The 57,125-nt window shown below is 64.2% G+C and carries 48 protein-coding genes and 2 pseudogenes (2 of these 50 cut by a window edge); 15 read left to right on the forward strand and 35 right to left on the reverse strand.

Going from position 1 to position 57,125, the window contains the following annotated elements; all coding sequences use genetic code 11:
• The 3 genes from AC5ZGW_RS07755 to AC5ZGW_RS07765 form a co-directional block, all read right to left on the reverse strand.
• Positions 1–550 carry the 5' end (the start) of an acyl-CoA dehydrogenase gene (locus tag AC5ZGW_RS07755; RefSeq protein WP_028168956.1) on the reverse strand. Its footprint begins 665 nt before the window's first position, so 550 of the gene's 1,215 nt are visible here — the first part of the coding sequence; the start codon lies at positions 548–550; the stop codon falls past the left edge of the window.
• Between the two features lie 87 nt (positions 551–637).
• Entirely contained in the window at positions 638–1,711 is a 1,074-nt protein-coding gene (gene ribB / locus AC5ZGW_RS07760) for a 3,4-dihydroxy-2-butanone-4-phosphate synthase (protein WP_028168955.1), read from the reverse strand.
• A gap of 111 nt (positions 1,712–1,822) precedes the next feature.
• Complete coding sequence (locus AC5ZGW_RS07765) at positions 1,823–3,556, reverse strand: cation:proton antiporter (protein WP_130226458.1); 1,734 nt, start codon at positions 3,554–3,556, stop codon at positions 1,823–1,825.
• Between the two features lie 127 nt (positions 3,557–3,683).
• On the opposite strand from AC5ZGW_RS07765, the gene AC5ZGW_RS07770 reads away from it, so the two are divergent.
• From AC5ZGW_RS07770 to AC5ZGW_RS07780, 3 genes are all read left to right on the forward strand, one after another.
• Positions 3,684–4,148 (forward strand): DUF3124 domain-containing protein, encoded by a 465-nt coding sequence (locus AC5ZGW_RS07770; protein ID WP_245474757.1) that lies wholly within the window; start codon positions 3,684–3,686, stop codon positions 4,146–4,148.
• 61 nt (positions 4,149–4,209) lie between these two features.
• Positions 4,210–5,448, forward strand: a complete 1,239-nt coding sequence (locus tag AC5ZGW_RS07775; protein WP_130226459.1) for an aminotransferase-like domain-containing protein — start codon at positions 4,210–4,212, stop codon at positions 5,446–5,448.
• Positions 5,449–5,550: 102 nt separating this feature from the next.
• Positions 5,551–5,763 (forward strand): hypothetical protein, encoded by a 213-nt coding sequence (locus tag AC5ZGW_RS07780; RefSeq protein ID WP_028168951.1) that lies wholly within the window; start codon positions 5,551–5,553, stop codon positions 5,761–5,763.
• A gap of 932 nt (positions 5,764–6,695) precedes the next feature.
• Here AC5ZGW_RS07780 and AC5ZGW_RS07785 read toward each other — a convergent pair.
• The 3 genes and pseudogenes from AC5ZGW_RS07785 to AC5ZGW_RS07795 form a co-directional block, all read right to left on the reverse strand.
• Positions 6,696–8,275 (reverse strand): annotated as a pseudogene (locus AC5ZGW_RS07785) (alkaline phosphatase D family protein).
• A 232-nt stretch (positions 8,276–8,507) separates the two neighbouring features.
• The gene (locus tag AC5ZGW_RS07790; RefSeq protein WP_463327876.1) at positions 8,508–8,858 is read right to left on the reverse strand and encodes a hypothetical protein; all 351 of its coding nucleotides are present in this window, start codon (positions 8,856–8,858) and stop codon (positions 8,508–8,510) included.
• A gap of 243 nt (positions 8,859–9,101) precedes the next feature.
• Positions 9,102–12,558: pseudogene (locus AC5ZGW_RS07795) on the reverse strand (indolepyruvate ferredoxin oxidoreductase family protein).
• Positions 12,559–12,750: 192 nt separating this feature from the next.
• On the opposite strand from AC5ZGW_RS07795, the gene AC5ZGW_RS07800 reads away from it, so the two are divergent.
• Positions 12,751–13,551, forward strand: a complete 801-nt coding sequence (locus AC5ZGW_RS07800) for an SDR family NAD(P)-dependent oxidoreductase (protein WP_130226164.1) — start codon at positions 12,751–12,753, stop codon at positions 13,549–13,551.
• A 336-nt stretch (positions 13,552–13,887) separates the two neighbouring features.
• Positions 13,888–14,112 carry a hypothetical protein gene (locus tag AC5ZGW_RS07805; protein ID WP_130226165.1) on the forward strand — a complete coding sequence of 75 codons (225 nt, stop codon included), beginning with the start codon at positions 13,888–13,890 and terminating at the stop codon, positions 14,110–14,112.
• A gap of 89 nt (positions 14,113–14,201) precedes the next feature.
• Here AC5ZGW_RS07805 and AC5ZGW_RS07810 read toward each other — a convergent pair whose 3' ends face one another.
• Both AC5ZGW_RS07810 and AC5ZGW_RS07815 read right to left on the reverse strand, forming a co-directional pair.
• A complete protein-coding gene (locus AC5ZGW_RS07810) occupies positions 14,202–17,384 on the reverse strand; it encodes an efflux RND transporter permease subunit (protein ID WP_130226166.1) in 3,183 nt (1,060 codons plus the stop codon).
• Positions 17,385–17,627: 243 nt separating this feature from the next.
• Entirely contained in the window at positions 17,628–18,875 is a 1,248-nt protein-coding gene (locus tag AC5ZGW_RS07815; RefSeq protein WP_130226167.1) for an efflux RND transporter periplasmic adaptor subunit, read from the reverse strand.
• A 102-nt stretch (positions 18,876–18,977) separates the two neighbouring features.
• Between AC5ZGW_RS07815 and AC5ZGW_RS07820 the strand changes: the two genes are divergently transcribed.
• Both AC5ZGW_RS07820 and AC5ZGW_RS07825 read left to right on the forward strand, forming a co-directional pair.
• A complete protein-coding gene (locus tag AC5ZGW_RS07820) occupies positions 18,978–19,577 on the forward strand; it encodes a TetR/AcrR family transcriptional regulator (RefSeq protein WP_130226168.1) in 600 nt (199 codons plus the stop codon).
• A 93-nt stretch (positions 19,578–19,670) separates the two neighbouring features.
• Positions 19,671–21,395 carry a SulP family inorganic anion transporter gene (locus AC5ZGW_RS07825; protein WP_130226169.1) on the forward strand — a complete coding sequence of 575 codons (1,725 nt, stop codon included), beginning with the start codon at positions 19,671–19,673 and terminating at the stop codon, positions 21,393–21,395.
• 111 nt (positions 21,396–21,506) lie between these two features.
• Here AC5ZGW_RS07825 and AC5ZGW_RS07830 read toward each other — a convergent pair whose 3' ends face one another.
• Entirely contained in the window at positions 21,507–22,430 is a 924-nt protein-coding gene (locus AC5ZGW_RS07830; protein ID WP_130226202.1) for a LysR substrate-binding domain-containing protein, read from the reverse strand.
• 485 nt (positions 22,431–22,915) lie between these two features.
• Between AC5ZGW_RS07830 and AC5ZGW_RS07835 the strand changes: the two genes are divergently transcribed.
• Positions 22,916–23,734, forward strand: coding sequence for an alpha/beta fold hydrolase (locus tag AC5ZGW_RS07835; protein ID WP_130226170.1), 819 nt, complete (start codon positions 22,916–22,918; stop codon positions 23,732–23,734).
• 243 nt (positions 23,735–23,977) lie between these two features.
• Here AC5ZGW_RS07835 and AC5ZGW_RS07840 read toward each other — a convergent pair whose 3' ends face one another.
• The 10 genes from AC5ZGW_RS07840 to phnG form a co-directional block, all read right to left on the reverse strand.
• Positions 23,978–25,102, reverse strand: coding sequence for a GGDEF domain-containing protein (locus AC5ZGW_RS07840; protein ID WP_130226171.1), 1,125 nt, complete (start codon positions 25,100–25,102; stop codon positions 23,978–23,980).
• Positions 25,103–25,393: 291 nt separating this feature from the next.
• Positions 25,394–26,005, reverse strand: coding sequence for a pyridoxamine 5'-phosphate oxidase family protein (locus AC5ZGW_RS07845; RefSeq protein WP_130226172.1), 612 nt, complete (start codon positions 26,003–26,005; stop codon positions 25,394–25,396).
• A gap of 13 nt (positions 26,006–26,018) precedes the next feature.
• Positions 26,019–26,615, reverse strand: coding sequence for a phosphonate metabolism protein/1,5-bisphosphokinase (PRPP-forming) PhnN (phnN, locus tag AC5ZGW_RS07850; RefSeq protein WP_130226173.1), 597 nt, complete (start codon positions 26,613–26,615; stop codon positions 26,019–26,021).
• Positions 26,612–27,763 (reverse strand): alpha-D-ribose 1-methylphosphonate 5-triphosphate diphosphatase, encoded by a 1,152-nt coding sequence (locus AC5ZGW_RS07855; RefSeq protein ID WP_130226174.1) that lies wholly within the window; start codon positions 27,761–27,763, stop codon positions 26,612–26,614. The genes phnN and AC5ZGW_RS07855 overlap by 4 nt, the downstream gene beginning before the upstream one ends.
• A gap of 10 nt (positions 27,764–27,773) precedes the next feature.
• On the reverse strand, positions 27,774–28,472 hold the full coding sequence (gene phnL, locus AC5ZGW_RS07860) for a phosphonate C-P lyase system protein PhnL (protein WP_165435238.1): 699 nt from the start codon (positions 28,470–28,472) through the stop codon (positions 27,774–27,776).
• Between the two features lie 8 nt (positions 28,473–28,480).
• Positions 28,481–29,281 (reverse strand): phosphonate C-P lyase system protein PhnK, encoded by an 801-nt coding sequence (gene phnK, locus AC5ZGW_RS07865; protein ID WP_130226176.1) that lies wholly within the window; start codon positions 29,279–29,281, stop codon positions 28,481–28,483.
• A complete protein-coding gene (locus AC5ZGW_RS07870; RefSeq protein WP_028165309.1) occupies positions 29,274–30,158 on the reverse strand; it encodes an alpha-D-ribose 1-methylphosphonate 5-phosphate C-P-lyase PhnJ in 885 nt (294 codons plus the stop codon). The genes phnK and AC5ZGW_RS07870 overlap by 8 nt, the downstream gene beginning before the upstream one ends.
• Complete coding sequence (locus tag AC5ZGW_RS07875; RefSeq protein WP_130226177.1) at positions 30,155–31,258, reverse strand: carbon-phosphorus lyase complex subunit; 1,104 nt, start codon at positions 31,256–31,258, stop codon at positions 30,155–30,157. Before AC5ZGW_RS07875 ends, AC5ZGW_RS07870 begins: the two co-directional genes overlap by 4 nt.
• A 2-nt stretch (positions 31,259–31,260) precedes the next feature.
• Positions 31,261–31,866: a phosphonate C-P lyase system protein PhnH gene (gene phnH, locus AC5ZGW_RS07880; protein ID WP_130226178.1), complete on the reverse strand. Its 606-nt coding sequence runs from the start codon at positions 31,864–31,866 to the stop codon at positions 31,261–31,263.
• A gap of 4 nt (positions 31,867–31,870) precedes the next feature.
• Positions 31,871–32,332 (reverse strand): phosphonate C-P lyase system protein PhnG, encoded by a 462-nt coding sequence (gene phnG / locus AC5ZGW_RS07885; RefSeq protein WP_028165306.1) that lies wholly within the window; start codon positions 32,330–32,332, stop codon positions 31,871–31,873.
• 113 nt (positions 32,333–32,445) lie between these two features.
• Between phnG and phnF the strand changes: the two genes are divergently transcribed.
• Positions 32,446–33,177: a phosphonate metabolism transcriptional regulator PhnF gene (gene phnF, locus AC5ZGW_RS07890; RefSeq protein ID WP_130226179.1), complete on the forward strand. Its 732-nt coding sequence runs from the start codon at positions 32,446–32,448 to the stop codon at positions 33,175–33,177.
• Between the two features lie 173 nt (positions 33,178–33,350).
• Here phnF and phnE (AC5ZGW_RS07895) read toward each other — a convergent pair whose 3' ends face one another.
• The 4 genes from phnE (AC5ZGW_RS07895) to phnC all read right to left on the reverse strand — a co-directional run bounded on the left by phnE (AC5ZGW_RS07895) (position 33,351) and on the right by phnC (position 37,078).
• On the reverse strand, positions 33,351–34,199 hold the full coding sequence (gene phnE / locus AC5ZGW_RS07895; protein WP_130226180.1) for a phosphonate ABC transporter, permease protein PhnE: 849 nt from the start codon (positions 34,197–34,199) through the stop codon (positions 33,351–33,353).
• Positions 34,196–35,080 carry a phosphonate ABC transporter, permease protein PhnE gene (phnE, locus tag AC5ZGW_RS07900; RefSeq protein ID WP_130226181.1) on the reverse strand — a complete coding sequence of 295 codons (885 nt, stop codon included), beginning with the start codon at positions 35,078–35,080 and terminating at the stop codon, positions 34,196–34,198. The genes phnE (AC5ZGW_RS07895) and phnE (AC5ZGW_RS07900) overlap by 4 nt, the downstream gene beginning before the upstream one ends.
• A gap of 84 nt (positions 35,081–35,164) precedes the next feature.
• A complete protein-coding gene (gene phnD, locus AC5ZGW_RS07905; RefSeq protein WP_130226182.1) occupies positions 35,165–36,100 on the reverse strand; it encodes a phosphonate ABC transporter substrate-binding protein in 936 nt (311 codons plus the stop codon).
• Between the two features lie 162 nt (positions 36,101–36,262).
• Positions 36,263–37,078, reverse strand: a complete 816-nt coding sequence (gene phnC, locus AC5ZGW_RS07910) for a phosphonate ABC transporter ATP-binding protein (RefSeq protein WP_130226183.1) — start codon at positions 37,076–37,078, stop codon at positions 36,263–36,265.
• 186 nt (positions 37,079–37,264) lie between these two features.
• Between phnC and AC5ZGW_RS07915 the strand changes: the two genes are divergently transcribed.
• Genes AC5ZGW_RS07915 through AC5ZGW_RS07925 form a run of 3 tightly spaced genes read left to right on the forward strand, consistent with a single transcriptional unit; the run spans position 37,265 to position 39,824 of the window.
• Positions 37,265–37,921: an LbetaH domain-containing protein gene (locus AC5ZGW_RS07915; protein WP_130226184.1), complete on the forward strand. Its 657-nt coding sequence runs from the start codon at positions 37,265–37,267 to the stop codon at positions 37,919–37,921.
• Positions 37,918–39,111, forward strand: a complete 1,194-nt coding sequence (locus tag AC5ZGW_RS07920) for an alpha-D-ribose 1-methylphosphonate 5-triphosphate diphosphatase (protein ID WP_130226185.1) — start codon at positions 37,918–37,920, stop codon at positions 39,109–39,111. The genes AC5ZGW_RS07915 and AC5ZGW_RS07920 overlap by 4 nt, the downstream gene beginning before the upstream one ends.
• 20 nt (positions 39,112–39,131) lie before the next feature.
• The gene (locus AC5ZGW_RS07925) at positions 39,132–39,824 is read left to right on the forward strand and encodes a DUF1045 domain-containing protein (protein WP_130226186.1); all 693 of its coding nucleotides are present in this window, start codon (positions 39,132–39,134) and stop codon (positions 39,822–39,824) included.
• A 342-nt stretch (positions 39,825–40,166) separates the two neighbouring features.
• On the opposite strand, the gene hemC is transcribed toward AC5ZGW_RS07925, so the two are convergent.
• From hemC to AC5ZGW_RS07975, 10 genes are all read right to left on the reverse strand, one after another.
• Positions 40,167–41,162, reverse strand: a complete 996-nt coding sequence (gene hemC, locus AC5ZGW_RS07930) for a hydroxymethylbilane synthase (protein WP_130226187.1) — start codon at positions 41,160–41,162, stop codon at positions 40,167–40,169.
• Between the two features lie 113 nt (positions 41,163–41,275).
• Entirely contained in the window at positions 41,276–41,896 is a 621-nt protein-coding gene (pncA, locus tag AC5ZGW_RS07935; protein ID WP_130226188.1) for a bifunctional nicotinamidase/pyrazinamidase, read from the reverse strand.
• A gap of 65 nt (positions 41,897–41,961) precedes the next feature.
• Positions 41,962–42,789: an aspartate dehydrogenase gene (locus AC5ZGW_RS07940; RefSeq protein WP_130226189.1), complete on the reverse strand. Its 828-nt coding sequence runs from the start codon at positions 42,787–42,789 to the stop codon at positions 41,962–41,964.
• A 72-nt stretch (positions 42,790–42,861) separates the two neighbouring features.
• Positions 42,862–43,380 (reverse strand): VOC family protein, encoded by a 519-nt coding sequence (locus tag AC5ZGW_RS07945; protein WP_130226190.1) that lies wholly within the window; start codon positions 43,378–43,380, stop codon positions 42,862–42,864.
• Between the two features lie 55 nt (positions 43,381–43,435).
• Positions 43,436–44,650: an FAD-dependent oxidoreductase gene (locus AC5ZGW_RS07950; RefSeq protein WP_130226191.1), complete on the reverse strand. Its 1,215-nt coding sequence runs from the start codon at positions 44,648–44,650 to the stop codon at positions 43,436–43,438.
• Positions 44,650–45,768 (reverse strand): cyanuric acid amidohydrolase, encoded by a 1,119-nt coding sequence (atzD, locus tag AC5ZGW_RS07955; RefSeq protein ID WP_130226192.1) that lies wholly within the window; start codon positions 45,766–45,768, stop codon positions 44,650–44,652. Before atzD ends, AC5ZGW_RS07950 begins: the two co-directional genes overlap by 1 nt.
• Positions 45,765–48,107, reverse strand: coding sequence for a xanthine dehydrogenase family protein molybdopterin-binding subunit (locus AC5ZGW_RS07960; protein ID WP_130226193.1), 2,343 nt, complete (start codon positions 48,105–48,107; stop codon positions 45,765–45,767). Before AC5ZGW_RS07960 ends, atzD begins: the two co-directional genes overlap by 4 nt.
• The gene (locus AC5ZGW_RS07965) at positions 48,104–48,595 is read right to left on the reverse strand and encodes a (2Fe-2S)-binding protein (RefSeq protein ID WP_130226194.1); all 492 of its coding nucleotides are present in this window, start codon (positions 48,593–48,595) and stop codon (positions 48,104–48,106) included. The genes AC5ZGW_RS07960 and AC5ZGW_RS07965 overlap by 4 nt, the downstream gene beginning before the upstream one ends.
• Positions 48,585–49,457 carry an FAD binding domain-containing protein gene (locus AC5ZGW_RS07970; RefSeq protein ID WP_130226195.1) on the reverse strand — a complete coding sequence of 291 codons (873 nt, stop codon included), beginning with the start codon at positions 49,455–49,457 and terminating at the stop codon, positions 48,585–48,587. Before AC5ZGW_RS07970 ends, AC5ZGW_RS07965 begins: the two co-directional genes overlap by 11 nt.
• Positions 49,458–49,888: 431 nt before the next feature.
• Positions 49,889–51,316, reverse strand: a complete 1,428-nt coding sequence (locus tag AC5ZGW_RS07975; protein WP_130226196.1) for a M20/M25/M40 family metallo-hydrolase — start codon at positions 51,314–51,316, stop codon at positions 49,889–49,891.
• Between the two features lie 335 nt (positions 51,317–51,651).
• Between AC5ZGW_RS07975 and AC5ZGW_RS07980 the strand changes: the two genes are divergently transcribed.
• The 3 genes from AC5ZGW_RS07980 (at position 51,652) to AC5ZGW_RS07990 (ending at position 56,442) form a co-directional block, all read left to right on the forward strand.
• On the forward strand, positions 51,652–53,961 hold the full coding sequence (locus AC5ZGW_RS07980) for a TonB-dependent siderophore receptor (protein WP_165435240.1): 2,310 nt from the start codon (positions 51,652–51,654) through the stop codon (positions 53,959–53,961).
• A 2-nt stretch (positions 53,962–53,963) separates the two neighbouring features.
• Positions 53,964–54,992, forward strand: coding sequence for an extracellular solute-binding protein (locus AC5ZGW_RS07985; protein WP_130226198.1), 1,029 nt, complete (start codon positions 53,964–53,966; stop codon positions 54,990–54,992).
• A gap of 280 nt (positions 54,993–55,272) precedes the next feature.
• Entirely contained in the window at positions 55,273–56,442 is a 1,170-nt protein-coding gene (locus AC5ZGW_RS07990) for a PepSY-associated TM helix domain-containing protein (protein WP_130226203.1), read from the forward strand.
• Positions 56,443–56,458: 16 nt separating this feature from the next.
• Here AC5ZGW_RS07990 and AC5ZGW_RS07995 read toward each other — a convergent pair whose 3' ends face one another.
• Positions 56,459–56,950, reverse strand: a complete 492-nt coding sequence (locus AC5ZGW_RS07995; RefSeq protein WP_130226199.1) for a RidA family protein — start codon at positions 56,948–56,950, stop codon at positions 56,459–56,461.
• A 23-nt stretch (positions 56,951–56,973) separates the two neighbouring features.
• Positions 56,974–57,125, reverse strand: the final stretch of a protein-coding gene (locus tag AC5ZGW_RS08000; protein WP_165435239.1) for a c-type cytochrome. 274 nt of this gene lie beyond the right edge of the window; the window shows 152 of its 426 coding nt (coding positions 275–426); its start codon lies off the right edge, out of view; the stop codon is at positions 56,974–56,976.

The raw sequence follows: 57,125 nt of genomic DNA on the forward strand, positions 1-57,125 counted from the left end.
GTGCGTTCGAGATCCACATCTTGCTGCCGGTCAGCCGGTAGCCGTCGGAAACCTTCTCGGCGCGGGTCTTCATGCCGCCGGGATCGGAACCCGCATCCGGCTCGGTCAGGCCGAAACAGCCGACCCATTCTCCGGTGGCGAGCTTGGGCAGATATTTCTTGCGCTGGTTATCATCGCCATAGGCATAGATCGGGTACATCACCAGCGAGGTCTGCACCGAGTTCATCGAGCGATAGCCGGAATCGACCCGCTCGATCTCGCGTGCGACGAGGCCATAGGCCACATAGCTCGCATTCGCGCAGCCATATTCCTCCGGCAGCGTGACGCCGATCAGGCCGAGTTCCCCCATCTCGTTGAAGATCTCGCGATCCGTCTTCTCTTCCAGATAGGCGTTGATGACGCGGGGCAGCAGCTTGTCCTGCGCATAGGCGCGCGCGGTGTCGCGGATCATGCGTTCGTCTTCGGTGAGCTGGTCATCGAGCAGGAACGGATCATCCCACTGGAAAGAAGCCGCAGCCGGCTTGTCCTTGGCCTGGGGGCGCACGCTCATGAAGATCCCTTTCGTCTCGTCGTTTCGGAATTACCCGATAAATTAAAGCGCCGTGAGTGGAAGCGCAATTGCATTGGGTTCCCCTGGTCAGCTTTCGAGTTTCTCGTTGGAGACGATCTCGATGCCGAAACCGGACAATCCCTTGTAGTCATGCACGGATGAGGTGAGATTGCGGATCGAGGTGACGCCGAGATCGCGCAGGATCTGTGCGCCGACGCCGACCTCGCGCCATTGCCGGTTGCGATCTGCCTCCGCAGTCTGCGTGCCAACGGGCTCAACGGGAACACCCGCCGCGCCGTCGCGCAAGTAGACCAGCACACCGCGGCCAGCGTTCTTGAATTGGCGCAGAACGGCTTCCATGCGCGCCCCACCGGTGAAGATGTCCTTGACGATGTTCGGCTTGTGCAGCCGCGTCAGCACGTTCTTGCCGTCGCCGATGCCGTTATAGACGAAGGCGGCGTGCATGATCTCGTCGAATGGCGAGCGGTAGGCATAGCCCTGCAGCGGGCCGATCGGGCTGTCGGTCGTGAACGTCGCGACCCGCTCGATCAGTTTCTCGCGGGCCTGGCGATAGGCAATCAGATCGGCGATCGTGACGTGCTTGAGCTTGTTGGCGGCGGCAAAGCGGGCCACCTGCTCGCCCTTCATCACCGTGCCGTCGTCGTTCATCAATTCGCTGATCACGCCGACCGGCGGCAGGCCGGCGAGCTTGCAGAGGTCGACCGCGGCTTCGGTATGGCCGGAGCGCAGCAGCACGCCGCCGTCGCGGGCGATCAGCGGGAAGATGTGGCCCGGCCGGGCAAAATCATTGGCGCCGGCATTGGGATTGGCGAGCGCGCGGCAGCAGGAGGCGCGCTCGTCGGCCGAAATGCCGGTACCGCCATCGGGCTTGTAGTCGATCGAGACGGTGAAGGCAGTGGTGTGGCTGGAATCGTTGTGCGCGACCATCGGGTCGAGCCGCAGCCGCTTCGCGTCGTCGGTGGTGATCGGCGCGCAGACGATGCCGGAGGTGTGACGGATGATGAAGGCCATCTTGTCGGCAGTACAGAGCGAGGCCGCGACGATCAGATCGCCCTCGCCTTCCCGATCCTCGTCATCGGTGACGACGACGAGTTCGCCCTTCGCAAAGGCTTGCAACACTTCCTGGATCGTATCGGCCATGTGTCAAAATCTCGCTTCTTGCTGCCAGTGCATTAGCCGGAACCGGCAGCCCGCGCCAGCATCAATCCGCATGGCAGCAGGCATACCAGCATGCATTCCGCCCACCAGCATCTAGGGCAACACCTCGCGCCGCTCGGCGAGCTGCACATCCATCTCGGCGCGCTTCTCTGCCAAGAGACCGGCGTCCGCCGCTTCGATCACCGAGAACAGCTCGCTCGCGTCGCTGATCCGCGTCACCGTCACGTAGTCGGCTCCGGCGGCGTAGAGATCGTTCACGTCAGCCAGGAAATCGGCGGTCGCGACGATCTTGGCGGTCGGATTGAGGCTCCGGACATGGCGGACCAGCTTCTCATTATTGGCGCCGACCAGGAGCGAATCCGGCACGCTCAGGATGATGATCTCGGCCTTGCCGATGCCGGCATGCACCAGCGTATCGACATTGCTGATATCACCATAGATCACCTGCAGGCCGCGGTCTTTCAAGGTCCTGAACACCAGCGGGTTGAAGTCGATGACGCTGATCTGCTCCAGCAGCGCCTCGTTCTGCCGCTCGATCTGGCTGAGCAGGGCGCTGGCGGCGCGAAAAAAGCCGAGGATGACGATCCGGCGGGGCGCGCCGTGGCCGCCCTCGGGGCCATCCGCTTCCACAGGGTGGGCCTGATCGAGGTCGCGAAGCCCGATCCGCTTCAATGGCCCGATCAGGGATCGGGTGATCTCGCCGCTCCTGGTCATCGCGAAGGTGCTGAGCACCGCCAACACCACGAAAGCGAAGGAGGCGGCGCTCGAGGTCGCGGTGGAGATGTGCCCGGCGGCAACGCCGGTCTGGATCACCACCAGCGAGAATTCCGAGATCTGCGCCAGGTTGATCGCCGGCAGCAGGCTGGCCCTCAAGCCCTGCTTCATCAGATAGAGCGGCGTGAACGTCGTGACCAGGCGGCTCACCACGGTGAACGCCGCGATCAGCAGCGCAAGCCCGATCACCGAGAGACCGGGAACCGGGATCGTCATCCCGAGCGCGACGAAGAACAGTGTGATGAAGAAATCGCGCAAGGTGGTGACCTTGGCGGTGACGTCGAGCGCATACGGGAAGGTCGACAGCGATACGCCGGCGACCAGCGAGCCCATCTCGCGCGATAGATGCAGGCGTTCGGCAACCTCGCCGATCAGGAAGCACCAAGCAAGCGCGCCGAGCAGGATCAGCTCGGGGCGGCGTGCGATCTGCTGGAACAGCCGCGGCAGCACGTAGCGGCTGAGCACCAGCGCGGTCGCCACCAGCACGCCGACGCGCACGATCGAGAGCAGGACGATGCCGATCTGGAGGTTGTCGAGGCTCGGCTGCACGGCGAGGAACAGGATCGCGAAGATGTCCTGCAGCACCAATACGCCCAGCGTGATGCGGCCGGGCAGCGTATCGAGCTCGCGCTTCTCGTAGAGCACCTTGACGATGATCACGGTCGAGGAGAGCGCGCAGGCGACGCAGAGATAGAGCGCGTCGAACTTGCCGCCGCCGCCCATCGACAGCCCGATGCCGACGAAAAACAGGATGCCGAGCAGGCAGCCGCCCAGGAGCTGGCCGCCGGCCGCGAACAGGATCACCTTGCCGGCGCGGACGATCTTCTTCAGGTCGATCTCGAGCCCGATCATGAACAGCATGAAGATCAGGCCGAGCTCGGATATGACGCTGATCGATTCCTGGGACTTGACCAGGCCCGTGCCGAATGGACCAATCAAAAACCCGGCGATAAGGTAGGCCAGGATCAGGGGTTGCCGGGAGAAATGAGCTAACAGGCCGAGCACCCAGGCGAACAGGATGCTTAAAGTAATATCACCTATAAGTTCATGCATGTCTTGGGGCTTCTCCTCAGCGCAACCTAGAGACCCAAGCACGGGGGTCAAACGAGCAATCTGTCACATCCGCGCCCTTAGCCTGTTTCTGGCGATTCTGGCATCGCTGACCGCATCCCGCCCCTCTGTGGCGCAAAGCGGCAGCATCGAGCAGGATTTTGCGAGTTCGCTGACGGCTGTTCCCGCCGAGAATCTCGTCGTTTCCGGCTCTTTCTACGTCCCAGTCTATTCCAGTGTTTCGATGAGCCAAGGCAGGCTCAGGGCCGATTTCTCGGTGACATTGAGTGTCCACAACACCTCCGAGACCAAGCCCCTTGTATTGAAGCGGATCGCCTATTTCGACACCGAAGGCAAGCCGGTTGAAAGCTACCTCAAGGCGCCGATCGCGCTGAAGCCGTTCGCAACCATCGAGGTCTTCATCCCCACCTCCGACGTGCGCGGCGGCACCGGCGCCAATTTCGTGGTGGACTGGGCGGCAGCCGGCGAGATCGCTGAACCCGCGGTCGAAGCGCTGATGGTTGGCAGCGTCGGCCCGGGGCACTATGCCTTCATCAGCCAGGGACGACCGATCAGGATCATCAGTAAGAACTAGCAAGAGGGCCATCGACTTTCTCCGGGCCTTCTCAACGACAACAACACGGGAGTGAATGTCCATGTCGTCAGCCCAATTCGATTTCGCGCCGCTGTTGCCCGCCGGCCTGCCGGCACCGGCCGCCAAGTGGACCGGGCTTGCCAAGTACAGCTTTGTCGGCGGCAACAACGATCCGGACGGGGTTCCGGTCGACGGGCTGATTGAGGCGGTCAACGCGGTGCTGAGGCGCGAGGGCAAGGCGCTCGCGACCTATAACCTCGCCCACGGCCCGCAAGGGTATCGGCCCTTGCGCGAATTCCTGATCCATAAGCTCAAGCGCGATGCCGGCATCGACTGCACGGCCGATGACATCTTGATCGTCTCCGGCTCGCTGCAGGCGCTCGACCTCGTCAACCACACGCTGCTGGCGAAGGGTGACACCGTGCTGATCGAGCAGGAGACCTATCAGGGCTCGCTGAACCGGCTCACACGGCTCGGCATCAATGCCGTCGGCATTCCCCTCGACCAGGACGGCATCCGGATCGATGCGCTGGCTGCCGCGCTCGCCGACCACAAGCGGCGCGGCATCACGCCGAAATATATCTACACCATCCCGACCGTGCAGAACCCGACCGGCACGATCCTGCCCGAGAGCCGCCGCGCCGAGATGCTGAAGCTGTCGCGCGACTATGGCGTGCCGATCTTCGAGGACGATTGCTACGCCGACCTCACCTGGAGCGGCGAGCGTCCGCCCGCGATCTATGCCATGAGCCAGCAGGGCGGCGTGATCCATATCGGCTCGTTCTCGAAATCGATCGCGCCCGCCTTGCGCGTCGGCTTCATCGTCGCGCCCTGGGAAGTGATGTCGCGGATGCTGGCGCTGAAGACCGATGCCGGCTCCGGCGCGCTGGAGCAGATGGTGCTCGCCGAATACTGCGCGCCGCATTTTGCGACCCATGTGCCGGAGCTGACGCGCGGCCTGCGCGCCAAGCTCGATACGCTGATGGAGGCGCTGAGCGAGCAGTTCGGCACCGTGGCGGAATTCGAAGAGCCGAAGGGCGGCATCTTTCTCTGGGTCAAGCTTCCGGATCATGTCGATACGCTCAAGCTTTACCAGGCGGCGCTCGCGGCCGGCGTATCGATCAATCCGGGACCGGAATGGTCGACCAACAAGGCGTGGTCCGGCAGCCGGCTGCGGCTGTGCTTCGCGAGCCCCTCGCATCAGCAGATCCGCGAAGGCGTAGCCGTGCTCGCCGACGTCTGCCGTCGCGAATTCGGCGTGCCGACACGCAGCGGCAATATCGAACGCGCGCAAGGCTGAACGCATTCGCTTGCTGAACAGTTGTTCAGGATTCTCCCTAAGTTCCTGCGGAACGTTTCCGCGGGAAGTGCCGTTTAGTTCAGGCACATGGAGGAGGACATCATGAAGAAACTTGCTTGTGTCTTTGCAGCGCTCGGCGCGATTGCCGTTGCAGTTCCGTCGATCGCCAATGCAGAGACCGTCGTAATCAAGCGTGGCGACCATCATCATCACTGGCGCGGCGCCCACGCCGAGATGCGCGGGCCCGGCTGGCATCATCGCCATCACGACAAGGTGGTGATCATCAAGAAGCATCATCACAATTACGGCTACTGAGGCGTGAACAGAATGGCTCCGCAAGGGGCCATTCTTTTTTGCAGCGATCCTGCGTAGGATGGGTAGAGCGGCGCGAAACCCATCGCGATAGAGCGAGCCGCACGATGATGGGTTTCGCGCCGCTCTACCCATCCTACGATTCCCCAAACCTTGCACCGCCGTCGTCCTCGCGAAAGCGGCCCCATAACCACAGGGGAGAGTTCTGATTCAGATTTCAAACAGCCGAGGGGATGTGAGTCCGCATTCTCGCGACGTGAAATGCCCGAGGTTTGCATCGTTTCCGCCCTCCTCGATGTCAGAGGGCGCAGGGAAAGCCGGGTGCTGGTTGCACCCGTGGGTCCCGTGCAACAAAAAGCACGGGGGTAGGACCACAGGTCAACCGAAGCATTCCGGCTTTCCCTGCGCGATGGTGTTACGGTTTCCTTCGCGCTCTCCCCGGTGACCGGGCTTTCTTGCCACCGTCATCTCAAGCGCGAACTTGTTCGCGCGAAAAACTTAGCGCCAGCGTCGGGGCGCCAGGACCACACGACTTCGCCGTCCGTGAGTATCTCGCTCGTCAGTCGTGACACTCACGTCCACCGCATCTCACCGCAACGTTCGTGACGATCGCGAGCCGCCCCTCATCCGCCGTGAGACGCGCGGAGTTAAATCACTGATTTGCCCGACGGCGAAAGCGGAATATTTTTCGCAGCACGGCTGGACAGACTTTGGGCTGATTTGCCCGTCGAGTTGATTTGTCGCACCCAAAGTATCCACGTCGTCATTGCGAGCGGAGCGAAGCAATCCATAGCGCCGCAAGCGGAGGCGTGGATTGCTTCGCGGAGCCTGTCGTCGGGCGCGCGTTCGCGCGACCCGTTGGCTCGCAATGACGGGGCTGCAGCCGGAATGGATTCCGGGCTCGTCCTTCGGACGCCCCGGAATGACGGAGGGAGTCAGATGTGCTCGGCCATGATCTCGCCCGGCCGCGCATCCGGCCGCGGCTCGATATCGACCGACCAGAGGTCGCGGTTGTCGACGTCCTTCAAGGTCACCGTCATCACCCCGGTCGCACCATCGATGTCGACGCGGCCGAAGAATTGCAGGCCGAAGCAGGGAGCGAGGTTGTCTCCCTGCTCTGCGCTGCAGCCTTTCTGATACATCGCTTTGGGGCCGAAAGTGTTGTCGAGCACGCCGGGCGACCAGGTGCCGGCGTGCAGCGGGCCGGAGACGAATTCCCAGAACGGCTCGAATTCCTGGAAGACCGCGCGGTTCGGATCGTAATGATGGGCCGCGGTGTAGTGCATGTCGGCGGTGAGCCAGACCGTGTTGCGGATGCCGGCGCACTTCATGAAAGACAGGAGATCGGCGATCTCGTGCTCGCGGCGCTCCGGAGGGCCGTCGCCGAGCGCGACCGCATCCAGGCTGATAAGGCCGATCGGCAAGTCCGCGGCGATCACCTTCCAGGTGGCGTTGGAGGCGACCAGCTCGCGCTTCAGCCATGCGAGCTGCGCCTTGCCAAGGATGAAGCTGTCGCTGTTGCCATCGCCTTTATTCCACGTGGAATCGCGGTAAGAGCGCATGTCGATGAGGAACACGTCGAGCAGCGGACCATAGGCGATCCTGCGATAGACGCGGCCGTCCTGCGCGGGGGTAGCGCGCATCGGCATGAATTCGTGAAACGCGCGCCGCGCACGCGCCACCAGACGCGAAGAGCCGTCCTCGGCATAGCCGGTCTCATCAGCGCTGCCGATCGGCGACCAGTCGTCGGCAACCTCGTGGTCGTCCCATTGTGCGAACATCGGCACTTCCGCATGGAAGGCGCGGAAGTTTGCGTCACACCAATTGTATTTGTAGTTGCCGCGAAATTGCCCGAGGCTCCTGGCAACCGCCGACTTCTCTTCGGTGACGATGTTACGCCAGAGCGTGCCGTCCGGCAGCCGCAACTCAGATGGCACCGGGCAATCGGCGTAGATGTGGTCGCCGGAATGAATGAAGAAGTCGGGACGGTTCGCCAGCATGGTGCGGTAGCTGCGCAGGCCGCCACGGGAGGGATCGATGCCCCAGCCCTGCCCCACGGTATCGCCGGACCAGACGAAGGAGATCGATTGGCGCATCGTCGGTGCCGTGCGGAAACGGCCGCCCCTCGCCTCGCCCGCAAGTCCGTCGGACGATTCAAAGCGCACCCGATAGAAGATGTCCTGTCCCGGCGGCAGGCCGTCGATGAGGAGCTTTGCGGTGAAGTCGGTTGAAGGCAGCCGTCGCTTGAGGCCGCGCGCAAAATGGTCTTGAAATTCTCGTCGGCTGCGCATTCCACCTGCATCCGCGCGGCCCGATCGACACGCGACCAGATCACAGCGGCATCATCAGAGACGTCACCCGATTGAATCCCGCACCGAAGCTTCGGGCGATCGGCGGCGCGGCTGAGATAAGGCTTTGCGAGAGTGCCGAGACTTGCGAGTGCGGCGGTCGAGCCTGACCGGATCAGAAACTGGCGTCGGGTCAGGCCGCGCCTGGCGCGTGTCGCGATCGCCATCAGGCAGGATCTCCGTCGAATCGCGACGAAGGTTGCCTGTGCTGCTTGACTCCCAGCCTACGGTTTTACGACAGGTGGATGACTCGTGAAAACGCGCTCGTCATGCCCGGGCTTGACCCGGGCATCCACGTCTTGCAGCCGCGCGCGCTCTCGTGGATGGCCGGGTCAAGCCCGGCCATGACGGAGAATGTGTGCGCCAGTGGTGCTCTTAAGACTTTGTCGGGCGCGCCCGTCAACGCCAGTTGCAGATGCCGCCGGAGCGGCAGGGCCAGGTCTGGATGCGGGCGTCGCGGGCCTGGGCGTCGAGCGGGTTGCCGTGGCGGCGGGCAAGCTTGGCGCGGGCGGGAACGCGCCGCTCGGTGCGCACCGACCGCTCAGGCACAGGCGCAGCACGCGCCGCCCTGACCCTTTTCGTCTCTACCGGCTTCGGTTCCGCGACCACATGTGCAGCATCATTGTGATCGCTCTTGGCTTCGACGGGAACCGGTGCGAACTCCGTCGGCGGACCGAGCCGCTTAGGCGACAGCACGGCCTTGGAGAGGTCGAGATTGAAATAGTCGCCGGGGCGATAATCGTCCGCCATCGCCGGGACGCTCAGGACCAGGGCGGCGGTGGCAACGGCGGCCAGAACTGCATTTCTGGAGCTCACCGAACGCCTCCGAAATGACTCCAAGTGGACATGCCCATCATGTAGGAAGCCGGCCGGACAATTCCAGCCGATCCTGTGGGCACGGTTACCGATCAACGAAAACAATGGCCGCAGGTTGCTTCCTGCGGCCCAAGAATAGGCTCAAGAATCAGCCCAAGCACCGGACCGGATCGGAACCTACTCGGCCGCCTGCGCGACCGGCTGACCGATCGCAGCTTCGAGCCGCTGGCACTCCTGGCGATAGCGAGCGACGTTCGCTTCCTTGACGTGGCCGTAGCCGCGTACCAACTCCGCAGCCTTCGCCAGCGCCACCAAGCGCGGCACATCGAGCGGCTTGTTGCCGAGATGGCGCAGGATCATCGCCGAATATTCGCCCGGCAGCGCCCGCTCCATCCGCCGCTCGGCGGTGTAGCCGAAGATATCGAGCGCGGAACCACGCAAGCGTTTCAGCCGCGCCAGCAGCCTGAACGCGCTGAACACCCAGGGCCCGAACTCGCGCTTCCGCAGATGTCCGGTGACCTTGTCGCGACGCGCGAACAGCGGCGGGGCGAGCAGCACCTTCAACCCGGGCTCGCCGTCGAACTGCTCCTTCAACGCCCTTGCGAATTCGCCATCGGTGTAGAGCCGCGCGACCTCGTACTCGTCCTTGTAGGCCATCAGCTTGAACAGGCCTTTTGCAAACGCCTCCGTCAGCTCATGCGAGCCGGGGGCCGCCGCAGTCTCGGCGGCACGCACCCGCGCGACGCTGCGAATAGGCCTCGTCCTGATAGTCGGTGAGGAACTTGGCGCGGAAGGCGATGGTCTCGTCGAGCGTGCGCCGTGCCGGCGCCGCGCTCGACGTTTTGAAGCGCGCGGCGCTGACGACACGTGCCAGGTCGTGCGCCGCGAGCCGGCCCCATGAGAAGGCCATCTTGTTCATGTCGACCGCGGCGCCGTTGAGCTCGATCGCCTTCATCAGCGCCTCCAGCGACATCGGCACCGCACCGCGCTGGAAGGCGAAGCCGAGCAGGAAGGCGTTGGTGGCGATGCTGTCGCCCATCAGCGCTGTGGCAAGGCCGGTGGCATCGAGGATGTCGAGGTCGGACGAGGTGACGGCTTGGCTCAGCGCATCGCGCATCGCGCCCGCCTCGAAATCGATGTCGGGATTCATCACGAAGCTGGCGGTCGGCAGCAGGTCGGCATTGACGATCGCGCGCGTCACGCCGCGTTCGGCGCGGCTCAGCGCCGCGACGCTGGTCGCGACCACGATGTCGCAGCCGAGGATCAGGTCGGCGCCGCCGGCGGCGATGCGGACGCTGGCGAGATCCTCCGCACGCGGCGCGAGCCGGACATGGCTCATGACCGCGCCGTTCTTCTGCGACAGGCCAGTGAAGTCGAGCGTCGAGCACGCCAGGCCCTCGACATGGGCGGCCATGCCGAGCAGCGCGCCGATGGTGATGACGCCGGTGCCGCCGATACCGGTGACGAGAATATTGTAGGGGCCGGACAGCGCCTGCGGCTTTGGCGTCGGCAAGTCCTTAAACAGTGCCGACGGATCGGTAGCGGCGCGGTCGGCCTTGCGCAGCTTGGGATTGTGGACGGTGACGAAGCTCGGGCAGAAGCCCTCGATGCAGGAGAAATCCTTGTTGCAGTTGGACTGGTCGATGCGACGCTTGCGGCCGAATTCGGTCTCGAGCGGCTGCACCGAGACGCAGTTCGATTGCACTGAGCAATCGCCGCAGCCCTCGCAGACGCGCTCGTTGATGAAGACGCGCTTGGGCGGATCGGGATAGAGCCCGCGCTTGCGGCGACGCCGCTTCTCGGCCGCGCAGGTCTGGTCGTAGATCAGGACCGTGAGGCCGGCGATGTCGCGGAGCTCGCGCTGTACGGCATCGAGCTCGCGGCGGTGATGGATGGTGGCGCCAGTGGGGAAATAGTTGGCAGGATATTTGGTGGGATCGTCGGAGACGATGGCGATGCGCTTGGTGCCTTCGGCGGCGACCTGATGCGCAATCTGCGACACGTTGAAGCTGCCTTCGGCGGGCTGACCGCCGGTCATCGCGACCGCATCATTATAGAGGATCTTGTAGGTGATGTTGACGCCGGCGGCGGCCGCGGCGCGCAGTGCGAGCAGGCCTGAATGGGTGTAGGTGCCGTCGCCGAGATTCTGGAAGACGTGCTTCTCGTCGGTGAACGGAGCCTGCCCGATCCAGGCCACGCCCTCGGCGCCCATATGCGAGATGGTGGCGGTGCGGCGCGCCGGGATCGACAGCGCCATGCCGTGACAGCCGATGCCGGCCATGGCGCGGCTGCCTTCCGGGATCTTGGTCGAGGTGTTGTGCGGACAGCCCGAGCAGAAATAGGGCGTGCGCTGCAGTTTTGCGGCGCCGATGCCTTCGGCCGGCCGATCGAAGGCCTCCAGCTTGGCGAGGCGCTGCTCCAGCATCGGACTGCGATGGCCGAGCCTGCGCAGCCGCGCGACGACAGCGGCAGCGACCATGGTCGGCGTCAATTCCCCTTCGCTCGGCAGCAGCACCGCGCCGCTCTCGTCGCGCTTGCCGACCACCGACGGCCGCCTGGAAGCATCCACATTGTAGAGGATGCGGATGAGCTGGTCCTCGATGAAGCCACGCTTCTCCTCGACCACGAGCACGTCCTGCAATCCTTCGGCGAAGGCGCGGGCGCCGGATTCCTCCAGCGGCCATGTCAGCGCGACCTTGTAGATGCGAAGACCGAGCGCTTGTGCCTCGGCGTCGGTGATACCAAGCTCAGCCAGCGCCTGGCGCAGATCGAGATAGGCCTTGCCGGTCGCCATGATGCCGAGCCGCGCCGGCTTGGAGTCGAGCACGATGCGGTCGAAGCGGTTGGCGCGGGCAAAGGCGGCGACGGCCTGCATCTTCGGGCCGTGCAGGCGGCGCTCCTGTTCGAGCGGCGCATCCGGCCAGCGGATGGAAAGGCCATCCGGCGGCATCTCGAAATCATCCGGCGTGATGATGCGGATGCGGTCGGGATCGCTGATGATCGAGGCCGAGCTCTCCACCGTCTCCGAGATCGCCTTGAAGCCGACCCAGCAGCCGCTGTAGCGCGACAAGGCGAAGCCAAGGATGCCGAGGTCGAGATAGTCCTGCAGCGTGGCCGGATTGACGACCGGCATCAGCGCCGATGCGAACACCTGCTCGCTCTGATGCGCCAGCGTCGAGGACTGGCAGCCATGGTCGTCGCCGGCGAGCGCGATCACGCCGCCATTCCGCGACGTGCCGGCGGAATTGGCGTGCTTCAGCGCATCGAGCGAGCGGTCGACGCCGGGGCCCTTGCCGTACCAGATGCCGAACACGCCATCGACCTTGGCGCCCGGAAACATGCCGACCTGCTGGCTGCCCCACACCGCGGTCGCGGCCAGATCCTCGTTGAGGCCGGGGACGAAGGCGATGTCATGCTGCTTGAGGAAAGATTTCGCCCGCCACAATGTGTGGTCGTACATCCCGAGCGGCGAGCCGCGGTAGCCGGAGATGAAACCCGCTGTGGTGAGTCCCTGCGCACGATCGCGTTCGCGCTGCAGCATGGGAAGCCGCACCAGCGCCTGGGTACCGGAAAGAAAGATGCGTTTGACGTCCAACCGGTACTTGTCGTCCAGGCCAACTTCCATCAGCGACATGCTTCGCTCCCCGTTCGTGCAAGCTTTTTATGGCTGCATAAAATGCACCGTTTTGCTATGCGTTGAAGGGCCTGCATTCATGGCCTGACAGCATATCTCCCGCCCCCTTGCCGGCCCCGCGCATCTTTGAAACGCTATCGTCAACGGGGAGAACCCCGATGGACAAGAACGAAAAGCGGGAGTGAAGCAGAGATGCGCCTTCAAGATCGTGTCGCCATCGTCGTCGGCGCCGGCCAGAGTCCCGGCGAGGGCATCGGCAACGGCCGCGCCACCGCGCTCACTTTCGCGCGCGAGGGCGCCAAGGTGCTGTGCGTCGACCACCATTTGGATTCGGCGCAGGAGACCGTCGACATGATCGCGGCGAAGGGCGGCACCGCTGTCGCCTTCAAGGCCGACGTGACGAAGAACGCCGAGATCAAAGCGATGGTGGCGGACGCGCATCGGCGCTGGGGCAAGGTCGATATCCTGCACAACAATGTCGGCGTCAGCCTCGCAGGCGGCGATGCCGAACTGCTCGAGATCAGCGAAGAGGCGTTCGACCGCTGCGTCGCGATCAACCTCAAGAGCTGCATCCTCGCGGCCAAGCATGTGATCCCGATCATGCGCGCGCAGAACAGCGGCGCCATCATCAATATCTCCTCGATGGCGGCGATCACGACCTATCCTTACGTCGCCTACAAGGCGACGAAATCGGCGATGATCGCCTTCACCGAACAGCTCGCCTATCAGAACGCGCAATACGGCATTCGCGCCAATGTGATCCTGCCCGGCCTGATGAACACGCCGATGGCGGTCGACACCCGCGCCCGCGAATTCAACAAGAGCCGCGCGGAAGTCGAGGCCGAGCGCGACAGCAAGGTGCCGCTGCGCCAGAAGATGGGCACCGGCTGGGACGTCGCCAACGCCGCGCTGTTTCTGGCGTCAGATGAGGCGAGTTTTATTACGGGTGTCACATTGCCTGTGGATGGGGGTGCCAGCGTACGGCGCGGTTGACTGCTTTACCTCGCCCCGCTCTTGCGGGGAGAGGTCGGCGCGCAGCGCCGGGTGAGGGGTCTCTCCGCGAACGCATTTCTCTCAAAACCTAAGATGCGGAGACTCCCCTCACCCCGCCCCTCTCCCCGCAAGAGCGGGGCGAGGGAGAAGGGGCAGCACGGCTGTATCATCTGGTTAAGATTCAATGGATGGCTTGAAAATATTGAAGAATTCCAGCCACACGATGATGTGACGGTCTATCCCCGTAATTCGAAATCCTGACTCGTTCTGGTCGCATGTTCTTCACGAGCGCTGGGTAATACGCGCCCCGTCGATGGTTAACGAATCCGAGGGACCATGAACGACGAATTTGACTACGAGCTGACAACCGATCAGTGGGAAGTTCTCAAAGCGTTGCGTGCACCTGCAGCAAACCCTTCGAGAATAAGCAGGTTTGCGGTCGAAAGCCTGATCACGCTCGGGCTCGCCGCGATGCGGGGCGATTCGCTCGCGTTAACACCTGCCGGACGCAAGGTGCTGGTGCGCGGCTCGTCGAAACTGCTGCAGGACCTCGCCGCTTGAGGTGAGGACCGCAGCGGGATAATTTTTCCTCGAAACCATCCCGCTTCATCTTTTTGTAATGCGTGATCACGCTCCGGGCCCGCGCGGCGTCATGCCGCGTGGGCCTTTGTTGGAATGGTCGCTTCGCCGTGATGCGTCAGCGGCTTCATGCCGGTGGCGCTGCGGAGCAACACATAGAAGACCGGCGTCAGGAACAGACCGAAGATCGTGACACCGATCATGCCGGAGAACACTGCGACGCCCATCGCGCGACGCATCTCCGAGCCGGCGCCGGTCGACAGCACCAGCGGCAGCACGCCCATGATGAACGCCATCGACGTCATCAGGATCGGGCGAAGCCGCAAGCGGCTCGCCTCGATCGCGGCGCGGATCGGCGAACGGCCGGCGAATTCCAACTCGCGCGCGAACTCGACGATCAGGATCGCGTTCTTCGCCGACAATCCCACCAGCACAATCAAGCCGATCTGGGTGAAGATGTTGTTGTCGCCGCCGGAGAGCCAGACGCCGAACATCGCAGCCAACAGTCCCATCGGCACGATCATGAGGATCGCGAGCGGCAGCGTCAGGCTTTCATAGAGCGCAGCCAGCACCAGGAAGACCAGGAGGATCGCGAGCGGGAAGACCCAGAGGCCGGAATTGCCGGCGATGAACTCCTGATAGGTCAGGTCGGTCCATTCGAAGGCAAAACCCGGCGGCAGCACTTCGGCGGCGATCCGCGTCGCCGCTTCCTGCGCCTGGCCGGACGAATAGCCGGGCGCCGCAGCGGCGTTGATGTCCGAGGACAAAAAGCCGTTGTAGCGGATCGCGCGCTCTGGCCCTGCGCTCTGCCGGATCTTCAGCAGCGCCGATAGCGGCACCATGTCGCCGGAGGCCGAACGCACCTTCAACTGCCTGATGTCGTCGGCGCGGGCGCGGAACGGCGCGTCGGCCTGGACATAGACTGAGTACGTACGACCGAATTTGTTGAAGTCGTTGACGTAGTACGAGCCCAAATAGATTTGGAGCGTGTTGAACACCTCCGTCACGGGCACGCCGAGCTGCAGCGCCTTGGTGCGGTCGATGTCGGCATAGAGCTGGGGAACGTTGACCTGGAAGCTCGAGAACAGGCCGGCGATCTCCGGCGCCTTCGACATCGCCGCCATGAACGCCTTGGTCGCCTCGTTGAGCGCGTCATAGCCGAGGCCAGCGCGATCCTCGATCTGCAGCTTGAAGCCGCCGATGGTGCCGAGACCGTTGACCGGCGGCGGCGGGAACATCGCGATGAAGGCTTCCTGGATGCCGGCATATTTCTTGTTGAGCTCGGCGGCGATCGCATTGCCGCTGAGCGAAGCGTCCTTGCGCTCGTCGAACGGCTTCAGCGTCGAGAACACGATGCCGGCGTTGGAGGAGTTGGTGAAGCCGGAGATCGACAGACCCGGGAACGCCACGGAGCTTTCGACGCCGGGCTGCGTCAGCGCGATGTCGCTCATCTTGCGGATGACCTCCTCGGTGCGATCCAGCGTCGCGCCGTCGGGCAGCCGCGCGAAGCCGACCAGATACTGCTTGTCCTGGCCGGGAACGAAGCCGCTCGGCACCTGCTTGAACAGCACGGCGGTGACGCCGATCAGGAGCACATAAACGCCCATCACGGCGGCCTTGCCGAAGATCACCTTGGTGACGCTGCGGCCGTAATTCTCCGAGGAGCGCGTGAAGATGCGGTTGAAGCCCCGGAAGAACCAGCCCAGCCCCTTGTCCATGATCAGCGTCAGCCTGTCCTTGGGCTCGTGATGGCCCTTCAGCAGCAGCGCCGAGAGCGCCGGCGACAGTGTCAGCGAGTTGATCGCCGAGATCACGGTCGAGATCGCGATCGTCAACGCGAACTGCTTGTAGAACTGACCGGTGAGGCCGGAGATGAAGGCGAGCGGCACGAACACCGCGATCGGGACCAGCGCGATCGCGATGATCGGGCCGGACACTTCCTTCATCGCCTGGTAGGTGGCCTCCCGCGGCGACAGGCCGGACTCGATATTGCGTTCGACGTTCTCGACCACGACGATGGCGTCGTCGACGACGATGCCGATCGCGAGCACCAGGCCGAACAGGCTGAGCGCGTTGATGGAGAAGCCGAACACATGCATCACCGCGAAGGTGCCGACGATCGACACCGGCACCGCGAGCAGCGGAATGATCGAAGCGCGCCAGGTCTGCAGGAACAGGATCACCACCAGCACGACCAGCACGATCGCTTCCAACAGCGTGTGCACCACCGCCTCGATCGAGGAACGCACGAACTGCGTGGGATCGTAGACGATCTTGAAGTCGACGCCATCGGGCATGTTCTTCTTGATCTCGGCCATGGTGGCGCGGACCTTGGTGGAGATATCGAGGGCGTTGGAGCCGGGCGCCTGGTTGATCGGGATCGCGACCGCCTGCTTGTTGTCGAGCAAAGAACGCAGGCCGTATTCGGAGGCGCCAAGCTCGATGCGCGCAACGTCACGCAGCCGTACCACCTCGCCGCGCGCGCCGGTCTTCACCACGATCTCACCGAACTGCTCTTCGCTGGCGAGCCGGCCCTCGGCGTTGACGGAAAGCTGCAGGTCGATGCCCTTGACGCTGGGCGAGGAGCCGACCACGCCGGCGGCGGCTTCGACATTCTGCGCCTGGATCGCCCTGACGATATCGCTCGCGGTCAGGCCGTGCTCGGCGGCCTTCTGCGGATCGACCCAGACCCGCATCGAATAGTCGCCGGCGCCATAGAGCTGGACGTCGCCGACGCCGTCGATCCGCGCCAGCCGGTCCTTGACGTTGAGCACTGCGTAGTTGCGCAAATACGTCATGTCGTAGCGGTTGTTCGGCGACAACAGATGCACCACCATGGTGAGGTCGGGCGAGCTCTTCTTGGTGATGATGCCGAGCTGGCGCACCACCGCCGGCAGGCGCGGCTCGGCCTGCTGCACGCGGTTCTGCACGAGCTGCGTCGCCTTGTCGGGGTCGGTGCCGAGGCGGAAGGTCACCGTCAGCGTCATCGCGCCGTCGGTGGTCGCCTGGCTGCTCATATAGAGCATGTTCTCGACGCCGTTGATCTGCTCCTCGATCGGCGTGGCGACCGTTTCCGCGATCACCTTCGGATTGGCGCCGGGATAGGTGGCGCGCACCACGACCGAAGGCGGCACGACATCGGGATATTCCGAGATCGGCATCGCGAGCAGCGAGATCAGGCCGGCGAGGAAAATCAGGACCGACAGCACGCCTGCAAAGATCGGGCGGTCGATGAAAAATTTCGAGAGATTCATGGGTGTGCCCCCGCCTGTGCGGAGCCTTCCAATGCGATCAATTCAGGAGTTGGGGAGTTTCTCCTTCTCCCCGCACGCGGGGAGAAGGTCGGGATGAGGGGAGCTTCCGCAAACACGGTGAGAGATAGACTCGTGGAAAGGTTCCCCCTCACCCGGATCGCATCTTCGATGCGATCCGACCTCTCCCCGCGAGCGGGGCGAGGTGGAGTCCGGCGGATCGATCGAGCGCCAAGTCATCACGCATCACTGCTGCGCCAGATGCTGATTGTTGCTACCGGCAGCGGCCTGCTGGGTGCCCCGCGCGCCCATTTCGGCGATCTCCAATTTCAGGAGAGCGCCGGGGCGCACGCGCTGCAGGCCATTGACGACGATGCGCTCGCCCGACTTCAGGCCCGAGGTGACGATACGCAGGCCGTCGACGGTGCCGCCGAGCGCGACCGGACGGTAGACTGCGCGGCTATCCTCGCCGACCACCATCACGAATTTCTTGTCCTGGTCGGTGCCGATCGCGCGCTCATCAACCAGCACAAGCGTCTGCTTCTGCGGCTGGCCCATGCGCACGCGGGCGAACTGACCCGGGATCAGGCGGCCGTCTTCATTGCGGAACACCGCCCGCACGCGGATGGTGCCGCTCTGGCCGTTGACCTGGTTGTCGATGAGCTGGATATGCCCCTTGGCGGTGGTGCCGCCGGACGTCGTCATCTCCACCGGGATCCGGTCGAGATTGCCGCGCGTGCCGGAGGCATCTGCGATCGAGTTCAGCGCGCGCAGCACCACCTCTTCGTCGGCGTCGAAGCTGGCATAGATCGGATTGACCGAGACCAGCGAGGTCAACACCGGCGACGCGGTACCGGCCGCGACGAGATTGCCGACGGTGACCTCGAATTTGCCGACGCGGCCGTCCACGGGAGCGCGCACTTCGGTGTAGTCGAGATTGAGCTTTGCGGTTTGCAGCGTCGCTTCGGCGGCCTTGACGTTGGCGATGGCTTCGCGATTGGCATTGTCGCGCTGGTCATAGTCACGCCGGGTCACGACCGCGTTGCCGACGAGTTGCGCGCCGCGTTCGAGCTCGCTTGTGGTGAAGACCACACGCGCTTTGGCGGCCTCGAGCTGCGCCTTGGCCTTGTCGACCTCCGCGGCGTAAGGCGCGGGATCGATCTTGAACAGGACATCGCCGGCCTTCACCAGCGAGCCTTCGGTGAAGTTGGTCGCCAGGATCGCGCCGGCGACACGCGGCCGCAGCTCGACACGGTCGATGGCCTCGAGGCGGCCGGAGAAATCGTCCCACAGATTGGCCTGTCGGGGCTCGATGGCCGCAACCGTTACGGCGACAGCCTGCTCAGGCGCCGTGGCCGCGCTGGTCGCCTGCGCGGCATAAAAATATCGGCCGGAAAGAACCGATCCGGCCGCCGCGACGGCGCCAACGATCACAATACCGCCAACGATGCGTCGGAATCGGCCAGAACGGGGGGTAATACGGGCGGGGGGCATTTGCGCGCTCCATAATGTAGTGAGCGCTACAAATGTGGATCTGGACGCCGGTCCGCAAGATACTTATGTAGCGGATGTTAAGAAATTTTCAGGGAGCACGCAATGGCGATGGGCAGGCCCCGGGCGTTCGACGCCGACGCGGCGCTGGACCAGGCGATGGAAGTGTTCTGGCGGCACGGCTATGAGGGCGCGACGATCGCGCAACTCACTGAAGTTATGGGCATAAATCCGCCGAGCCTGTACGCGGCCTTCGGCAGCAAAGAGGGCCTGTTGAAGGCTGCGCTCGATCGTTATAGCGCCAAACGCGCCTGCTGGATGGAAGAAATCGTGAGCGCGCCGACCGCCCGCGGGGTGGCCGAGCGCATGCTGATGGGCACCGCCGATACCCAGACCGACCCGGCCAACCCACCCGGCTGCCTGCTGGTCCAGGGCGGTCTTGCCTGCGGCACCGGCTCGGCAAACGTTCCATTCGAACTCGCCGCCCATCGGGCGCAGACCGAAAACCAGCTCCGCGAGCGCTTCGTCAGGGCGAAGGCCGAGGGCGACCTGAAGGAAACCGCTGACCCCGCCGCGCTCGCGCGCTATCTCTCCGCAGTCATCGCCGGCATGGGCGTGATGGCCTCGTCGGGCGCCGACCGCGAGGCACTGCGGCAGGTCGCCGCGGTATCGGTGAAGGCGTTCGAGGAGCAGAGTAATTCGTAAGTCGCCTGCCCCGCTCCGTCCGCTCAGCTTGAACCTCTGCCGGGTTTGATCCGAGAATGGTGCGAGCCTGACCGGGTTGGGGAGTGACCGGCGATGAAGCATTGGAGCCGCTGGCTGCCAGGTCTCGACGCCATCCGTCGATATGAAGGGGCGTCGCTCCGCCACGATGTCTTCGCCGGGCTCGTGCTGGCGACCATGCTGGTCCCGGTTGGGATTGCCTACGCGGAAGCATCGGGCTTGCCCGGCATCTACGGTCTGTACGCAACGATCGTACCGCTGCTGGTCTACGCGCTGTTCGGGCCCAGCCGCATCCTTGTGCTGGGACCGGACTCGGCTCTCGCAGCCGTCATCCTCGGCGTCGTCGTTCCGCTGTCGGGTGGCGATCCTCTGCGCGCCGCAACCTTGGCCGGCGCAATGGCGATCGTATCCGGGACGGTATGCATTCTGGCAGGCATCGCGCGTCTGGGTTTTGTGACCGAGCTTCTCTCCAAGCCGATACGCTACGGTTACATGAACGGAATTGCCCTGACCGTGTTGGTCAGCCAACTGCCAAAGCTGTTCGGTTTCTCCATCGAGAGCGAAGGACCGTTACGGAGCTTGTGGGCAATCGGCGATGCGATCCTTGAAGGCAAGACCAACTGGATCACGTTCGGGATTGGACTCGGCAGCTTGATCATTATTCTCCTGCTCCGGAACAACAAGCGTCTGCCAGGTGTCCTGATTGCAGTGGTCGCGGCGACGCTCATCGTCGGTGCGCTGGGTCTCGGGTCGCATTACGGCGTCACCGTTCTGGGTCCTCTTCCGCAGGGGTTGCCGGGCTTCGCCGTTCCCCTGATCGGCACCAATGACATAGTGCCGGTCGTGCTCGGCGGCTCTGCCGTCGCGCTGATATCGTTCGCCGACACCAGCGTGCTGTCGCGCGCCTTTGCCGCACGATTGGGCACGCACGCCGATCCCAACCAGGAGATGGTGGGCCTTGGCGCGGCCAATCTGGCAGCCGGCTTTTTCCAGGGCTTTCCGATCAGCAGCAGCAGTTCGCGGACGCCGGTTGCCGAAGCCGCCGGCGCCCGCACCCAACTGACTTGTGTCGTCGGGGCGCTGGCCATCGCCCTTCTTCTGCTGGCAGCACCAAACCTGCTTCAGCATTTGCCCAACGCTGCGCTCGCCGCCGTCGTCATCGCCGCCGCGATCGGGTTGTTCGAGGTCACCGACCTCAAACGGATCTATCGCATCCAGCAATGGGAGTTCTGGCTGTCGATCGTCTGCTTTGTCGGTGTGGCCGCGCTCGGGGTGATTCCGGGAATTGGCCTCGCAATCGTCATCGCCATCGCCGAGTTTCTATGGGACGGGTGGCGCCCGCACTCGGCCGTGTTGGGCCGCGCCGACCGCGTCAAAGGTTATCACGACATCAGCAGATATCCGGACGCACGCCAGATCCCCGGGCTGGTGCTGTTTCGGTGGGACGCGCCTCTGTTCTTCGCCAACGCCGAATTCTTCAATGAGCGCGTTCTGGACGCCGTGGCGAAATCACCGACGCCCGCGCGTTGGCTGGTCGTTGCCGCCGAGCCGGTCACCAGCGTGGACGTCACCGCCGGCGATACACTTGCCAAGCTGGACGAGACGTTGCACGCGCGGGGTATCGAGCTTCGTTTTGCGGAGCTCAAGGATCCCGTAAAGGACAAGCTGAAGAAATTCGGATTATTGGCGCAGCTTGGTGAGGACAGCTTCTTCCCGACCGTCGGCGCCGCCGTTTCCGCCTACCTGGACATCAACAGTGATGTGGAATGGGAGGACTGGGAAGACCAAGCCGGCCGCTAGAGTGTGTGCTCACAAAGGCGCACATGTCAGCTTCTGACGACCAAGCGGAAATCTTATGATCAGTCGGAGCATTACCGCTCGTGACCCAAAGCGGACGTAAACCTTCGCCAGCTACTGAGCTTCAACGTATCGGATGATGCTCTGATTCTGGACGTTCGCGACCAATTCATCCGTGCGGGATAAAAGCCGACGTAGCAAGGGCGACGGATTTGCCTGATTGTATCCCAAGGCCAAATCGACCGTTGGAGTGCCGCCCTCAAGCGCTCTGGCGACGACGTTCGGTGCAAGCATGTTCTGCGCATAGAGCGGGACGAGGCTAATTCCGCCCGTGGAGGCCACGAGCGACATGGCCGATGATATGTTTTCACCTTCATACTTCGCCTTGAGGGTAATGCCGACTCGGGCTGCGTAGTTCTGTATGACATCCTGCAAGACCGGCGATGTTCTTGCCGAGCTGACATAGATCTCGCGGGCGAGATCCTGCGGACGAATCTTCTTCCGTGATGCCAAGCGGTGTTCGGCCGGCAGCACGGCAATTAAGGGCTCCTTTGCCAATATCTTGAAAACGACGCCGTCGTTGTCTTTTTCCGGACGAAGGAAAGCGATGTCCAGCTTTCCCCGCATCAATGCCAGTGCGAGTTCTGGCGAAGATTGCGTACTGAGCGTCACGTCGACATCGGGTGCTTCCTCGCGGAGCATACGCAGCAGCTGAGGGAGCCACATCACCTCCAGCCCGACGAGAAAACCCATCGAAAGGACGGGCCGTTGCGGTTGCGCTGTTTGTCGGGCGCCCTCCGTTGCGGCCGCAACCTGCAGCAGCGCCAGCCGCGCGTGATCAAGAAATACCCTTCCGGCGGCCGTCAGCGTCACGCCTCGCGCCTGGCGCTCCAATAGCTGGACGCCGACTTCGGCTTCTAGATCGCGGATCTGTCGGCTCAGCGATGGCTGCGAAGTGTTCAGTCGCCGCTGGGCGGCGGTCAGCAGGCTGCCTTCTTCAGCGACGGCAATGAAATAGCGCAGATGCCGGAGCTCCATGATCCCTCGTATGTCTTCCAGGCATAGCTTGAAGCCTACAAGGTCTTGGTCAGGAGCCAAAGAGGGATTTACCGTTTCGTAGTCTTCAACCAAGAAAAGGACAACGAACAATGTCTTCGCCGAAGCCTCGTATCGTCTTCAGCAAAGTGATCCCAGCACTCCTGGCCGATAGGCACGGCGTGATCGCAATTCGGTACGGCCTCAACAATTCTGCAGCGCGATCGAGAGTGATTTCCCTCATTTAGCGGGAAATGCGCGCGAACGCGCAAAAGCGGCGAATAGCGCCGCGCCGGAGCCGCCGACAACGCGTCGGCGATCGGGTGTTGCCACGGCAACGGGTTCGCCGGCGAGGCCGCTGAACATCGTGTCTTTTGGAAAGCCAGGAGGCGCGATCTGTGGCCTGATCAGCTCGGGCTCGCTTGCTTTCTTTAGACACCCGTCCGCTAACCTTTGAATAAATCCAATAGCGCAGATGGAGCACCTCGATGCCCAAGATCACGACGACAGACGGCGTAAAAATCTTCTACAAGGATTGGGGATCGGGTCAGCCGATCGTTTTCAGCCATGGTTGGCCGCTGACAGCGGACGACTGGGATGCCCAGATGACGTTCTTCCTTCATCACGGGTATCGGGTGATCGCCCATGACCGACGCGGCCACGGCCGGTCCGACCAGCCCGGCACCGGCAACGACATGAACCATTGGGTTGCCGACCTCGCGGCTTTGACTGAGCATCTCAACCTGCGCGACGCGATCCACATCGGCCACTCCACAGGCGGCGGTGAGGTGGCTCGCTATGTCGCTCGGCACCAGGATCGCGTCGCGAAGGCGGCGCTGGTCGCTTCGCTGACGCCGAACATGTACCGGAGCAAGGACAACCCGTCCGGTCAACCGCCGGAGTGGTTCGAAGCGATTCGGGCAGGCGTGCTGGGCAACCGGTCGGAGTTTTACCGTTTCGTCCCTGAGAATCCGTTCTACGGCTACAACCAAGAAGGGGCGAAGCCTTCGGAGGCGATCATTGCGAACTGGTGGCGCCAAGGCATGGCCGGCGGTGCCCTCGCTCATTACGCAACCGTCGACTCTTGGCTCGAAGATTATACCGAAGACCTCAAGAAGATCACCGTGCCGGTGCTGGTGATGCACGGCCAGGCTGATCAAGTCGTCCCGTTCGCAAGTTCAGTGCCGCGTGCGGTCGATTTACTTAAGAACGGCTCGCTGAAGACTTATGCCGGCTATCCCCATGGCATGCTCACCACGCATGCGGATGTCCTCAACCCCGACCTACTCGCGTTCATCAGGTCTTGACCCGGCATCTCTCCTCCGTCAATCGCCTTCCCGCACGAAGGAGATGCCGTTTGTAAGGCGGCGTCTCCTTCCAGTTCACGACACGGTATGCGACTGCCGCTTTTGGCCCAACTCGGACCTCTGGTGAGGTCAGCTATCGCACCGCTATCAGGGGTACAGCGGACCTCAAAGCGCCTTGATCTGCGGCGCGGAGGTTTCGTCCTGGTGTCTCGCGCACCGATGCAGTTCGGGCTGATCCATGATTCAGACCGCCTGATCCAGTGCAGCCTCGTCGCCAGACCATTGCCAGCGTCCGCCGCCGGCGCGCTTGGCGGCGTAGAGCGCGCGGTCGACCTGTTCGAGCAACGTGCCGGCCGTAGCACTGGAGGCAAGCTCGGTCACCAGAATGCCGGCGCTGGCGCCGATCCGTGCCGGCTCGTGCGAGACAAAGAAGGGCAGCGACAGCGCCTCGACCACGCGCTTGGCGAGCGCCGACGCGGCATCGTTCCCGGCCGGCCCCTCTTCCACCGAACGCAGCAGCATGAATTCATCGCCGCCAAAGCGGGCAACGGTGCCCTGCGGTCCGATGCATTGGGTCAATCGTTCGGCGACCTGGCGGAGCAGCGCGTCTCCGGCGTGATGGCCGAGGCGGTCATTCACCGATTTGAAACCATCAAGATCGATGGCGATGATGGCGATGCGCCCCGCCGCCTGCTCCAGCGCCGAGAGAAACGCGACACGATTCGGTAATCCGGTGAGGAAATCATGATGGGCCTGGCGCGCCAGCGCCTGCTGGGCCTCCAGCCGCTCGATGAAGGCCTTGCTGAGATGGCGAGAGGCCTCGCGCAGTGTGATCCAGAACAGGAACAGCATGCAGGAGCCGAGCTTGTAGGCGAGCTCCGGCCGCAGCAGACCCGCCACGATGGTCGGCGCAAACAGCACGGCCGATGCCGACAGCACGATCCAAGGACGCACTGCCGCGCGCGACACCATGCCGACGCAGAAGGACATCGACAGTCCGAAGCTGATCCACGCCCCGGCCGCATCGCCGAGCCGGAGCGCGCGGTATGACAGTAAGCCGAGCCCCACCGAGAACGCCACCGCGCCGATGCCGTAGATGTGCTCCCAGCGCAGCACGTCCTGGTCGGAAAAATTCGTCGATCGCAGCTTATAGAGATGCAGGCTGTACAGCCGGGCGCCAGCGGTGATCAGAATGAGACAGGAAATCAAGGCATAGCCGATATCGCCGCTGACCAGGGCAAGCGCGATCGCACCGGTGCCCGATGTCACGGTGATCGCCATGACTTGCGGCATCGACGTGTACAGCAATTTGATCAGTTCGCGGCGAATGCCTGGCTGCACGGCGCTGGACAAGGCTGTCAGTCTCATGGACCGGCACCATGCCGTGGAGTTGCTAAGAAACGGTGAGGCGGATTGGTCCGGGTCGTTGCGGTCCCGCGATAGGCTTAAGGGAGCATCAAGGCGGACGCAGCCGCAGCAGGAGTTGCGTTCTGGAACAAGCACACCGCCGTCATTCCGGGATGCGCCGCAAGGCGCAGGCCCGGAATCCATCGGGCCGCATGCACTGGCGGAGAAATGGATTCCGGGTTCGATGCTTCGCATCGCCCCGGAATGACGATGGTGAACTTTTGCGCACGTGCGCAGGCCGCGGTTCGCGCGTCACCACATCGTCTGGCGGGCGCGCTCTGGCCATTCGCGGTCGTAGGTTTCGCCGCCGACCTTGTCCTCGCTCATGCCGGCGAGGATCTGGCCCGGAGTCGGCAACGTCCTGGGATCGACGCGCTTGTCGGGATTCCAGAGGTCGGCGCGGACGATCGCGCGGGCGCACTGGAAGTAGATCTCGTCGACGGTCATGACGATGACGGAGCGCGGCGCCTTGCCTTCCATCTTGAAGGAGGCAAGCAAATCGGGATCGATGGAGAGATGGGCACTGCCGTTGACGCGCAGCGTGGTGCCGGAGCCGGGGATCAGGAACAAGAGCGCGACGCGCGGGTCGCGGACGATGTTGCGGAGCGAATCGACGCGGTTGTTGCCGCGGCGGTCTGGCATCATCAGCGTCTTCTCGTCATGGATGCGGACGAAGCCCGGCAGGTCGCCGCGCGGCGAGCAATCGATGCCTTCGGGACCGACGGTGGCGAGCGCCGCGAACGGCGACGTCTCGATCAGGATGCGATAGGGCGGCGTGACGCGATCGGCGAGCTTGACGGTGGAAGCATCGTTGGGGAAGCCGTAGATCGCCTCCAATTGCTCGATCGTCGCGATATTTGTCATCGGCTTCCCTTGTTTACTCGTCCCAGCGGCTGCCCTTGATGATCCGCGCGAGCTGGCCCGCGTGATAGTCGGCGGTGCCGACATTGACGATGGTGAAGTCGGGAGCGGCCGTCGTCTCATCGACGGTGCGGCCGAGCCGATGCTCGATCCGTCCGTCGCTCACGCGTCCGCGCATTGCGAGCCGTTCGGCCAGCACGTTCGTTGGCGCGGTGATCTGGACCACGACGACATTGGCGTAGGCGCGGCGGGCTACCGATATCACCGTGCGCGAGACGTTGGCGATCACGGTGCGGCCGGCGCGCAGATCCTCGTCGACCGCGCGCGGCAGCGCATAGCTGTGGCCATGTGCCTCCCAATGCATGGCATAGTCGCCGCGCGCGACTGCCTCGGCAAACGCGTCCGCGCTGACCTCCTCATTGTCCTCGGAGGCCGAGGAGGCGCGCGTGATCACGCGGCGCGCGAAGACGGCATTGCCGTCTTCGGCACAGGCCGCCTTGGCGAGCCCGAGCAGCGTATCCTTGCCGGCGCCGCTCGGGCCGACCACCAGCACCAGGCGGCCGGGGCCGATGGCTATGGGTGTGTCGATTGCGATTGCCTGTGCGTCCGTCATGCGACCCGCTCCCCTTCCCGCCAGACACTGCGCACCACCGGGAGGTCGCGCGCGATGTGCACGCGGATCAGGTCGGCGCGCTTGCCGACCGCGATCTCGCCGCGGTCCGTGAGCCCCACCGCCTCGGCCGCCGTCTTCGTGACCGTGCGCACCGCGGAGGCGAGATCGATCGCCGGGATATGCCGCGGCAATTGCAGCGCCGCCATCAACAGGCTCGAAGGAATGTAGTCGGACGACAGGATATCGAGCAACCCCTCGCGGGCGAGATCGACGGCGGCGATATTGCCGGAATGCGAGCCGCCGCGCACCACGTTGGGCGCGCCCATCAGGATGTCGATGCCGGCCGCGTGCAGGCCGCGGGCGGCTTCCATCGTGGTCGGGAATTCCGCGACCGAGACGCGGTCGCGCACGGCGTCGACGACGTTCTCCTCGGTGGTGTCGTCGTGGCTCGCGAGCGGGATGTTGTATTCATGCGCGAGCGCGACGATGGCACGCATGTTGGTGGCGGCATAGGCCTTTTGGTTGGCGAAACGCCGGGCGAAGAGCTCGTCGAGCTGGGCGTCGGTCATGCCGCCGCCCTTGCCGCGATAGTAGTCGCGCAGCTTCACTTCGTCGCGGAACTGGCGCTGGCCGGGGGTGTGGTCCATCAGCGACATCAGGCGGACGTCGGGCCGGTCGATCAGCTCTTTCGCCTCGGCCACCACATCGGGCATCGGGATTTCGCAGCGCAGGTGCAGGAAGTGATCGGCACGGAGCAGATTGCCCTCGCGGGCCGCCGAGATCGCCGCCGCCAGAATGCCGGCACGGCCATCGACGTCCTCTGCACCGTCCTCGCGCCAGACCCGGAGCGAGTCGAGGACAGTGGTGATGCCCGAGGTCGCAAGCTGCGCGTCATAGGAGATGACGGAGGCAACCGGATCCCAGAACACTTTCGGGCGCGGCACGTAATGGGCTTCGAGGTGATCGGTGTGCAGCTCGATCATGCCCGGCATGATGAGATCGCCGCCGGCATCCTCGCTGCCATCGGGGGCGCTCCCCTCACCGAATTCGGCAATGCGGCCATCGGCGAGCGCGACCCAACCGCGCTCGATGACGCGATCGGCCAGCACAAGGCGCGCATTGCCGATGATGGTCTCTCTTGCGGTCATCTCACCCCTCTCATGCCGCCGCAGCGAATGACGTGACATCCACGATTCGGTCTGCAATCAGATGACGGATTTCATCGTCATGCACGATCGCGACCATTGCGACGCCGCGGCGTTTCTTCTCGCCAATCAGTTCTACCACCACGGCGCGGTTGGCCGCATCGAGCGAGGCCGTCGGCTCGTCCAGCAGCAGGATCGGCAGATCGGACACGAAGCCGCGGGCGATGTTGACGCGTTGCTGCTCGCCGCCGGAGAACGTCGAGGGCGGCAGCCGCCACAGCCGCTCGGGGATGTTGAGACGGCGGAGCAGCGCGGCGGCCTTGTCGCGCGCCTCGGCACGCGGCGTGCCGCCCGCGACCAGCGGCTCGGCGACGACATCGATGGTCGCGACCCGCGGCACCGCGCGCAGGAACTGGCTGACATAACCGACGGTGGCGCGGCGCACGCTCAGGACCTGCCGCGGCTCGGCGCTGGCGAGATCGATCACCTTGCCCTGGTGGCGGATGTCGATCCGCCCGGCATCGCAGCGATAGTTGCCGAAGATCATCTTCAGGATCGACGACTTGCCGGCCCCTGACGGCCCGGACAGCACGACGCATTCGCCCGGTTCGACATGGAACGAGACGTTGCTCACGACAGGCAGTTCGACCCCGCCCTGCAGATGCATGGTGAAGGTCTTTGCCGCGTTGGAGATTTCGATCGTCGCAGTCATCGGTGCCCTCATGGCGGCAGGATCGAGGAAACGAGCAGCTGGGTATAGGGCTCGCGCGGGTCGTCGAGCACCTGGTCGGTCAGACCGGTCTCGACGACGCGGCCGCCCTTCATCACCATCACCCGGTGTGACAAGAGGCGCGCCACCGCGAGGTCGTGGGTGACGACGATGGCGGCGAGGTTGAGCTCGCTGACGAGATTGCGCATGAGGTCGAGCAGGCGGGCCTGCACGGAGACGTCGAGCCCACCGGTCGGCTCGTCCATGAACACCAGCCGCGGCGCAGTGACGAGGTTGCGCGCGATCTGCAGGCGCTGCCGCATACCGCCCGAATAGGTCTTCGGCGCATCGTCGATGCGGCCGACGTCGATCTCGACGCGCTCGAGCCATGTCGTTGCGGTGTCGCGGATGCGGCCATAGTGATTCCAGCCGATCGCCATCAGCCGCTCGCCGACATTGGCGCCGGCGGAGACCGCCATGCGCAGGCCCTGTGCGGGATCCTGGTGCACATAGCCCCAATCGGTGCGGAACAGGAAGCGCCGCTCGGCTTCGCCGAGCGAAGCAAGATCACGCAGCACGCCATCGCGCATGCGATAGGACACGCTGCCCGCGCTCGGCGCAAGCTGCGCCGACAATAGTTGCAGCAAGGTCGACTTGCCCGAGCCGGACTCGCCGACGATCGCCAGCACCTCGCCGGGATGGAGCGAGAACGACACGTCGCGGCAGGCGGCCAGCCGGCCGTAATTCTTCGACAGGCCGTCCGCAATCAAGAGCGGCTGATCGTCGTCGGGCGTGGTCACCGGCTCAGACATGCGCCCTCTCCTTGTGCGGCGCTGCGCTCTGGTGGCCGCGATGGCCTTCGGCCTGGCGCTGCTCGCAATAGTCGGTGTCGGAGCAGACGAACATCCGCCCGCCCTTGTCGTCGGTTACGATCTCGTCGAGATAGGAATTCTCCGCGCCGCAGAGCGCGCACGGCGCGTCGAAGCGGTAGGGCTTGAACGGATGGTCCTCGAAATCGAGCGAGACCACGGTCGTGTAGGGCGGGATCGCATAGATGCGCTTCTCGCGGCCGGCGCCGAACAATTGCAGCGCCGCGCAATTGTCCATCTTCGGATTGTCGAATTTCGGCGTCGGCGACGGGTCCATCACATAGCGCGCGTTCACCTTCACCGGATAGGCATAGGCCGTGGCGATATGGCCGAAGCGCGCGATGTCCTCGTACAGCTTGACATGCATCAAGCCGTATTCGGCGAGTGCATGCATGCGCCGCGTCTCGGTCTCGCGGGGCTCGAGAAAGCGCAGCGGCTCTGGGATCGGCACCTGATAGACCAGCACCTGCCCCTCATGCAGCGACGCCTCTGGGATGCGGTGGCGAGTCTGGATTACGGTAGCTTCCGTGGTCGACGTCGTGGTCGCGACGCCCGCGGTCTTGCCGAAGAATTTGCGGATCGAGATCGCATTCGTCGTATCGTCCGAGCCCTGGTCGATCACCTTCAAGACGTCATCGGGGCCGAGGATCGCGGCGGTGACCTGCACGCCGCCGGTGCCCCAGCCATAGGGCATCGGCATCTCGCGGCTCGCGAACGGCACCTGGTAGCCGGGGATCGCGATCGCCTTCAGGATCGCGCGGCGGATCATCCGCTTGGTCTGCTCGTCGAGATAGGCGAAATTATAGGACGGCGCGTTCATTCGGCGGCCTCCTGCAGCGGCTCCGATGCGTTGGCCTCAGTGAATTCTGTGCGCAGCCTGCGCAGCAGGCCGAGCTCGGACTGGAAGTCGACATAATGCGGCAGCTTGAGATGCTCGACGAAGCCGGTCGCCTGCACATTGTCGGAATGCGACATCACGAATTCCTCGTCCTGCGCCGGCGCCCTCACCTCCTCGCCGAGCTCGCGCGCGCGCAGTGCACGATCGACCAGCGCCATCGACATGGTCTTGCGCTCGCTCTGGCCGAAGGCGAGCCCGTAGCCGCGGGTGAAGCACGGCGCTTCCGTCGCCGAGCCCTTGAACTGATTGACCATCTGGCACTCGGTGAGTTCGATTCTCCCGAGCGGAACGGCAAAACCCGCATCCTCGGCGAAGAATTCGACATCAACCTCGCCGAAGCGGATCTCGCCGGCGAAGGGGTGGTTGCGGCCGTAGCCGCGCTGGGTGGAGTAGCCGAGCGCGAGCAGGAAACCTTCGTCGGCGCGCGCGAGATTCTGCAGCCGCAGATCGCGGTCGGCGGGGAAGCTGAGCGGCTCGCGTGTGAGATCGCCGATCGGCGCGTCCGCTTCTGCTTGCGGCGACGCTTCGATCAGACCATCGTGAGCGAGGATGTCGGTGACGCGCGGCGTCTCGGCGGACGATGTTTCGCCGGTCGCAGGCGCCTCCGGCACAAAACCCTCGGCAAGCTGCGGGTCGAGCAGGCGATGGGTATAGTCGAAGGTGGGGCCGAGGATCTGGCCGCCGGGAATGTCCTTGAAGGTCGCGGAGATGCGGCGGCGGATCTGCATGTTGCCGGTATCGACCGGCTCGGTGGCGCCGAAGCGCGGCAGCGTGGCGCGGAAGGCGCGAACCAGGAAGATCGCCTCGATCAGGTCGCCGCGCGCCTGCTTGATCGCGAGCGCGGCCAGCTCGCGGTCATAGAGCGAGCCTTCCGCCATGACGCGATCGACGCCGAGCGCAAGCTGTTCGGAGATCTGCGCAAGCGTAAGCTCCGGCACCTCCCGGTCGCCGCGCCGTTCATGCGCGAGCAGGCGATGGGCGTTCTCGATGGCGCGTTCGCCGCCCTTGACCGCAACGTACATCGTCAGTCCTTCCCATGAGCGAGCCGCGTGGTGCGCGGGATCGCAACAATCTCATCACCCGCGACCAGCACGACGTCGATGCCGCGCGGGAACAGCGTGGCGTTGACGGCGAGTTGATCGAACAGATCGTGCGGCTCAATGGTCGCTGTCAGCACGGTGGAGCCGTCGATGCCCGGGCCGCGCAGTTCGTAGGCCGCGCCGTGCGACAGGCTGCCAATCTGCAGGATCAGCGTGGTCGAACGATCGGGATATTCGCCGCTGCCGAGCGCGAAACGATCGAGCGCGGGGAGATTCTCGGGATCGCCGATCAGCGCAAAGCTTGCAATCGCGGGATCGCCGGTGATGGGCGCCCCGGTGTGGAACTTGAGCCATTTGGCGACTTCGGGGGTCGACATCGCGCCGTCGAGCCAGATCGGCGTATCGTGATCGAACAGCGTCAGCGCGATCGCGGCCGCGCCGTGCATCACGCCATCAGGCGCGCCGGCCGACGCCGCGATTCGCTCGACCTTCCCCGGACGCGCCATCGCGTTCATTACGGAACGGAATGTCGCCTGCGCCGACAAGACCTTGTCGGCGAAGCCCGGCGGCAGTTCGGCAATCGCCGTCATGTCTTCAGCCCTCACCGCGCACCATCGTATAGAAATCAACCCGCGTCGCCGCCGTCTCCGCGGCCACCCGGTCTCGCTTGGCGATCATGGCCGTGCGCAGCGGCGCGATCACCTCCTGCTCAACCGCATCGGCAAAATCGTCCGATTGCGCCATGGCGTCGCACAACGCGATCAGCCGCGCCTTCTCATGGTCGCGTCCGAGCGTGTAGCCGAAACCGACCTGGCCGGTCGAAAGCAGCACCGCCGCGCGCGAGACGGTCGCCTCGCCAATATTGAAGGGCGCGCCATCACCGCCGACCCGGCCGCGCACCATGACGAGGCCGTTTTCCGGCTCGCGCAGGGTCTTGTGAGCGGGCAGCGCCATCTCGCTGAGCCGGGCCGAAATGTCGGCAGCGTCCGACTGCGCGAGCACCGCCATTCCCGCCCGGCGCTGCGCCCGCCTGCTGTCTTGCTCGGTCTTCGTCATCTCGCGGAACCTTGCCTGACTGAAGTTGTCTATGATACTAGACAACTTGATAAGCAAACGCCATGACTGTTTCATGACAGAGGCATGATTTTCGACAGGACTGGGTTTCCGATATGAGTGTGCAGGACACCGCCTCATCGGGCGTCGCGCTGTGGCGCCTGGTCGCCGACGGCATCGAGCGCGGCATCGCCGAGGGCCGCTTTGCCGCCGGCGAGAAGCTGCCGGGCGAGATGGAGATCGCGGAGACCTACCGCGTGAACCGGCACACGGTGCGGCGCGCCCTGGCGGCGCTCGCCGAGCGCGGACTGGTGCGTGCCGAACGCGGCAGCGGCACTTATGTCGAGGTGCAGAAAATCGCCTATCCGCTGCGCTCGCGCACGCGGTTCTCGGAGATCGTCGGCGCCGGCGGCCGCGAGCCACGCGGGCAATTGATCGATGCCTCGGAAGACGTGGCGAGCCGGGAATTGGCGCGGGAACTCGGACTGAAGGTCGGCGCGCCACTGGTCCGGATCGAGTCGCTGCGGTTCGCCGACCGCGCGCCGATCTGCGTCTCCACCTCCTGGCTTTCGGCCGAGCGCTTTCCGGGCGCGGGAGAGGTGTTCGCCAGCGTCCGCTCGATGACGAAACTGCTCGAACATTTCGGCATCCGCGACTATCGCCGCACCTCGACGCGGATCACCGCCGGCATCGTCGACGCTACCGACGCCGCGCGGCTCGACCTGGCGCTCGGCCGCCCGATCCTGGTGGTCGACTCGACCGACGTCGATCTGGACGACAAGCCGCTGGTGACAAAGCGCTCGCGTTTTGCGGCGGAGCGCGTGGAGTTCTTGGTGGAGAACGGGTAATCCAGTTCTTCCCTCTCCCCGCTCTTCGCGGGGGCGAGACGAGCAAAGCTCACTCTGCGAGGGTTAGGGTGAGGGGCTGCTTCTGCAAATTCGATAGGCGAGAGTGCGCGGAGGGGCCCCTCACCCGGCGCTTCGCGCCGACCTCTTCCCGCAAGAGCGGGGCGAGGTGACTCCTACGCCAGCGTGCGCTGGCCGATGATGGCGAAGCGGAGTTTTGTCGAAATCCAGTCGATCACGGCGACCGCGATCAGGATCATCAGTATCAGGAACGATACCTTCTGCCATTCCAGCACGCGGATCTGCTCGGCGAGCTGCAGCCCGATGCCGCCGGCACCGACGATGCCGATGATCGTGGCCGAACGCGTGTTCGATTCGATGAAATAGAGCACCTGACCCGCGATCACGGGCAGGACCTGCGGGATCAGGCCGAAGCGGATCTCGTGCAGGACGCCGCCGCCGGAAGCTCTGATGCCCTCGACCTGCTTCTTGTCGGCGCCTTCAATGGCCTCGGAGAACAATTTGCCGAAGGCGCCGAAATCCGACACCGCGATGGCGAGCACGCCGGCGAACGGGCCGAGACCGACGACATTGATCCACACCAAGGCCCAGATCAGCGTGTCGACGCCGCGGATCGTATCCAGGAAACGTCGCACCGGGAAACGGAAGATGGCGGAGGGCACGATGTTGCGCGCGGCGAGCAGGCTGACCGGCAGCGCCATGAACGCGGCCAGCGTCGTGCCGAGCAGCGCGATCGACAGCGTCTCGCCGAGCGCGGAGAGATAGGTCGGCAGCGACGAGCCGGGATCGGGCGGGATCATCATCAGCGTGATCCAGCCGAGCTCACGCAGCCCGCTCACCAGCTTGGTCGGCGAGAAGTCCAGATCGAACAGGCCGAAGGCGAAGACCGCTGATGCCGCCAGCAGCATCAAGGGCGTGGCGAGGCGCGCCGAGGCCGGGCGGTCGAAAACGTCAGGGTATTTCGTCCGCAGCGCCTGCGAATCCGGCTTTGGCAACTGGCTCATGCCCGCCCCTCCTTGCCGAACAGTTTTGCGCGCAGCCAGCCGGTGGTGATGTCGATCACGAACACGGTCAGGACGATGGTGACCAGGATGGCGCTGACGTCGGAATAATAGAATTTGCGAATCGCGACCACGAGCTCCTGCCCGATGCCGCCGGCGCCGACAAAGCCCATCACGGACGCTTCGCGCACATTGATCTCGAAGCGCAGCAGCGCGTAGCTGGCATAGCCCGCCGAGACCTGCGGCAGCACGGCGAACCGCATGCAGGACAGCCAGCTCGCGCCGGTCGAGCGGATGCCCTCCACCGGCTTCATGTCGGCATTCTCGACGATCTCGGAGAACAATTTGCCGAGCGCGCCGGTGGAGTGCACGGCGATCGCCAGCACGCCCGCCATCGGCCCGAGCCCGAACGCGATCACGAACACCAGCGCGAACACGATGGCGGGCACGGTGCGCGCAAATTCGAGCAGGCGGCGGACAACAAAGCGCAGCCAGGGCCCGGGCGAGGTGTTCTGTGCGGCGAAAAAGTTCAGCGCAAAGGCAAAGACGGCGCCGGTCAGCGTGCCGACATAGCTGATCAAGATGGTCTCGGCGAGCAGCTTCAGCCAATTCTTCCAGCCCCAGAACCATTCGCCGAAATCGGTCCAGACCCGCTGGCCGTTATCGAGCGTGAGGATGCGGTCGAAATAGGAGACGAAGTTGCCGAAATAGGTGAAGAGCGTGCGCAGGTTCACCTCGGCGCCGATGCCGGCAACGGTCAGCGCCGCGATGAACACCGCCGCCGCCAAGGCCATCTTCAACCGCTTGCGCGCGACTGCCTTGCGATAGGCATCGTTCAGCGCGGCGAGCTGCTGGGCGGGAAGGATGGATACGGCGGTGGCCATCTGCTCTGCTTGGGATCTGCTGCTTGTCCTCAACGGAACAGGCCGGGTCGCGATCGATCCGGCCTGCGTATTCGCGTCGATCGATCAGGAGGCCTTCTTCTTGCGCAGGGCGTCGACGAACTTGATCAGCTCGATCGTGCCGTCCCAATCCTTGGTGGTCGCGGGATGGAAGCCCTTCTTCTGGCCGTCGGAGAGCTTGTCGAACGCCGCCTTGTCCTTCGTCGGCACCTCGAAGAAGGCCTTGGCGATCGCGGCCTTGAGATCGTCGGGAAGGTCGGAGTTGTAGGCATAGGGTCCGTTGATGATCTCGGCCGACTTATGGACGATGCGGAAATCATCCTTCTTCATCGGCGAGCCGTCGGCGTTCTTCAGCATGCCCTTGTGCAGCATCTGGGCGAGCGTGGAGTCATCGTCGCTGGTCCACTGGTTGGCAGCAACATCAACCGTGCCCTGCGCCAGCGCGAGCATCGCGTTCTCGTGGCTGCCGGTGAAGACAACCTTGCTGAAATAGGCTTCGGCGTCCGGAATGCCCTTCTTGTTGAGCTCGAAGCGCGGCACGTTGTTGCCGGAGGTCGAGTTCGGATCGACGAGGCCGAGGTTCTTGCCCTTCACGTCCTCGATGGTCTTGTAGGGGCTGCTCGCCTTGACGAAGAACATCGAGTAGTAGCCGGTGGAGCCGTCGGCGTTGATGTCGTTGGCGAAGGCGTCGGTCTTGACGCCGGTCAGCCGCGCGCGGGCGAAGGAGGCCGAACCGTAGCTGGCGATCTGGATGTTGCCGGAGCGCTGGCCTTCGATCACCGCAGCATAGTCGTTGGCGATGCGCAGCGTGACCTTCACGCCGAGTTCCTTGGAGAGATAGTTGACGAACGGCGTCCAGCGCTCGGTGACACCGGACGCGTTTTCAGCCGGCACGACCGCGAAGGTCAGCTCCGGATATTTGGCCTTCCAGTCCTGCGCCGACGCGGACGCGGTGAGCGCGAGCGCGGCAGCGCCGGCGAGAACGATGCGACGAGTGATCATGGTTTACCCCTGCTGTTATGGTAGCGCCTGGATCACGATCCGAGACGCAACGGGATCGTGATCTCATCTCTTGTTTGAACACGACCGGTTTCCACTTTTCCGGACCATGCTGTAAAGGCCGACTGCACCTGCAGCGGCTTTCCCTGCATAAGGTTACGGCGTTCAGGCCGCGGCTGCGGTGCCGAGCGCCGGAGCTGTTGCGGCACCGGGCGCGGGCATTGGCGCCCCGCCGATGACATCATTGGCCTCGAGATCGTAGAGCTCGCGGGCGATGTGATCGGTCAGCGTCGACGGCTGGCCATCGAACACCACGCGGCCCGCCGCCATGCCGATCAGGCGGTCGCAATAGCTGCGCGCCAGATCGAGCGAATGCAGGTTGCAGAGCACCGTGATGCCGAAATGCTTGTTGATGCGCAGCAGCGCATCCATCACGATCTTGGTATTGCGCGGATCGAGCGAGGCGATCGGCTCGTCGGCGAGGATGATATCGGGCTCCTGCACCAGCGCGCGAGCGATGGCCACGCGCTGCTGCTGGCCGCCGGAGAGCTGGTCGGCGCGCTGGGCGGCGAACTGCGCGATGTCGAACTGCTCGAGCGCCGACATCGCCAGCGCCCTGTCCTGCTCGGGCCAAAGCTGGGTCAACGAGCGCCAGGCCGGCATTTCGGCAAGGCGGCCCATCAGCACATTGGTCAGCACATCGAGCCGGCCGACCAGATTGAACTGCTGAAAGATCATCGCCGAACGCGCGCGCCACTGCCGCAGCGCCTTGCCGCGCAGCGCGGTGACATCGACACCTTCGAACAGGATGCGGCCTTCGGTCGGATCGGCGAGACGGTTGACCATCCGCAACAAGGTCGACTTGCCGGCGCCCGAGCGACCGATCACGCCGACGAAACTACCGGGCTGGACCGAGAACGAAGCATTGTCGACCGCGGCTTTTGTGCCGAAACGGCACGTCAAACCTTCAACCACCAGCATGCAGTGCTCCGAACCCGTCACGTCGCGTAACGGCTAACGCCGCTGAATTACAGTTGTGTGACAAACGCGCTGCAGTGCGGCGATCCTCCACACCGCCGGCGATGTCACGCATCTGTCACGCTACTGTTATGAAGCGCATCGAAGACGTGCGCTCCCCCACAACAATTCGACGAGGCGAAGAAGAAGATGGCCGGCAAGATGCTTTCCGTTGTACCAACGGTCGATCCCACCGCCGCGGTGCGCGATAGCCAGCTTGGGGCCTATACCGAGGTCGGAGCGCGCAGCATCCTGCTCGACGTCACGATGGGTGACTATTCATATGTCGTGAACGACGCGCAGCTCACTTACACCACGATCGGCAAATTCTGCTCGATCGCGGCAATGACCCGGATCAATCCGGGCAATCATCCGATGCATCGTCCGTCGCAGGCGCATTTCACCTATCGCGCCAGCGCATACTTCCCAGGCGAACATGACGAGGCCGAATTCTTCGCATGGCGCCGAGAGCACCGCGTGCATATCGGCCATGACGTCTGGATTGGACATGGCGCGATCATCCTGCCCGGACGCTCGATTGGAACCGGCGCGGTGGTCGCGGCTGGCGCGATCGTGACCAAGGATGTTCCCGCCTACGCCATCGTCGCCGGCAATCCGGCGCGGCCGCTCCGCAAGCGGTTTTCCGATGGCATCATCAGCCGCCTTGCGGCACTCGCCTGGTGGGATTGGGATCACGAAATGTTGCGCCAGGCGCTGCCAGATTTTCGCAAGCTGGTTGTCGAAGACTTCCTCGCCAAGTATGAAGCGCTGAACGCGCCAACAACCCGCCGGAGTGCCATCACGTGACTGACATTGTTATCGAAGGTGGCAAGGCGCTCGTTGAAGGCGAACTCGTCGAAACACGGCTGCGGACCGCGGGCCGCGACATCGCAGCCCTCGGCGAAGAGGGAGACGGCCGCAGCGCGCTCGGCATTGATGCACGGGATCTCCTGGTGCTGCCCGGCATCGTTGACCTGCATGGCGACGCCTTCGAGCGGCAGATGATGCCGCGCGCTGGAGTCGATTTCCCGATCGACGTGGCGCTCGCCGACAGTGACCGGCAGGCGATCTCAAACGGAATCACGACGGTGTTCCACGCCACCACATGGTCGTGGGAGCCGGGCCTGCGCAGCGCCGAGAATGCGCGGAGACTGCTGGAGGCAATCGAGCAGATGCGCCCGCAGCTTGCCGCCGACACGCGCTTCCATCTGCGCCACGAGACCTACAATCTCGACGCCGAACCGGAGATCATTGACTGGCTCGCGGAGGGCCGCGTCGACTTGTTCGCGTTCAACGACCACATGGACGGGACGATCGGGGACCTGGCAAGGCCGCGCAAGCGCAACCGGATGGTGGAGCGCACCGGCCTTTCGCCTGAAGACTTCGACAAGCTGGTCACGCACGTGGTGTCGCGCGCGAACGATGTGCCTGCCTCGATCGCACGTCTCGCCAGTGCGGCGCGCTCGGCCGATGTCCGCATGCTCTCGCATGACGACAACAGCCCCGAGATGCGCAAGTGTTTTCGCGACCAGGGCGTCGGCATCGCCGAATTCCCTGTCAACGAAGAGACCGCGCGCGAGGCGGCGGCGGCCGGCGATCACATAGTGTATGGCGCGCCGAATGTCGTGCGCGGCGGCAGTCATACCGGCTGGACCAAGGCGTCCGACATGATCGCGAAGGGCCTCTGCTCGGTGCTGGCCTCGGACTATTACTATCCGGCACAATTGCTCGCAGCCTTCCGGCTTGCCGCTGACGGCATTCTGCCGCTGGAAAAGGCGTGGGACCTGATCTCGGGAGCACCGGCACGTGCTGCCGGACTCGACGACCGTGGCGTGCTCGCCGAAGGTCGCCGCGCCGACATGATCATCGTCGATGACAAGGTGCCGCTGCGGCCGCGCATTGTCGCGGTGATATCGGCGGGACGTCTCGTGCATCTGGCCGACGCCAGCCGGCTCACCTATTCCACAGCGCCGCGCATGGCGGTTGCTGCCGCCTGACGCTCCCAGGTCTTACGACGATGGCCAACTATCCGCGTTACGCTCTCTACTACGCGCCGGCACCAGGCAGTGCGCTTGATCGCTTCGGCGCCAAGATGCTCGGCTACGATGTCTATGGTGGCAGCGACCTGTCCTTTCCCGATGGCGTGCCGCCGGACTGGCGCGAGATCACGCAGGACCCGCGCAAATACGGCTTTCACGCCACGCTGAAGGCGCCGATGGCGCTGGCGGAGGGCAAGAGCGAAGCCGATCTGCTTGGGGCATGCGAGGCTTTCGCCGATACGCCGCGGCCAATTCCCGTTATCGAACCCATCATCGATTCGATTAGCGGCTTCATCGCGATGATCCCGGGAAAGCCGTCGACGGAGTTGCAGCAGCTTGCGGCCGACGTGACGCGCGACTTCGATTCATTCCGCGCGCCGCTGACGCCGACCGATCGCGCACGGCGAAATCCCGAGCGCTTGACGCCGCGACAGGTCGAGTATCTCGACCGCTGGGGCTATCCTTACGTGATGGAAGAATTCCGCTTCCACATGACGCTGACCGGGCGATTGGAAGCCGAGCGGCGTGAGATCGCGGTGCCGATGCTGCGGGAACGCTTTGCCTCTGTGCGGCTCGCAACGCTCGCGATCGACCGGCTCGCATTGTTCCGCCAGGATGATGCAGCATCGCGCTTCCGCATCATCGCGCATTGGCCGCTGCGAGCACTCTAACTCGTCGTCGCCCGTATTGTGCGTCCGCTTGCTCGGACCGGCCTCTCCCCTTGTGGGAGAGGCCGGAGCGCATGCAGCGAAGCGGAATGCGATCCGGGTGAGGGGTGCCGGTCTCTCGAGGGGACTTGCGCTGTCGGATGGACCTGAACCCCTCACCCGGAATTCAAGCTACGCTTGAATTCCGACCTCTCCCACAAGGGGAGAGGTGGAGTTTGCCGCCCGGACCTCGCACCACAACCCACATCAGTGGTTATGGGTCCCGGCGTTCGCCGGGACGACGTGGAGAGAGCGTCCACGCGAAGGGTGGGCACGCTGCGCTTTGCCCACCCTACCGTTCTTCGCTTACTCGTCCGTTTCTTCCGGCCTTGTGCGGGCGATGATTTCGGCGGCGCCCTTGTCGAGCAGGTCCAATCCGACGGCGCGGCCGAGTTCGCGGGGGCGGTCGGCGGGGCCGGTGCGCGAGGCCTCGATGAAGCGGTCGCCGGTTTCATCCAGCACCGAGGCGCGCAGAATCATCTCGCTGCCGGCAAGCGTGGCATGGCCGGCGATCGGCGAATTGCAGTGACCGTTCAGGATCCACAGCACCTCGCGCTCGGCTTCGGCCACAAGGCGCGATTGCGCGTCTTCGATCTTGGCAAGACGGGCGCGCGTCGCGAAATCGTTTGCCGCGCATTCGACGGCGACGATGCCCTGCCCGACCGCGGGCAGCATCTCGTCGACCGGGAAGTCATAGGCGATGCGCGATGCACGCCCGATGCGCTCGAGCCCAGAGCGCGCCATCACCAGCGCATCGGCCGGGCCGACCTCGCCGCCATCAGGCAGGCGCTGCTTGTCGCCACGATCGAGCTTGGCAATCCGGGTGTCGGCGGCGCCGCGGAAATGGATCACGCTTGCTTCAGGAAACAGCCTGCGCAAATAGGCCGCGCGGCGCACCGCGTTGGTGCCGATCTTGAAACCCTTGCCGCGGCTGGCGCGAAAGCTTTCCAGCGAAAGGCCGGGACGCAGCACCAGGCTGTCGGTGGCGGCGTCGCGCGGCAGGGTCGCGCCGATCACGAGGCCCGGCGTCTCCTCATTGCCTGGCACATCCTTCAGCGAATGCATCGCGGCCTGCAACTCGCCCGCACGCATCGCCTCGCGGATCTCGGCGACGAAGGCGCCGCCCTTGCCGCCATGACGCAGCAACTTGCTGGTCTGGTCCTGATCGCCGCGGGTCTCGAACCTGACGATCTCGACGGTCAGGTCGGAAGCGGACGCACGTAACAGGCGCGCAACCTCCTCGGTCTGCGCCATCGCCATGGCCGTCTTGCGCGTGCCGATGCGTAACGTCTGTCCCGCCACAATGTCTCCGTTCAAGCCGTCGATAAAGCCGAGGGATTAGAGCAAAAGCCCAATCAAAACAACGGTTTTCGCGCTAGATTCCAGGAGGAATGGGCAGGGTGGAGGGAGGCGCGTCAATCCAGGTCGCTCACGATCTGAACGCCAGCCGCCGCCATTGCCGCATGCGCGGCCGCAAGCGAGCCGGAAAGATCGATTGCCCGGCAGCCGGATTCCACGACCACGGTCTCGAAGCCGAGGCGGCGTGCATCCAGCGCGGAATAATGGACGCAATAGTCGGTGGCAAGTCCGGCCATGAAGATCCGCTTCAGTCCGCGCTCGCGCAAATAGCCGGCGAGGCCGGTCGGCGTGGTGCGGTCGTTCTCGTGGAACGCGGAATAGGAATCGATCGCGGAGCGAAAGCCTTTTCGAATCACAAGCTCCGCTCTGTCGGTCGAAAGCTGCGGATGGAACGCGGCGCCCGTCGTCCCCTGCACGCAATGGTCCGGCCATAGCGTCTGCGGACCATAGGGCATGGTGATGGTTTCGAACGGCGCGGAGCTCTGGTGCGAGGTCGCAAAGGAGCTGTGGCCGCGCGGATGCCAATCCTGCGTCAGCACCACGTGATCGAACCGCTCGGAGAGCCGGTTGACGACGGGGACCACCGCATCGCCATCGGCAACGGCCAGCGCGCCGCCGGGGCAGAAATCATTCTGCACGTCGATGATGAGAAGCAGGTCGTCGGGGTGAATTCGCATGGGCGGCTCGGCTGTATCTGTTCGGACAGCTTAGCCCAAAACACGCAACCCCGCAGCAGACAAGCTCATGTCCCGATGCGCAGCGAGGCACGCTGCTTGCGCAGGCAGGCGATCACGGATAGCGCGGTGATGCGGCCGGTCCGCGGGTTTTCCGAGGGGATGTTCTCGATCGTCATCGAGAACCGCGCCGAATCGGAATCCACCTCGATGCGGTGGGTGTTGCGTGTCACCGTCGGGTCGGCCCAGATTTCCACCCGGGTGCGGTCGGGGCCGATGCCGGCGAGCGAGAGCGCCACCGCGACGTTCAGGTTGGCCGGAAAGCCCTTTGCCGCCTCGCGCGCGGTTCCTTCGAATATCTGCAGCGGCTCGGCGAGCCCTTCAACGCTGATGTCGTTCTCGACCAGATAGGGCGCGCCGGCGAGCCCCAGCGGCGGCTTCCGCGTCACCAGCCGGACCGAATGGATGGTGCCCTCCGCAGCGGCAGTCACGGCGTCGAGCCCGATCAAGGCGCCGGTCGGCACCACGATCTGGCCGCTGTTCTTCCGCGCCAGCGCGATCAGGTCCTCGTTCTGGAGCAGCGCGCCGACGCTGAGCACGACCGCAGTCTTGCCGCGCTCGACCACTGGCGCCACGATCGACCGCACCAGCTTGCTCGGCGCGCATTCGATCACGATATCGGCGGCGCTGGCGAGTTCCTCGATCGGCAGGATTTTCGGCGGCGCCTTCAATTCGCCTAGCCAAGCCTGATGCTTGGCGACGTTCTGCGCCGAGACCGCGCTGAGCACCAATCCGTCGATGCCCCGATCCAGTTCCCTCACCACGCTCGCGCCGATCGCACCGAGGCCTGCAACGGCCACGCGCGCTGCGGGTCGCGTGCTGTTCGAATCCACCATTCGACTGCTCCAAGGACAGATGTCTGTCCTGTCCCGCACAAGCTGGCAGGTGTCAATCGCCGATTCGAAAGATCAGGCGAGCTCGGGATAGGTGGCCTTGTCGAAGAAGCTTGCGCCGGCAACATATTTGCGGCCCGGCGACATATCAGGCTTTTCCTCGCCCTCCCCGCCGCACTCGAAGGTCAGTTCGAGCTGCACGCCGCTGGGGTCATAGACGAACAACTGCCAGAGCGTGGTGCCGGGCACGATGAATTCGCGCCAGTCGAGCCCTGCCGCCTTGAAGCGCGAGACGAATGAGCGATAGCCGGAGCAGGACAGCGAGACATGGTCGATCGCCGCCGTTCCCGCCGGCGCCTTGCCTTCGGGACCGAGCGCGGGACCGCCGGCATAGATGTGCATGATCGCGAGCCCGCCGGGCTGCGGGCAGCCGAGCCAGGCGCCGGGATAGCCGAAGTCAGGCCGCGGGAATTCGCGAAGCCCGATGATCTCGGTGTAGAACTTGCGCGTTGCCGCCAAATTCTCGGTCTTGATGGCGATGTGATAGAGGCCGTGCACCGTTGCGATCGGCAACGTCGGTTCGGTTGCGGTCATGATGTAGATCTCCTCAAATCCTTGGCCGATCATTCCACGGCGTGATGACGTTTCTTCACCTCGCCCCGCTTGCGGGGAGAGGGAGAAGTCCGACGTCGCAATAGAGCGACTTCAACTTGTTCAGGAACGGTGCTTCGTTCTTGTGCAGGGTTCCAGCGACGGGATCGGCGCCTGCCAGCATCGTGTCGGTGGCGGCAAGCGAGAACTCCATCACGAAACGCATGCGGTCCTTGCGCAGGACCTCGAACTCGGTGAGCCAGCGTGCGACATCGCAGCTTCCGGCCCTGTAGCGCTGCGTGATCAGCGCGGCGGCATTGGCGGCGTCCTCCAGCGCCTGGGTCGCGCCCTGCCCCAATGTCGGCACCATGCCGTGGGCGGAATCGCCGAGATAGAGCACGTTGCAATCGGCGGCGCGGTAGAGCACCTCATGCTCCTGCATCCGCGCCCAATGGGTGTCGGCGACATTGTTGCAGACGGTGTCGATCAGCCAGCGCGCCTGGTTGCTCGGCGGCGCGGCGCGCGGCGTGTAGGCGGCGCGCAGAATCTCCGGCGTCTTCTGGCTCTCGGAAATCTGCGCCTCTGTGGCGATCGGGAAAGTGCCGGCGACATAGATGTGGTCCGGCGGCACGCGGAACGACAACAGACGGTTGGGTCCGTTGAACCATTGTTCGTAATCGTCGATCAGGCCGTGCGACGTATCCGGCACCAGCACGCGGAAGATGGCCACTCCCGTCGGCGTGATACGCGGCTCGCCGGAGATCACGCGGCGTACCTCCGAGTAGCGGCCATCGCCGGCAATCAGGAGATCGATGTTGTCGAGCCGATGCGTTTTGCCGTCCTGCGTCCAACTGACAAAAGTCTTGCGCGGATCGACGCTGTCATGGCCGACCTCGACGATCTCGCAGCCATAGGAAACCGTGTCCCCTGCGGCCTCGCGCAGCACGCGATAAAGCTCCGACCAGCGGATGCGCCAGCCCGGTCCGTCCGCCACCTCCCGCAGCGGCAGGTCGAACAGCACAGTGCCGTCGGTGAGCGAAATCCGCCAATTTTTCCAGAGAAAGCCCGCCGCGGTGACGCGCTCAGCCAGCTCCGGATCGGTCAGCTTCATCGCCTTGACGGCGTTCGGCCCGACATTGAGCCCGGTGCCGGCCTCGGAATGATCGTCGCGCGCGACCCGCTCGAGGCATGTCACCTCCACGCCGTCCAACAACGCGAGCCTGCGCGCCATCACGCATCCCGCGACGCCTGCGCCGATGATGACAATGCGCATCAGGCCAAACCTTCCTCTTGCGAAGCAATGACGGCAATCAGGCCGCCGCCATCAGGGCCCTGATGCTCGGCGCCGCCGGAGACGAAGATCCGGCCATCGCCGATCACGCCGGCAACGAGGCCGGCGACCGCGCCGCGGATGTGGCGCTGGGCGTTGATATCGGTGTCGTCGAGCATGGTGTGCCTGTTGCCGCGAATCCTTCCGCCCCGGTCGGGCTCGCATTTGACGAGCACAGTCGCGATCCGTGCCGCGTCCGCGGCGGAGACTTGCGGATTGGCGGCAATGCCGAGATCGGCGAGCACGTCGACGATAGCGCCGATGTCGAGCGCGTCCGCCATCGGACGGTGCGATATCTGCAGCGGACCCCTCCAGAGCGGGCTGTTGCCGAGCACCACGACCTCATTGCTTTCGACCTCGACGCCGGAGGAAATGCTGGCGCGCGGCGACTGGATCGAGAAGTCGCTGAGCAGCGACGCGTCGGTGAAGGCGGATGGCGCCAGTTCGTCGAGCGCGACGGCGACGCCGAATGCGCCGGCGGCACGGGCAAAAGCCATCGACCTGTTGGGATCGCTGGTGAGCGGGGTCTTGCCGGCTGCGATCGCGGCCGCGGCGCGGGCGACCGTGACGCAGGGGCACTTCACCTGCACGAAGTGGACATCCTGCAATCGCTCGATCCCGGCATTGTCAATCGCGGCGCGCACGGCATCGGCGACGCTGTCGACATGGGCGCGGCGGCCGACATCATCTGCCGGGACCGGATCGCTGAACGCGGTGCCGATCGCGAGCGACGGTCCGGCCTCTGGCGCCGGTTCGGCCTCGCTGATGCAGAAGACGCTATAATGCGGGCTCATCACGCCTTCGGTGCCGCCCGAGAGCACGCAGGGGATTTCACGGATCAACTGCTCGGCGGGCCTGTTCAGATATTTCGACAGCAGCAACATCAGGGTCTGGGTGAAGTAGCCGCGGGTGAAATCGTTGACGCCGCCATTGCCCTCGGTCTTGCCGATGATCGCAACGACGTCGGCCGCGCGGACGGCGCCGCCTGCGATCAAGCGATCCAGCTCGGACAGGTCGCCGGGATGCGCCATCGAGAGCCGGAAAACCCGCGCCGTCCTCATGGCTCGCTCGCCTTGATCAGCTCAAAAATCCGGCTCGGGCTCAAGGGAATCTCCAACAGCTCGACGTTCTTCTCCTTGAGCTGCAGCGCATCCTCGATCGCCTGCGCAAACAGCGGGCCGACGGGAATCGCGCCGGCTTCGCCGGCACCTTTGATGCCCATAGGATTAAGCGGCGACGGCGTTACGGTGTGGCCGAGTTCCATGCGCGGCACGTCGAGCGCGGTCGGCAACAGATAGTCGGCGAGCGAGGCGTTGAGTAACTGGCCCTGGTCGTCGAACACCAGCTTTTCGTAGAAGGCGTTGCCGATGCCCTGCGCGACGCCGCCATGGATCTGCCCTTCCAGGATCAGAGGGTTGATCACCGTGCCGCAGTCATGGACCACAACGTATTTCAGGATCTTGAGGTCGAACGTCTCCGAATCCACCTCGACGATCATGGCATGCACGCCATTGGCGGTCGCGCCGCTCGACGGCCCGAAATATTGCGTCGATTCCAATCCCGGCTCGGTGCCGGGCTTCACCGCGCCACGCATCGGGTTGGCGCGCCGCGCAAGTTCGCCGAGGCTCAAGAATTTTTCGGGAATGCCGACGATCGAGATCTTGCCATCGGCAAGCACCAGATCCTCCTCGGCGCATTCGAAGGCGTCGCTGGCGAGCTTCAGCGCCTTCTGCCGCACCGCGCGCGAGGCTTCGTTGACGGCATTGCCGGCCACAACGGCGCCGCGGCTGGCAAAGGTGCCGGCGCCCCAATAGAACTGGTCGGTGTCGCCGGTGACGATTTCGACATCGGTGACGTCGACGCCGAGCTGGTCGGCGGCGATCTGGGCAAAACTGGTGAAATGCCCCTGCCCCTGCGTGCCGATGCCGGTCGCGACGCTGACCTTGCCATTGGCCTGCACCTGCACTTTCGCGCCCTCATAGGGCCCGATGCCGGTGCCCTCGACGTAGCAGGCGACGCCGATACCGACGTGACGGCCTTGCGCGCGCAGCTTCTCTTGCTCCTGCTTGAACTCGGCATAGCCGATCGCCTGCAGCGTCTGGTCGAGCACCGGCTCGTAGTTGCCGCTGTCATATTCGAGCTGGGAAAAGTCCTGGTAGATGATCCCGTTCTTGTAAGGGAACGCGTCGGCCGGAATGAGATTGCGCCGTCGGATCTCGGCGGGATCGATGTTCAGCTCGTGCGCGGCAAGATCGAGCAGCCGCTCCATCACGAACACGCCATGCTGCCGTCCCGCGCCGCGATAGGGCGTCACGATCGGCAGATTGGTGAAGACGGCGGTGAAGGTCGAATCGTAGGACGGCACTACGTACGGCCCGAGCAAGGTGCACTGGCTGTTGATCGGCACCGTCAACCCGTAGGGATCATAAGCGCCGCCGTCGTGCAGGAAGACGTCCTGAACGCCGAGGATGCGGCCGTCGCGCGCGACCGCGATCTCGGCATCATGGATCTGGCCGCGCTCATGCGTGGTGGCAAAGAAATGCTCGAGCCGATCCTCGATCCATTTCACCGGGCGGTTGAGCCGCATCGAGATCCAGGGCAGCGCGACCTCTTCCGGATAGAACATCATGATCTTCGGCCCGAAGCCGCCGCCGACGAAGGGCGCGATCACCCGCACCTGCCGCTCGCCGAGGCCGAGCACGGCGGCGAGGCCGTTGCGGACGAACACCGGCGCCTGGGTCGTGTCCCAGATCGTCATATGCTGGCTGCGCGCTTCCCAATGCGCGACGACGCCGCGCGTTTCGATGGTCGAGGCAATACCGTGCTCGTAGGCGAAGCGGCGCTTGATCACCAGATGTGCTTTCGCAGCCGCGGCGCGATAGTCGCCCTTGCTCTGATGCACATGCGCGGAGACGTTCGAGCCGAGGTCGTCATGCACCAGGGCTGAACCGGGGCGTAGCGCGGCCTCAAGGTCGATCACCGCCGGCAGCGGCTCGAGATCGACGTCGATATCGTCGAGCGCATCCTCGGCGATGTAGCGGCTTTCGGCGACGACGACGGCCAAGGGCTCGCCGACATGCCGAACCTTGTCCTTGGCCAGCGGCACTTGGGTGCGCTGATTGAAAATGCTTCCCGGGATCGGTGGCGGCGGCACCAAGAGCGGACCGGGCTGCCAATAGGCGCCGTAATCATCGGCGGTGTAGACCGCCACGACGCCCGGGCGCTGCAGCGCGCGGGAAACATCGATGCACCTGATGCGCGCGTGCGCGGCAGGGCTGCGCAGGAATGCCGCGTGCAGCATGCCCGGCAGCTCGACGTCGTCGATGAACAGCGCCTGTCCGGTGAGGAGCTTGCGATCCTCATTGCGCTTGACGGGGGCGCCGAAGAACCGTGTGGTCATGGTGCGGCCGCCCGCATCGCCTGCGCCGCGGCCATCATGGCGTCAACGATGTGCTGATAGCCGGTGCAGCGGCAGAGATTGCCGGACAGCGCCTCGCGCACCTCTTCTTCCGACGGCGACGGGTTCTGCTTCAGGAACGCCGTCATCGTCATCAGGATGCCCGGCGTGCAATAACCGCATTGCAGGCCGTGATGCTCATGCATCGCCCTCTGCACCGGACTCAGCTCGCCGCTATCGGAGGCGAGACCTTCGATCGTGGAGAGTTCATGCCCATTGGCCTGCACTGCAAGCATCAGGCAGGAGCGGATCGGCGCGCCATCGAGCAGGACCGTGCAGGCGCCGCAGACGCCATGCTCGCAGCCGACATGGGTGCCCGCCAGCAACAGATCGTGGCGGAGGAAATCGCTCAGCAGCGTCCGCGACTCGACGCTGCGCCGATAAGACGTCCCGTTGACGGAGACACTGATCTCGTGGCGGTCAGGCTGCATGGGCCGCCCGCCGATAGGCCGTGCGGATCGCGCGCTGCGCCAGCACGCCGGCGAGATGCCGCTGATAATCGGCGCTGGCGTGGACATTGCCTGCGGGCTCGATCGTTGCCTGTATGGCGGCAGCGGCCGCCTTGATCGGCTCATCGGCGCAAGCCTGACCGACCAGAGGCGCGGCAGCCTCGCTGGCATCGACCGGCGTGTCGCCGACGCCGCACAGCGCGAGCCGGGCGTTGCCGCAGCGGCCTTCCATATCCAGTGTCACGATGACGGCCACGCCGGCGATGGCAAAATCGCCTCGGCGCCGCGCCACTTCCATGAAGCACACGCCGCTGCGCGGCGGCAATGCCGGAAACTCGACATCGACCAGCATCTCGTCGGCGGCAAGGTCCGTGGTGAGCGATCCTTGAAAGAACTCCGAGGCTGCAAGCACCCGCTCGCCGCGGGCCGACTTCAGTCGCATCCGCGCCTCCATCGCCACCGCAATCGCGGGAAGCTCGGACGCCGGATCGGCATGGGAGAGGTTGCCGCCGATGGTGCCGCGGTTGCGGATCTGCGGATGCGCGATGTGCGGCAGCGCGTCGGCGAACAACGGACAGCAGCCGAGGAACTCGCTATCCCGTTCGAGCGCGCAATAGCGCGTCAGCGCGCCGACACGAATAGTTGAGCCGTGATCGATGCCGGCCACCTCATCCAGACCGTTGATATCGATCACGACCGCCGGTCGCGCCAAACGGAAGTTCATCGCCGGGACCAGGCTCTGGCCGCCGGCCAGGAATCTTGCCTCATCGCCATGTTCGGCCTTGAGCGAGAGCGCGTGATCCAGCGATGAAGCAGCGATGTATTTGAAGGGAGCAGGCTTCATAAAGGCTCGTTCGACGAACGCATCCGCATCGGCTCGAAACAGGAGATGAAACTATCTGTAGTCTAACAATGCCAGTCAAAAGTCGGCGAGCCCGAAGACAGCCAGAACTGCATGAAATGCAGCTAATCCCTGCTCATTCTTCTCACCGCATGCATAAACATTGGGCGGGCTTGAGCTGGCCTGCTGAAAGCACCAGCCTCCGCTGTCATGCCCCGCGAAGGCGGGGCGTCCAGTATGCGGCGGCGTCTCGGCTTGAGCACGACCGCCTGTGGAATACTGGATCGCCCGCTTTCGCGGGCGATGACGGAGAAGGCCTGGCGCGCCGCCCCCTTCACGTCGTTGCGAGCGCGAGCGAAGCAATCCATTTCGCCGCTCGTGGAGATATGGATTGCTTCGTCGCTGTCGCTCCTCGCAATGACGGGTGGCAGCGTTCACGTTCCGCCGGCGAGCGTCTTCACCAGGCGATAGAGATAGTCCTCGCCTTCGTAGAATGATTTCACCAGAATCCGTTCATCCTTGCCGTGGGCGCGGATGTCGCTGATATCGGCGGCAAGGCCGGAATGGCCGTAGGTCGGGATTCCCGCGTTGCGCAGATAGCTCCCGTCGGTGGCGCCGGTGCTCATGGTCGGGATCACCGCCGCCGTCGGCCAGAATTCGTGCGACAGTTTATCGATTGCGCCCATGATCTCCTCGTGCAGGGCCGACGGCGCGCTCAACACGGGCTGGCCCATTTGAGTGACCTGGATTTGATCGTCCGCAAGCACGCGCTCCAGCGTCGCCTTGACACCGTCGACCGGCTCGCCCGGCATGATGCGGCAGTTCACCTTGGCGGTCGCAAGCTGCGGCAACGCGTTCACGGCATGTCCTCCCTCGAGCATCGTCGCGACGCAGGTGGTGCGGAGCTGGGCGTTATAGGCAGGATTGGCCGCAAGCCGGACAAACGACATCGCAGCGGGGTCGGGCTTGTCCGACAGCACGGCGCGGATGTCAGACGCCGTCTGCTCGCTCTCGAACTGTGCCGTGCGCTCGAAATACGCCCGGGTGGTCTCGTTCAGGTTGATCGGGAAACTGAACTTCGAGAGGCGAACCAGTCCCTCGGCGAGGCGATAGATCGCGTTGTCCTTGACCGGTACCGAGCTGTGGCCACCCCTGTTCTTGACTTCGAGCAGGTAGCTCAGCGAGACTTTTTCGGAAGTCTGCACGGTGTTCCGGATCGGCTTGCCGTCCTTCAGGCCGACACCGCCGCCTTCGTTAAGCGCGAATTCAGCATCGATCAGGTCGCGGTGATTCTTCAAGAGCCATTGGATGCCGAGCCCGTTGGCGTCCAGGATTTCTTCATCCGTTTCCAGCGCCAGGATGATATCGCGGTCTGGCTTGTAGCCCTCTTTCTTGTATCTGATGAGGTTGGTGACGAAGGCCGCGGCCATGTATTTGTCGTCGCCGCTGCCGCGGGCATAGAAATAGCCGTCCTGCTCGGTCAGCTTGAACGGATCGACCGACCAGTCCTCGCGATTGGCCGGGACCACGTCGATGTGAGCGAGCAGGAGGATCGGCTTGCGCGCGCCGCTGCCGCGCAGCCGTGCCACCAGATTCCCCTTGCGCTGTGCCGGCGAGAACACCTGCACGTCGCTATCCGGAAAGCCGGCGGCGCGCAACCGGGCCGCCATCGCCTCCGCAGCCTTGGCGGTGTCGCCAGTCGCGGTGACGGTGTCGATCTCGATCAGCTCCTGGTAGATGTCGCGCGCGAACTGCCGCTCCGGGCTCAGCCCTTCCGCAGCGGCTGCAGGACTTCCCAGCAGAGCCGCTGCAAGTACGGTCGACAGCAGGATTGAAAGCCTTGGTCTGACGTTTTCAACCATCTCGGGTCTCCGATTCCACTCGCCCCAGTTGTGCGACATTCAGACAGGGACGCTGAGGTTTTGCAAGATGCAAGGCCTGATGGCGGCGAGGCCTATTCGGAGTCAACTGTCAAGCATTCCACTGCTCCTTCGCTACAAATTGAAGAAGCTGCTCGATGCGGCGAGAGGCATTCGCTGTATCGCCTGACGGATCTGCAAATCATTCGTGCGAAGTACGTTCTTAGAGCGATTCAATTCCAGCGCTGTTCTTTCTGTTCGCAGCGGCTGCTAAAGGCACCGCGCTAATTTCGTCCTGGAAGTGAATCGAAGTGAAAGTCAGTGCTGTTTGCCGTCTCGTGGGAGACCATCCAAACCGAGCCGGCGTCAGCCGCGCGCATTTTTTCATCGGCACCGCCGCCTTGCTGGCTGGTTGCTCCTCTTCCGTGACGATCGCACGGGCACAATCGAGCGTGACCTTGCCGGCTGTGACAGTGGAGTCGCCAACGCAGAAGCGCAAGCCGGCGCGCCCGGCGGCCCCCTCCGCGCGTCGGACCCAGGCAGCGGCGGCGCCTCAACGTAATCGAAATGTGACGCCTGCGGAGCCTACGCCGTCCGAGCGCGCCGCGGCGGCAGCGGCGGCGCTGTACCAAGCCAAGCTCGGCTATCGCGCCATGCCCAGTTCGACCACGCTGCGCACCGGCGCTTCGCCGCTTGACACCTCGCAAGTCGTCAACGTCGTGCCCGAGCAGGTGCTGAAGGATCAACTGCCGCGCAATATCGACGACGCCCTGGTCAATGTCAGCGGCATCACCCAGACCAATACGCTCGCCGGCACCCAGGATGCCGTCATCAGGCGCGGATTCGGCGACAATCGCGACGGCTCGATCATGCGCAACGGCATGCCGCTGGTCCAGGGCCGCAGCCTCAACCCCGCCATCGAAAGCGTCGAGGTGCTGAAGGGACCCGCATCGCTGCTGTACGGCATCATGGATCCCGGCGGCATCGTCAACACGATCAGCAAGCGCCCGGACCTCTATCAGCACGGATCGATCACCGTGCTCGGCTCGACCTACGGCAACGGCAAGAACGGCGCCGATGCGACCTTCGACATCACCGGGCCGATCGGCCAGGGCGGTCTCGCCTATCGCTTCATCGGCTATGGCGTCAATGAGGACTATTGGCGCAATTTCGGGCGGCACCGCGAAACGCTGCTTGCGCCGTCACTGGCGTGGTACGGCGACACGACGACGGTGCAGCTCAACTACGAGCATCGCGATTTCATCTACCCGTTCGATCGCGGCACGGCATTCGATCCAATCACCAAGGCGCCATTGGCCATTCCCGCGACGCGCCGGCTCGACGAGCCCTTCAACAATATGTGGGGCACATCCGATTTGGTGCAGGGCTCGGTCGAGCAACGGCTGAACGAGGACTGGAAGCTCTACGCGTCCTACAGCTACAACACCGAGACATTCAGCGCCAACCAGCTCCGCATCACCGGCGTCAATGCCAGAACCGGCATCGAGACGCGCAGCAATGACGGCACACAGGGTTCGCTCAGCAATGTGAGCTACGGGACGTCCTACCTGCAGGGTGGCTTCTGGATCGGCGGCATGCGCAACGATGTGCTGTTCGGCGGCGATGGCCAATATCGCACGATCTACCGCAAGAACCTGATCCGGCACGCGACCCCCTCGTTCAATTTCTACGATCCGGTCTATGGGCTGGTCTTCCCGGGCACGACGGTCTCCGCCAGCGATAGCGACCAGACCGACAAGCTTGGCCAATACTCCCTGTTCTTCCAGGACACGTTGCATGTCACGGATCGGGTCGCAGTGGTCGCCGGCGTGCGCTACATGGATTTCGACCAATTGGCGGGGCGCGGACGCCCGTTCAAAGCCAATACCGATCTGTCCGGAGACAAGGCGCTCCCGCTCGGCGGTGCCATCCTCAAGCTCACCGACGAGCTGTCCCTTTACGCAAGCTATACGCAATCGCTGAAGCCGACCTCGACCATCGCGCCGCTCACCGGCGGCGTGGTGATCGGCTCCAATGTCGCGCCCGAAGAGGGCGTCTCATGGGAGACCGGCGCCAAGTTCGACATCAACAAGCGGCTCTCGGGAACGGTGGCGTTGTACGATATCGACAAGAAGAACGTGCTGGTATCGCAGCTCAACAGCGCCACGGGAATCGTCGAATTTCGCACCGCCGGCAAGGTCCGCTCACGCGGCATCGAAATCGACGTCACCGGAAGGCTGACCGACAACTGGAGCATGATCGGGAGCTATGGCTACACCGACGCGCGGGTGATCGAAGATCCGACGCTGGCCGGCATGGCGCTGCAGAATGTCGCCCTGAACACGGCTTCGCTTTACCTGGTCTACGACTTCGGCACCGCCCTTCCGGGCCGGCTCCGGCTGGGCGGCGGAGCGCATTATGTCGGCGACCGGCCTGGCGACGCGGCGAACACCTTCGTGCTGCCGTCCTATGTCGTCGCGGACGTATTCGCGAGCTATGAGACCAAATACGACAATCTGCCGGTCATCTACCAACTGAACGTCAAGAACCTGTTCGACACCGTCTACTATCCGTCGGCCGTGAGCAACCTGGCCGTTGCTCTCGGCGACGCACGCCGTGTCTCGCTGTCGGCAACGGTCAAGTTTTAGGCATGAGCATCGCGCGGAAAGTCGCCGGGCTACTGGTTGCGCTGGCCTCCGCCTTCGTTGCCGACACGGCGGCAGGCCGCGCCGATGAGATCACGCTTTACTCGACCAGAGAGATAAATCTGATCGAGCAGGTGATATCAGCTTTCACGGAAACCAGCGGCATCAAGGTCAATCCTGTCTTTGTTGAAGACAGCCTGGTCAAGCGCCTGACGTCGGAAGGTGATGCGTCGCCGGCGGACGTGCTGATCACGATCGGACTGGACAAGACCACCCAGCTCTCAAACCAGGGGTTGACGCAGGCTTTTGCATCGCCGCTGCTCGAGCGAGCCGCGCCGCCGAACCTGCGTGGCGGGTCCTCGCAATGGATCGGCCTCTCCATCCGACCACGCGTCGTAATGGTGCGCGGGGACAGCCCGCTCGCCGCAATCGCCTATGAAGACCTCGCCGATCCGAAATGGCGCGGCAAACTGTGCATGCGCTCGCCGCTGCATCAGAACAACATCGCACTGATCGCGGCCTTCCTCGTTCATCACGGAGAAGGACCGACAGAGGCCTGGCTCAAGGGCCTGAAGAATAATTTGGTCCACCAGCCGGCTGGCAAGGACAATGACGTGATCCGAGAGATCGCACAAGGAACGTGCGAGATCGGCATCGCCAATACCGTGGCACTGGCGCAATTGCGGGACGGGCGGGAAGGCGACGACTGGCGCGGATGGGCCCGAACCGTCAAGGCCGTCCCGACGACGTTCAAGGGAGGCGACAGCCATGTCAATCTGACGGGCGCAGCCATTGCGAAGCATGCGCCCCACATGGCCGCCGCGCTGAAATTCATCGAGTTCCTTGTGACGCCGGCGGCACAGCGAATCTATGCGGCGGCCGAACTGGAATATCCCGTGCTCGCCTCGGCGGACCGCGATCCGATCCTCGAGGAAATCGGATCGTTCAGCCCCGATGCGGTGCCGATCGATCGCATTGCTGCGCATCAGCAGGCTGCGGTTGCTCTGGTCAAGAAAGTCGACTTCGACGAGTGAGCGCCCTGGCCGAAAACGCCGCGACCGCCGGATCGGAAGGTGAAAACAAAATTGTCATACAGCGCGCGAACACGACATTATTCTTCGCGGCAAACATTGTCGTGCGTGCTCAATCTCGCGTCGGCACACAACATAGAACTATTACAAACTGTGTAAGCCTTGCTTGGGTGGCGGGATGAATATCTTTTCGGTATCGTTCCGATAACGCTGTTGAGTGGGCGGTGATCACCAGGCCTTCGCCGATTTCGACGCTGATCCCGCCACCAGTTCCTTCCAATTTATGAGCAAGTACTCGATCAAGACCGCCCTGTTGCAGGTCCACTCCGTCATTGGCCTTGCGCTTTCGCTGGTGCTGGCCATGGTCGGGATGTCAGGCGCGATCATGAGCTTCGAGGATGAAATCCAGGCCAGCCTGAATACGGCGATCACGCGGGTCGAGGCTCGCGCAGTTCCGACGCTGACGCCGGACCAGTTGATCGCGCGACTGCAGGCCAATCCCGACTCTGGCAAAGTTGCGTCCGTGACGATGGCCAGTGACCCGTCCGCGGCGGTGCGGATCCGATTTGCCCGCAGCGCGGATGGCTCGCGGCCTTCCTCGATCTATGTCGATCCCTATGATGGGCGTGTGCTCGGCTCGCCGCGCGGAGAGGAGTTTTTCGCCACCGTCCGCAGGCTGCATCGCTGGCTGCTGTTGCCGGGCGATGCCAAGGGCTATGGCCGGCCGATCACAGGCGTGGCTGCCATCGGCGTGATCGCAATGCTGATCTCCGGGATCGTGCTGCGATGGCCCCATCGCGCTCGCAGCGTGAAGATGTGGCTGAAGCCGAACCTGGCATTGCGCGGCCGCGGCTTCCACAGGTCGCTCCATGCCGTCGTTGGAACCTGGGTGCTGCCGATCTACCTCGTGATGGTGCTCACCGGTCTGTGGTATTCGTTCGACTGGTACAAGAGCGGCGCCACCTGGCTGCTGTCGCGTCCTTCGACTGCTGCCGCACCGATGAAGCCCAAGCCGGCGCGAGATGTCAGCGCAGCAGAGACCAAACCGGTTGCGCTCGATCGCGTATGGTCGACATTCCTGCACGAACAGGGCGGCCGCTTCGCGACGGCGCTACTCGCGCCGCCTGATGCAGGCACTGTCGTGCGGGTGCGGTCCTGGGCGCGCGATGCGTCGCATCCAGGCGCGCGCGATGAATTCCGCATCGACGCCATCACTGGCCGGCTAGTGTCATCGGAGATTTACGCGGACAAGCCCGTCGGCGAGCGGATGCTTTCGAGCGTCTTGGATATTCATCGCGGCAGCATCTTTGGCTGGCCGGGCAAGCTGCTATTCATGCTCGCCGCCGCGCTGATGCCGCTGTTCGTGGTCACCGGCCTTTTGCTGCATCTTTCGCGGCGAAGGCACCGGCGTCTCTCGCGGCCGCCGCTCGGGAGCCTTGTTCCGGGCGAGTGAATCGCCCAGCCGTGAATTACTTAGTGTCCTTCGCCGCAACCACCTCGATCTCGACCAGGAAGCCAGGATTGGCAAGCGAGGCGACGCCGACCACTGAGCGCGCCGGCAGGTTCGGCTGGCTGCCGCCGAAGAACTGGGTATAGCCTTCCATGAAGGCCTTGAAGTCCATCGGCGCGTTCGGGCTGTGCACCAGGAACACCTGCATTTTGATGACGTCGCCCATGCCGAGGCCGAGCCCGTCAAGGATGCCCTTGATCCGGTTGAGCACGCCGACGGTCTGGGTCTTGGTGTCGCCATAGGCGTCCCGGCTCGAAGGATCGGCGTCCTTGTTGATCACCGGCGGCACCTGGCCACTGACATAATAGATCGTGGCGTTGCCGGTGACCTGCACCGATTGCGCGATCGGAAAATTCGAATTGGGAATTGGATGCCGGACGATCTCGGCCTGCGCGGACGCGGAAGCCATCGCCGAGAGCAAGACTATTAGCGGCATCGTGCGAAATTTCATCTGATCCCCCGTTTAACAGCGCTTCAGCGGCGCGCTTCTGCGACTTCCCTGGCCGTCACCGTATCCGTATAGCTGTTGCCGAAATGCGTCCTGAGATAATTCACAACCGCGGCGACTTGACCATCGGTCATCATGTCGCCGAAGGCCGGCATGCCGCGCCGGCCGTTGACGACGA

The organism is Bradyrhizobium sp. Crot121 (assembly GCF_059512385.1).

Coding starts and splice junctions, on each gene's coding strand:
- phnD (WP_130226182.1), bottom strand. CDS start 36,100: ATGATCACTCGTCGCATCGTTCTCGCCGGCGCTGCCGCGCTCGCGCTC.
- AC5ZGW_RS07790 (WP_463327876.1), bottom strand. CDS start 8,858: ATGGCGGACGATTATCGCCCCGGCGACTATTTCAATCTCGACCTCTCC.
- AC5ZGW_RS07775 (WP_130226459.1), top strand. CDS start 4,210: ATGTCGTCAGCCCAATTCGATTTCGCGCCGCTGTTGCCCGCCGGCCTG.
- AC5ZGW_RS07960 (WP_130226193.1), bottom strand. CDS start 48,107: ATGACCACACGGTTCTTCGGCGCCCCCGTCAAGCGCAATGAGGATCGC.
- AC5ZGW_RS07950 (WP_130226191.1), bottom strand. CDS start 44,650: ATGCGCATTGTCATCATCGGCGCAGGCGTCGCGGGATGCGTGATGGCG.
- AC5ZGW_RS07975 (WP_130226196.1), bottom strand. CDS start 51,316: ATGGTTGAAAACGTCAGACCAAGGCTTTCAATCCTGCTGTCGACCGTA.
- AC5ZGW_RS07840 (WP_130226171.1), bottom strand. CDS start 25,102: ATGAGACTGACAGCCTTGTCCAGCGCCGTGCAGCCAGGCATTCGCCGC.
- phnG (WP_028165306.1), bottom strand. CDS start 32,332: ATGACGAAGACCGAGCAAGACAGCAGGCGGGCGCAGCGCCGGGCGGGA.
- phnK (WP_130226176.1), bottom strand. CDS start 29,281: ATGTCTGAGCCGGTGACCACGCCCGACGACGATCAGCCGCTCTTGATT.
- AC5ZGW_RS07825 (WP_130226169.1), top strand. CDS start 19,671: ATGAAGCATTGGAGCCGCTGGCTGCCAGGTCTCGACGCCATCCGTCGA.
- AC5ZGW_RS07875 (WP_130226177.1), bottom strand. CDS start 31,258: ATGTACGTTGCGGTCAAGGGCGGCGAACGCGCCATCGAGAACGCCCAT.
- pncA (WP_130226188.1), bottom strand. CDS start 41,896: ATGCGAATTCACCCCGACGACCTGCTTCTCATCATCGACGTGCAGAAT.
- phnF (WP_130226179.1), top strand. CDS start 32,446: ATGAGTGTGCAGGACACCGCCTCATCGGGCGTCGCGCTGTGGCGCCTG.
- phnN (WP_130226173.1), bottom strand. CDS start 26,615: ATGACGGACGCACAGGCAATCGCAATCGACACACCCATAGCCATCGGC.
- AC5ZGW_RS07815 (WP_130226167.1), bottom strand. CDS start 18,875: ATGCCCCCCGCCCGTATTACCCCCCGTTCTGGCCGATTCCGACGCATC.
- ribB (WP_028168955.1), bottom strand. CDS start 1,711: ATGGCCGATACGATCCAGGAAGTGTTGCAAGCCTTTGCGAAGGGCGAA.
- AC5ZGW_RS07810 (WP_130226166.1), bottom strand. CDS start 17,384: ATGAATCTCTCGAAATTTTTCATCGACCGCCCGATCTTTGCAGGCGTG.
- AC5ZGW_RS07995 (WP_130226199.1), bottom strand. CDS start 56,950: ATGAAATTTCGCACGATGCCGCTAATAGTCTTGCTCTCGGCGATGGCT.
- AC5ZGW_RS07820 (WP_130226168.1), top strand. CDS start 18,978: ATGGCGATGGGCAGGCCCCGGGCGTTCGACGCCGACGCGGCGCTGGAC.
- phnC (WP_130226183.1), bottom strand. CDS start 37,078: ATGCTGGTGGTTGAAGGTTTGACGTGCCGTTTCGGCACAAAAGCCGCG.
- AC5ZGW_RS07945 (WP_130226190.1), bottom strand. CDS start 43,380: ATGACCGCAACCGAACCGACGTTGCCGATCGCAACGGTGCACGGCCTC.
- AC5ZGW_RS07830 (WP_130226202.1), bottom strand. CDS start 22,430: ATGGAGCTCCGGCATCTGCGCTATTTCATTGCCGTCGCTGAAGAAGGC.
- AC5ZGW_RS07765 (WP_130226458.1), bottom strand. CDS start 3,556: ATGCATGAACTTATAGGTGATATTACTTTAAGCATCCTGTTCGCCTGG.
- phnH (WP_130226178.1), bottom strand. CDS start 31,866: ATGACGGCGATTGCCGAACTGCCGCCGGGCTTCGCCGACAAGGTCTTG.
- AC5ZGW_RS07985 (WP_130226198.1), top strand. CDS start 53,964: ATGAGCATCGCGCGGAAAGTCGCCGGGCTACTGGTTGCGCTGGCCTCC.
- AC5ZGW_RS07780 (WP_028168951.1), top strand. CDS start 5,551: ATGAAGAAACTTGCTTGTGTCTTTGCAGCGCTCGGCGCGATTGCCGTT.
- AC5ZGW_RS07800 (WP_130226164.1), top strand. CDS start 12,751: ATGCGCCTTCAAGATCGTGTCGCCATCGTCGTCGGCGCCGGCCAGAGT.
- phnE (WP_130226180.1), bottom strand. CDS start 34,199: ATGAGCCAGTTGCCAAAGCCGGATTCGCAGGCGCTGCGGACGAAATAC.
- AC5ZGW_RS07855 (WP_130226174.1), bottom strand. CDS start 27,763: ATGACCGCAAGAGAGACCATCATCGGCAATGCGCGCCTTGTGCTGGCC.
- AC5ZGW_RS07870 (WP_028165309.1), bottom strand. CDS start 30,158: ATGAACGCGCCGTCCTATAATTTCGCCTATCTCGACGAGCAGACCAAG.
- atzD (WP_130226192.1), bottom strand. CDS start 45,768: ATGAGGACGGCGCGGGTTTTCCGGCTCTCGATGGCGCATCCCGGCGAC.
- AC5ZGW_RS07940 (WP_130226189.1), bottom strand. CDS start 42,789: ATGGTGGATTCGAACAGCACGCGACCCGCAGCGCGCGTGGCCGTTGCA.
- AC5ZGW_RS07845 (WP_130226172.1), bottom strand. CDS start 26,005: ATGACAAATATCGCGACGATCGAGCAATTGGAGGCGATCTACGGCTTC.
- AC5ZGW_RS07925 (WP_130226186.1), top strand. CDS start 39,132: ATGGCCAACTATCCGCGTTACGCTCTCTACTACGCGCCGGCACCAGGC.
- AC5ZGW_RS07915 (WP_130226184.1), top strand. CDS start 37,265: ATGGCCGGCAAGATGCTTTCCGTTGTACCAACGGTCGATCCCACCGCC.
- AC5ZGW_RS07990 (WP_130226203.1), top strand. CDS start 55,273: ATGAGCAAGTACTCGATCAAGACCGCCCTGTTGCAGGTCCACTCCGTC.
- phnL (WP_165435238.1), bottom strand. CDS start 28,472: ATGACTGCGACGATCGAAATCTCCAACGCGGCAAAGACCTTCACCATG.
- AC5ZGW_RS07805 (WP_130226165.1), top strand. CDS start 13,888: ATGAACGACGAATTTGACTACGAGCTGACAACCGATCAGTGGGAAGTT.
- AC5ZGW_RS07835 (WP_130226170.1), top strand. CDS start 22,916: ATGCCCAAGATCACGACGACAGACGGCGTAAAAATCTTCTACAAGGAT.
- AC5ZGW_RS07970 (WP_130226195.1), bottom strand. CDS start 49,457: ATGAAGCCTGCTCCCTTCAAATACATCGCTGCTTCATCGCTGGATCAC.
- phnE (WP_130226181.1), bottom strand. CDS start 35,080: ATGGCCACCGCCGTATCCATCCTTCCCGCCCAGCAGCTCGCCGCGCTG.
- AC5ZGW_RS07965 (WP_130226194.1), bottom strand. CDS start 48,595: ATGCAGCCTGACCGCCACGAGATCAGTGTCTCCGTCAACGGGACGTCT.